Origin of the sequence: Knoellia koreensis, from assembly GCF_013041615.1 — a bacterium.
GTDB classification, from domain to species: domain Bacteria; phylum Actinomycetota; class Actinomycetes; order Actinomycetales; family Dermatophilaceae; genus Pedococcus; species Pedococcus koreensis.
Genome location: NZ_JABEPQ010000006.1, coordinates 57,672 through 115,342 on the forward strand (window position 1 = coordinate 57,672; position 57,671 = coordinate 115,342).

Below are 57,671 nucleotides of genomic sequence, written 5' to 3' on the forward strand. Positions count from 1 at the left end.
GTGACCCATCAGGACAAGCCGGCCGCTCGGCATACCCACCACGCACGTATCCCCAACGCAGAGAACGGAAAACGACACTCATGACCGTCACGGATGAGCAGGCTCAGTGGTTTGCGCAGGCGTTCACGCAGATGGTGGACAACTGTGACCGGGCGGTGCTGGGTAAGCAGCATGTGATCCGGTTGGCGTTGACGTGCATGTTGTCCGAGGGGCATTTGTTGTTGGAGGACTTCCCGGGGACGGGTAAGACGCAGTTGGCGCGGGCGATGGCGGGGACGGTGCAGGGCACGAACAGCCGGATCCAGTTCACGCCCGACCTGCTGCCCAGTGACGTCACGGGCGTGACGATCTTCGACCCGAGCAAGCAGACCTTCGACTTCCACCCGGGCCCGATCTTCGCCAACATCGTGTTGGCCGACGAGATCAACCGCGCCTCGCCGAAGACGCAGTCGGCGTTGTTGGAGGTGATGGAGGAGGGCCGGGTCACCGTCGACGGGGTGCGGCACTCGGTGGGGGAGCCGTTCATGGTGATCGCGACGCAGAACCCGATCGAGCAGGCTGGGACGTACCGGTTGCCGGAGGCGCAGCTGGACCGGTTCTTGATGAAGACGTCGCTGGGTTATCCGGATCATGAGGCGACGGTGGCGGTGTTGGCCGATGCCAAGACCCGTGACCGCACCAGCGTGTTGGAGCCGGTGGTGACCTCGAACGTGGTGGTCGAGATGGCCAAGCTGGCTGATGAGGTGCATGTGGATCCGGCGATCTTGGCGTATGTGTCGCGGATCGCGGAGGAGTCGCGTCGGCATGTGTCGGTGAAGCTGGGGTTGTCGGTGCGTGGGTGTTTGGCGTTCGTGCGGTGTGCGAAGACGTGGGCTGCGAGCCAGGGTCGGACGCATGTGGTTCCTGATGACATCAAGCTGCTGGCTGGTCCGGTGTTGAACCACCGGTTGTTGCTGACGGCTGAGGCGCAGTTCGCGAACATCACCGTCGACCAGGTCATCACCCAGATCCTGTCCGAGGTCGCACCTCCCGCAGAGCGAGTCGCCTGACCATGAGCCAGCACGACGCCCCAGACCACGGGGAAGCCGAACACACGACCAGGCGGGCGGACCTGAAGAAGGGTCGCCGCCAGGGACGCGGTCGGGCCTCGGAGTCGTCGCCGCTTCCCGCGCCCCAGTTCGCACCGCCGGGCACGGGCGGTAGCAGCGCGACCCGGCCGCGCCGGCTCCCGAGCCTGCCCAGCATCACCGTCACGCGACCCAAGCTGCCGACGTTCATCACCCAGACCGGCGAGCGGGTCGGTGGTGTGCTCGCCGAACGCACCGGGCCGCTGCGCGAGGCCACCCGGCCGGTGTGGGCTCCGGTGCGCGACTTCCTGCGGTGGGTCTCGCCGCTGGGCTGGTGCATCCTGGCGCTCGGAGTCCTGTGCTGGCTCGTCGCCACGTACACCGACTGGCAGGAGTGGGCGATGATCGGCATCGCCGCCATCGCCCTCGTGCTGTGCTGCCTCTTGCTCGCCATGGGTCGCACCCGGGTGCGCATCGACACCGAGGTGGAGCCGCTGCGGGTCAGCGTCGGCGAGCCCTCCACCGGGCGGATCCTCGTGACCAACGAGTCCCGCCGCGGCATGCTGCCGCTGCTCGTCGAGCTGCCCGTCGGGGTCAGCGCGGCACGGTTCACGCTGCCACCACTGGGTGCAGGCAAGGTCCACGAGGAGCTGTTCGTCGTCCCGACCGAGCGCCGCGGCGTCATCCCCGTCGGGCCTGCCACGACCGTCCAGGGCGACCCGCTCGGGCTCGTCCGGCGCACCGAGCGGTGGACCGACATCACCGAGCTGTACGTGCACCCACGCACCATCTCGCTGGAGAGCCTCGGCTCAGGTCTGCTGCGTGACCTCGAGGGTGAGACGACGCAGGAGATGTCGATGTCGGACCTCGCCTTCCACGCCCTGCGTGAGTACCAGCCCGGTGACGACCGCCGCTACATCCACTGGCGCTCGTCGGCCAAGGCCGGCCGGCTGCTGGTGCGCCAGTTCCTCGACACCCGCCGCTCCCACCTCACGATGATCGTGGACGCCGACCCCACGAAGTACCACCAGGGCGAGGACGACGCGGAGACGGCGATCTCGGTGGCGGGCTCGCTGGCCATCCGGTCGCACATGGACGAGCAGGACTTCACCGTCCTGTGCCGGGACGCCAGCGCATCGCGCACGAGCGCACCGCTCGCCCTCGACGAGCTGGCCCGGGTCGAGCTCGGCCCCAGCGACCTCTACGCCCAGGCCGGTGAGGGCCTGGCCCTCGCGCCGGACACCTCGATGGCCATCCTCATCACCGGCACCGAAACCCCCTTCATCCAGGTGCAGCGCGCCCTCGGCCGGTTCGAGACCGAGGTCCTCAAGGTCGCGCTCACGGTGGACTCACGCCAACAGGTCGGCGTCAAGAACCTCGGAGGCCTCACCCTCATGAACATCCACGGGCTCACCGACCTCCGCGCGGTCCTGGCAGGAGTGATGGCGGCATGAGCGCCAACCCGCTGCCCGCACCCCGGGCCCAGCAGCTGCCCCAGGAGCGCAGTCGCGCCGAGCGGGTCGCGCAGCGGCGCGCCAAGCTGCTGCCCACTCGCGATGACCTCGTCGACGCTGGCTTCACCGCGCTGCTCATGGGCCTGGCCCTGTTCGGGTTCCGCACCGTGTTCTTCGGCTGGGAGTGGATCGTCGCCGCGGTGGGCGGGATCGTCCTGGCGCTGCTCGTGACCCACCTCGTCACGGCATACAAGCTGCCTGCGCTCGTCACCCTCCTCGGACTGGTCGTCGTCTACTTCGTCTTCGGCGGCCCGCTCGCCGTCCGCAAGGACCTCGCCCTCGGCATCTTCCCGACGGGTCGCACCCTTGGTGACCTCGCCAGCACGGCCGTGAACGGGTGGAAGCGCCTGCTCACCCTGCTGCCGCCGGTGGACGCGACGGTCGAGCTGCTCGCGATCCCGTTGATCGTGGCGCTGGTCGGGACGGCCCTCACCTATGGCCTCGCCCGCAGTGCGAGGGCGGTGTATGCCGTGGCGTTGCCGCCGCTGGCCGTGCTCGCCCTGGTCATCGTGCTGGGTGTGCTCCAGCCGGCCTCGTTGCTCGCCCAGGGGGCCGTGTTCGCCGTCGCCCTCATCGGGTGGCTCGTCGTCCGGTCCGCCCGCACGCGGGCGCCGCTGCAGAACGGCGCCGGGCGCGGTGCCCGCCTCGGCATCGGCACCGGGCTGTTGCTGCTCGCCGGGGTGGCGGGGCTGGTGGTCGGCCCGATGGCGCCCGGCACCAACCCCGACCTGCGCAAGGTCGCCCGCACCGAGATCGTGCCGCCGTTCGACATCGCCCAGTTCCCCAGCCCGTTGGCCGGGTTCCGCAAGTACACCGAGCCGAACGAGGCCAAGCTCTGGGACAAGCCGCTGCTGACCGTCAAGGGCGCACCGGCCGGCACCCCATTGCGGTTCGCGACCCTCGACACCTATGACGGCACCGTCTGGGGTGCCGGCCAGCGGGCCGCCGAGGACTCGGCCGAGCCGGGAGCGGCGTTCCAGCAGGTCGGCGAGCGCGTCGCCCCACGCGGCGAGGGCAAGCCGGCGACGGTGCAGGTGACGGTGCCCGAGGACGGCTACGGCGACGTCTGGCTGCCCACGATCGGCCAGGTGACCGGGGTGCGGTTCGGTGGCACCCGGCAGGACCTGCTCGCCTCCCGGTTGTGGCTGAACATCGACACCAGCACCGCGATCGTGCCCGACCGCCTCAAGGCGGGCGACCGCTACACGATGAACGTGCTCCTGCCCGAACGGGTCGTCAACGGCGACCTGCCCGAGTCGTTCACTCCCTCCACGGGCAACCTGGTCGAGGACCAGGAGCTGGGCTTCCTCGACGCCAAGCTCGAGAGCTGGACCAGCAACGCCGACGGCGCCTGGGCCCAGTTCCGGGCCATCGCCTCGGCCATGAAGGACGACGGCGCCTACACCGACGGCGGCACCAAGAACTCGGTGGAGAGCTACTACCTCGCCGGGCACTCCTACGGCCGGCTCTCCCGGTTCGTCGGGGTCGCGCAGCTCGCCGGCAACGACGAGCAGTACGCCGCGACCCTGGCGCTGGCAGCCAACCGGCTCTCGATCCCGACCCGAGTCGTCATGGGCGCCGAGCTCCCCGAGGACGGTGTGGTGCGGGGCAGGGACGTCCACGCATGGGTCGAGGTGCAGGACAACAACGGCGCGTGGGTTCCGTTGCTGTCCAACACCTTCCTGCCGAACCGCAACCAGAAGCCGAACCAGCTCCAGTCGAAGACGGAGCAGCAGAAGGTCGGCGCACAGGTGCCGCCCCCGGCCGGCGTCAACCCGCCCAGCGTGCTCCAGGGACCCGACCAGGCCCAGAACGCCATCAACCTCAAGAAGCCGCCGAAGAAGCTCTTCGACCCGGCGTCGTGGCCGACCTGGCTGCGGTTCCTCATCTTCTACGTGCTGCTCCCGATCCTCGTGCTCGTCGCCCTCTACTGGGCCCTGCGCGGCGCCAAGGCGTGGCGCCGCAACCGGCACGCGCAGCGTGGACCGACGCCGTCCCGGGTCGCGTGGGCGTGGGACGACCTGGTGCAGACCTCGCGCAGCTATGGCGAGAAGGTGCCGCGGCGCGCCACCCGGCTCGAGCAGGCGACTGCCCTCACGAGGGTGCCCGCTGCGACCGGGCTCGCCGCCCGCGCGAACGCGCTCGTCTTCGGACCCGGCACCCCCACCGACCAGGACGCGGCCGACTACTGGGCCGAGGTCAACTCCGCCCGCAGCGACCTGCGCGCCAACGTCGACTTCTGGCACCGGTTGCGCGCCGACATCGACCCGCGTCCGCTCTTCGCCAAGGGACCCAGGACTGAAGAGCCGAGCCGTCGGCTGCGAATTCCTTTGTCGCTCAACAGAAAGGCCACCGCCTCGTGAAGCTGAAGTTCACCCTCCGGGGTCACGGGGACACCGACACCGACCTCGTGGCCACGGTCGACGGCACCACGACGGTGGGGCAGCTCGCCGACTTCCTCGTCCGGGCGGACCCGCGCCGGGCGGGCGGCCTGGTCGGCCAGGACGGGCTGGGTGAGTTCACGCTCTCGCACGTCGACGAGGACTACCGCGCGGTCGACCCGCGCTCGACCCTGGCCGAGAGCGGCGTGCGGTCGGGGGCGCACCTGGCCGTCACCCGGCGCACGGGCGGGTATGCCGACCGTGGGGCTGCCGTGGCGACCGTCAAGGTCGTGGGCGGGCCCGACGCGGGGCGGGAGTTCCCGCTGTCTCCCGGCACGGCATACATCGGCCGCGGACGCGGCTGCGAGATCCAGCTGGGCGACCCGCAGGTGTCGCGCCGACACGCCCGCCTCCTCGTCACCGACGTGGTCGAGGTGGTCGACCTCGGATCGTCCAACGGCATCGAGCTCCAGGGGCAACCCGTGGACCGGGCGGTGCTGCGTGAGGGCGACACCTTCACGGTCGGCGACACGCGCCTCGAGGTCGGGCTCAGCGGCAGCAGCACCGGGCTGGCGCCCGGTCGGGGCACCTCGGTGCCGTTCTCGCGTTCTCCGCGGATCGCCCCGCTCTACGTCGGGCGGGAGTTCCCGATCCCCAACCTGCCCGAGCGGCCCAAACCCGAACGGCCGCCGTGGATCTCGGCGATGGTCCCGATGGCGCTCGGCCTCGCCCTCGTGGCGATCACGCGCAACCCGCTGTTCGGCATCTTCATCCTGCTGACCCCGGCCATGCTGTTCGGCCACTACTGGGAGTCCAAGCGGAACGCCAAGAAGGACTTCGAGCAGGCGATGACCGAGTTCCGCGAGGACCTCGGTGTCATGGTCGAGCAGGTCGAGGAGGAGCAGGCGCTGGAGGTCGCGGGGCGGCAGGCCGAGCACCCGTCCGCGACGGAGAGCATCGAGGGCGCGACGGCGGCTTCGAGCCTGCTGTGGACCCGGCGGTCCGGCGACCCCGGGTTCTGCGAGTTCCGGCTGGGTCTCGGCGCGCTGCCGTCCCGGGTCACCCTCAAGGTGCCCGAGCTGGGCCGGTCCCGGGCGGAGGCCTGGCTCGAGGCGTCCGAGGCGGTCGACGGCATGGGTGTCGTCGAGCCGGTCCCCGTGGTCGCCGAGCCGTTGCGCACGGGCGCGTTCGGCTTCTCCGGTCCCCGCGCGGCCGCGTTGGCGGCGATGCGCGGTGCGGTGGCCCAGGGCGTGGCCCTGCACTCCCCGGCGGAGCTGGTCGTGGCGGTCGTGGCGTCGCCGGCGACGGCGCGGGACTGGGACTGGCTCAAGTGGGTGCCGCACACCGACTCGTCCCACAGCCCGATCGACGGACGCCACCTCGCCAGCACCGGCCCGGCGTGCGTCCAGCTCGTGACCCAGCTCGAGGAGATCCTCGAGCAGAGCACGTCCACCACCGAACCACCCAAGCAGGACGGCGGCACCGGCCCGAAGCAGGCGGGTTTCGACGCGCCGACCGTGCCCGACGACCGGCCCGTCGTGCTCCTCGTGGTGGAGAACGATGCCCCCGTCGACCGGGCCCGGCTCGTGCAGCTGGCCGAGAACGGCTGGTCGCACGGCATCGTCGTCGCCTGGCTGTCCCCGTCGACGGCGACCCTGCCGGCGGCCTGCCGCACCTTCCTGGAGGAGGGCCCCGAACCGGGCCAGTCCCTGGTCGGGTACGTCGGGGAAGCGGTGGTGCGCGTGCCGGTGGCGGCCGACGCCGTCGACGCCGACGCCACGGCTCGCCTGGCCCGAGCCCTGGCCCCGCTCGTCGACTCCGGTGTGCCGGTCGACGACGACAGCGACCTGCCCCGGTCCGTGTCGTACGTGTCCCTCGTGGGTCTGGAGGTGGCGGAGACCTCCGGTGCGGTCGTCGAACGCTGGGGGGAGAGCCGCTCGATCCTCACCGGGCCGTATGCCGCCGGGCCGGTCGCGCGACCCAAGCCGGGACACCTGCGCGCCGTCATCGGCCAGTCGGCGCAGGGGACGTTCTCGCTGGACCTGCGCAGCGACGGCCCGCACGCCCTCGTGGGTGGCACCACCGGTGCCGGCAAGTCCGAGCTGCTCCAGGCGTGGATCCTGGGCATGGCCATCGCGCACTCACCGCAACGGCTCACCTTCCTGCTCGTCGACTACAAGGGTGGTTCGGCCTTCCGTGACTGTGTCGACCTGCCCCACACCGTCGGGCTGGTCACCGACCTGTCACCCCACCTGGTGCGCCGGGCGCTCGCGTCCCTGTCGGCCGAGCTGCGGTACCGCGAGCACATCCTCGCCCAGCACAAGGCCAAGGACCTGGCCGAGCTGGAACGCCGCGGCGAGGTGGCGGCACCCCCGAGCCTGGTGATCGTGGTCGACGAGTTCGCCGCCCTCGTCAACGAGGTGCCGGAGTTTGTCGACGGCGTCGTCAACGTCGCCCAGCGTGGTCGCTCCCTGGGCCTGCACCTCATCCTGGCCACCCAGCGGCCCGCGGGTGTCATCAAGGACAACCTGCGCGCCAACACCAACCTGCGCATGGCGCTGCGGATGGCGGACGAGTCCGACAGCGACGACGTCCTGGGCACCCCCGTCGCCGCCTACTTCGATCCGGCCCTGCCGGGTCGTGCCGTCTCCAAGTCCGGGCCCGGGCGCCTCACCCCGTTCCAGACGGGGTATGCCGGCGGCTGGACGACCAACGAGGTCCCCCCCGCGCAGGTCGATGTCGAGACCCTCGGCTTCGGCAGTGGCGAGGCCTGGGAGCTGCCCGTCGTCGACGAACCCCACGAGGTCGTGCAGGAGGACCTCGGTCCCACGGACATCCAACGCGTCGTCACCCAGATCGGCCTGGCCCAGCAGGTGGCCCAGATCCCCGACCCGCGCAAGCCGTGGCTGGCCGAGCTGTCGACGGTGTACGAGCTGGCCGACCTGCCCACCAAGCGACGTGACGACGACCTGGTCATCGGCATCAGCGACGACCCGGACGCCCAGGCCCAGCCGCCCATCAGCTTCCGCCCCGACATCGAGGGAAACCTCGGTGTCTACGGAGCGTCGGGCGCGGGCAAGAGCGCCTTCCTGCGCACCATCGCCGTGGCCGCCGGCTACACCGTGCGCGGCGGGCCCTGCCACGTCTACGGAATCGACTACGGCAACCGTGGCCTGGCCATGATCGAGCCCCTCCCGCACGTCGGCAGCGTGGTCTACGGCGGCGAGCACGAACGGATCGCGCGGCTGCTGACCATGCTGCGCGAGACGATCGACGAGCGGGCCATGCGCTACTCCAGGATCAGCGCGGCGACCATCACCGACTACCGGCGACTGGCGCAGGCGCCGGACGAACCCCGGATCATCCTGCTGGTCGACAACCTCTCGGCGTTCCAGGCCGCCTACGACACCAACCAGGGCCAGAAGTGGCTGGACCTGCTCACGTCGATCGCTGCCGACGGCCGACCCGTCGGTGTCCACGTGGTCGTCACGGTCGACCATCGAACGGGCATCTGGGGCACCCTGTCGTCCGCGATCCAGGGCCGCATCGTCATGCGGATGGCCACGGTGGACGACTACATCTCCTTGGGGGTGTCGGCCGACGTGTTGTCGTTGTCGTCCCCGGCCGGGCGGGCCATCGTGCACGGTCTCGAGGTGCAGCTGGCGGTGCTCGGTGGGTCCAGTGACGCCACGGTGCAGGCCAGGGCGATCAACGGCTTCGCCGACGGCATGCGCAGGGCCGGCGTGACGCCGGCACCGCCGATCAAGTCGCTGCCCGAGACCATCGAGTTCGCCGACCTGCCGGTCTCCGATTCCCACGGGCTGCCCGCGTTCGCGGTCGCCTCGACCACGCTCGAGCCGATCGGGTTCGCCCTGCGCGGATCCCAGCTCGTCGTGGGTCCCTCCGGCAGCGGTCGCACCTCGACCGTGCTCACCATGGTGTCTGCGGCCGCGCGGGCGCGACCGGAGCTGGCCAGGTACCTGTTCAGCCCGCGCACCTCGGCCCTCACCCGGGCCACCCACCTGTGGACGGAGGTCGCCGTGGGCGCCGAGGCGGCACGCGAGCTGGCCACCCGGCTGCTGCCCACCGTCAACGAGGCCGGCGACGGTGGAGCGACGATGCTGATGGTGGTCGAGCGCACCCAGGACTTCGACGGCACCGAGGCCGAGGACGAGATCATGGCCCTGGCCAAGGAGCTGGTGAACAGCGACCAGGCCGTCATCGCCGAGGCGGACACGACCTTCTTCAACTCGAACTACGGACTTGCCGGGGCCTTCAAGACCTCCCGGTCCGGGGTCACGCTGCAGTCCAACGGTGATGACTCCGTGGCCTTCGGCGCCGACTACCGCGGCGTCAGCCGCGACCAGGTCCTCGAGGGCCGGGGCTACCTCGTGCGGCGCGGGCAACCAGAACTCGTCCAGGTGGCGCTGCCACCTCCGTCGTCCAACGGAGGCAAGGAGGCGTCATCGGGAGGGCGCCTGTCGTCGGCAACCGCCGGCGCGGGTGATGCGGGATGAGGGGGGAGTGCTCCCCATTGAGCACCTGCATGAACCCTCATAACGTCATGCATGTCAAGGAAACGCAGGGCTTCCTGTCCTGAATCGAAAGGGGAATCAGCCATGGCTGAGAAGTGGATGAACACCGGTTCCGCCCGCGGTAGCGCGACGGACCTGGATGCAGCGTCGAAGAAGATCGACAAGGCCGAGAAGAGCATCGACGGCCTCGTCAACCAGCTCAAGGCCGTCTGGTGGGGTGACGACCAGAAGCGCTTCGAGTCCAAGTGGACCGGTGGCTACAAGGCCGACCTCACGGACGCGGCGAAGACCTTGCACGCGGCCGCGGAGAACATCCGCACCGAGGCAACCCAGCAGGACAAGACCTCCAGCTGAGCCCGCTGAGCGGACTCACCTGACGCAGGTCACCCAGACAGACACACCACGTAAACGACACAGCAACACAGACCAGAAGAGGAGAACATCATGCTTCCCACACCCGATGGCGGCGGTAGCAGCACCGGCGAGAAGAAGGGAATGGACACTGCCAAGGTCAAGGACATCAACAGCCAGCTGACCAAGGAGAAGACCAACCTCCAGGCGGCCAAGACCGAGGCAGACGCAGCGGCCAAGAAGCTCCAGAGCAACTGGAAGGGTCCGGACGCCGACCGCTTCCAGAACCAGTGGGCCAAGAAGTCGGCCAAGATCGACGCCTGCATCAACGACCTCAACGCGATGACCAAGCAGCTCGACGCGGACATCACCGAGCAGGACACGGGCTCCGCCTGATCCGGCTCACGGTCGCGGCCACCACGGTCGCGCACCAGTCCCAGCTCAGCCCCGGCGCTCGCCGGGGCTGAGCTGGGGCCACTGTCCAGCGGACACTCACCACGCAACGGAAGGGAGGCACCATGGCTGGGGACGGCAAGAAGGGCATGGAGACGGCCAAGGTCGCAGACATCGCCGATCGTCTGGCGCAGGCCCAGCGCGAGCTGGCTGAGGCCGCCACCATGGCGGACCGCGTCGTCGCGAACCTGCGCAGCTCGTGGAAGGGCGAGGACGCCCAGGCCTTCTTCACCGCGTGGCCGGCCCGCAGGGACAAGGTCAACGAAGCAGCCAAGGGCGTCGGCACCATGGAGAAGCTCCTGCGCCGCGACATCGGCGAGCAGGACGTGGCCTCGGCCGTCTCCGGTGGGGGCGACGGCGGCGGCAACGGCTCGGGGGACGGGACCGGCGACAGCGACGGGGACGGCATACCCGACGCGGGCGACCAGGACGACGACAACGACGGCACTCCCGACAACAGGGATGGCGACGACGACAACGACGGCACTCCCGACAGCAAGGACAAGGACGAGGACCCGGCATACAAGGGCAAGGTCGAGACGCCGCTGCGTGAGCGAGGCGGCAACGACGACACGCGCGAGTACACGGACCGGGGCGACCCCGACGGCCGGGACGGGCGCGGCGGCGACGACCGGGACGACCGGGACCGCACCTACCGCAACAAGGATGGTGAGGACTGGGAACGCGGTCGTGACTACCAGCGGACCTGGGGCGACGCACCCGACGACCTCACCATGCCCGACGAGGACAAGAGCGGGGGGCCCAAGGCCGAGGCAAACGTCAACCTCGTCCAGGGCAAGTACGAGAAGACCTTCGGTCCCCAGGGCACCCTCGGTGACCGCGACGGCAACTACATCGGTTACGACGTGGGCCGGGTGGAGGCCCAGGGACAGGCCGGGCTCACCTTCAACGAGGACGGCGTCAAGGCCGGAGCGTCGGCCAGTGCCGCGGCCATCGCGGCCAGCGTGAGCGCCCAGTACAAGAACAGCTACGGCACCAGTGCCAGCGGCAAGGCCTACGTCGGGGCGGAAGCCAACGCCGACGTGGGTGTCGGCATCGGCAAGGACGGTGTCAACGCCGGGGTGCACGGCGAGGCCTTCGCCGGCGGCAAGGCCGAGGCCAATATCAGCCAGGCGGTCGGCCCGGTCGACCTCGGTGTCGGCGCGGAGGTGTCCTACGGCATCGGTGCCCACGCGAACATCGGCGCCGGGATCACCAAGGACCACGTCGGCGTCTCAGTCGACATCGGTGCCACGCTTGGACTCGGCGCCGGTGTGAAGTTCGACATCGGTTTCGACCCGCCGGACGTCGACCTCAACCCGACACACTGGTTCTGACCGAACCCCAGCCGAAGACCCAGCCCGAGATCCTGCCCGGACGCAGCCGCCCGGGCGCCCCCTTCAGAAAGGCGTGAGATGACGACCGTCACCTACCCGAGCGAGCAGTGCCCCGGACCCCTCACGGTCGAGCTGGACATCCCGGAGGACTGGAAGACGCTCCCCGTCCCGGCCGTGGCCGTCGCCACGATGCAGGCGCAGGAGAACGCCGACTTCACACCCAACGTGATCGTCCGCCAGGGGACGCGGCCCGCACTGGACCAGATGCAGGACGCCCTGGGCGAGCTGCGGGCCACCATCGAGGGACGCCCGGGTGCGGTCATGAGCGAGCCGCAGCAGGTCGACCTCAACGGCCTGCCGGCGACCCGGGTCGAGCTGGGGTTCATCGACCCGCACGAGCTGCGGATCGAGCAGATCCACGTCTTCGGCGGGGTCCAGCGCTCGGACGGCCTGCAGGACTTCGTGCAGGTCACCGGGTCCGTGGGCGGCGCAGGGGTCACCTCCGACCGTGAGGTGGTCGAGCGCGTCATCGCCTCCGTCCGCGTCCGGCGCTGACGACGGGGGCGCCGTCGCGCGCAGCAGGAGGCGGTATGCCGCCTGCCTACTTGAGCAGGGCGGAGATCCCGATCGCCGCGAAGACCACGATGGTGAGCACGATGGCGGCGATCCCGACGATCAGCCCGCCCTTCTGCTCGCGACCCATCTTCTCGGTCCAGCCCTGCTCGAGGGCGACGTCGCGCACCAGCGCCCGTCCCTCGCCGGCGTCGAACGTGTAGTCGACGGTCTTCCCCACCTCGCCCGTCCTCAGGTCGACCCCGAACTCCTTGCGCATGGACTTCTCGTAGACCCGTCCGCGCGCAAAGGTCTTCTCGGCGCTGAGCCGCGGTGATGCACCACCGGAACCCCACGAAAGGGTGTTGGAGACGTCGGTGATCGACAGCTGCTGCTTGGCCTCGTCGAGTGCGACCTCGTGGGTGAACACCTTCTTCAGCCCGTGCGCCTTGAGGATCGCCAGCCACCGGGCATCGGCGACGTCGATCGTGAGGTCGAACCCCTTGGGCGTCTCCCGCACGACGTACGGCGTGTCCTTCGACGCGGCGCGGACGGCGGAGACGAGCTCGGCGGACGTGGTCATGCGTTCCCCTTGAATCGGTACGAACCGGTCATGGCAAGGACCGTACCGTGCCGGCGCGCCGCACCCGGGCGGCGACCACGCGGCATACGGGGAAGGGCCCCCGACCGTCTCGGTCAGGGGCCCTTCTCGTATGCCGTGCGGCCAGCGAGCGCCTCAGCGCTCCTCGGTGCCGGCGATGAAGGCCTCGAGCTTGGCGCGGCCCTCGGTGTCCTCACGCTGCACCGGCGGCGACTTCATGAGGTAGGACGAGGCGCTGATCAGCGCACCGCCGACGCCGCGGTCCTTGGCGATCTTCGCCGCGCGGATGGCGTCGATGATGATGCCGGCGCTGTTGGGGGAGTCCCAGACCTCGAGCTTGTACTCGAGGTTCAGCGGCACGTCACCGAACGCGCGACCCTCGAGGCGCACGTAGGCCCACTTGCGGTCGTCGAGCCAGGCGACGTAGTCCGACGGGCCGATGTGGACGTTCTTGTCCTCGATCTTGCCGGCCAGCGAACCCGACAGGTTCGAGGTGACGGCCTGGGTCTTGGAGACCTTCTTGGACTCCAGGCGCTCGCGCTCGAGCATGTTCTTGAAGTCCATGTTGCCGCCGACGTTCAGCTGGTAGGTGCGGTCCAGCGTCACACCGCGGTCCTCGAACAGCTTGGCCATCACGCGGTGGGTGATGGTCGCGCCGACCTGGGACTTGATGTCGTCACCGACGATCGGCACACCGGCCGCCTCGAACTTCGCGGCCCACTCGGGGTCGGACGCGATGAACACCGGCAGCGCGTTGACGAAGGCCACACCCGCGTCGATGGCGCACTGGGCGTAGAACTTGTCGGCCTCCTCCGAGCCCACCGGCAGGTAGGACACGAGGACGTCGACCTTCTGGTCCTTCAGCGTCTGGACGATGTCGACCGGCTCGGCGTCGGACTCCTCGATGGTCATCGCGTAGTACTTGCCGATGCCGTCGAGGGTGTGGCCGCGCTGGACGGTGACACCGGTCGGCGGCACGTCCGCGATCTTGATCGTGTTGTTCTCGCTGTTGTTGATCGCCTCGGCGAGGTCGAAGCCGACCTTCTTGGCGTCCACGTCGAAGGCGGCGACGAACTCGACGTCCTTGACGTGGTAGTCGCCGAACTGGACGTGCATGAGGCCGGGCACGGTGCCGGCCGGGTCAGCGTCCTTGTAGTACTCGACGCCCTGCACGAGCGAGCTCGCGCAGTTGCCGACGCCGACGATGGCGACGCGCACGGATCCCATGGTGTTACTCCTTGTTTCCGGGGGAGGGGGTGGTTCGGGTGGTGCTGGGGGTGGTGCTCGAGCTGGCGCTCGTGGTCGTGCCGGTATGCCGCGGGGTTGCCTGCGCGGGAACGTTCCGCTCGGCGGTGATCAGCTCGTTGAGCCAACGCACCTCGCGCTCGGCCGCGTCCTCACCGTGCTGCTGGAGCGCAGCGGTGTAGGCGTCGAGGCGCTCGCGGTTCTTCGCCGACGTCGCGCGGATCGAGTCGAGCCGCTCCTCGAGCCGGCTGCGCCGGCCCTCGAGGATGCGCAACCGGACCTCGGCCTCGGTGCGGGCGAAGAACGCGAAGTGGACGTCGAACGTGTCGTCCTCCCACGCGGTCGGCCCGGCCTCCTTGGCGAGGTCCTGGAAGTGCTCCTTGCCGTCGGCGGTCAGCTCGTAGACGATCCGGCCGCGCTTGGACCCGGCCGTGATGGCGGTGACCGTCGGGTCCTGGCTCTCGGTGATCAGGCCCCGGTCGAGCAGGGTCCGCAGGCAGGGGTAGAGCGTGCCGTAGGACAGGGCACGGAACACACCGAGCGCGGCGTTGAGCCGCTTGCGCAGCTCGTAGCCGTGCATCGGGGACTCGTGCAGCAGGCCGAGGACGGCGAACTCCAACAGCTCCGACCGGCGGCTCACGGCACCTCCCTTCCGCACGCGGCATACGAACTCGTGGTGGACGTCAGGCACCGGGAAGGTGACCGACAGCCGTACTCTAGCACCCAGATATATCGGCCCGATATATCTGGGACCAGGGTCAGGCGCCGAGCCGCGCGTTGACCGCTGCCGCGGAGAAGACCTCGTCGACCACGGCGTGGGCGAGGCCGACCACCGCGGCGTCGTCGCCGAGCCGGCCCATCTCGAGGGTGAGGTGCCGGGTCGCCCGGGCCGGCGTCAGCCGGTAGAGGGTCTCGCGCAGCCCGGCCAGCAGGGGAGCCGACGACATGGCGCCGCCGACCACGACGACCTCCGGGTTGAGCACGCAGACCACCGTGGCCAGGACCTCGCCGATCAGCTGCCCGGCCTCCCGGGTGAGCTGGTCGGCGTCGGCGTTGCCGTGGGCGACGAGCCGACCCACGTCGCGACCCGACTGCGCGGGTATGCCGCGTTCGCGCAGCTTGGCGGCGACCGCGCGGCCGCTGGCGACCGCGGCCAGGCAGCCGCGGGCACCGCACTGGCACAGCGCATCCGGGTGGTCGCGCAACCGCACGTGCCCGATGTCGCCGGCCCCGCCGTCGAGCCCGCGGTAGGGGCGGCCGTCGATGATGATGCCGGTGCCGATGCCGGTCGCGACCTTGAGCAGGCACATGGCGCGGGTGGTGGAGGGGCGCGACCGCTCCTCGCCGATGGCGGCCGCGTCGGCGTCGTTGGCGGTGACCACGGGTATGCCGGGCAGCGCGGCCGCCACCTCGTCGGCCATGGGGTAGCCGTCCCAGCCCGGCATCATCGGCGGCTGGTTGGGGCGGCCCGTGAGGGGGTCCACCGGTCCCGGGATGCTCAGGCCGAAGCCGCAGACCGATGAGACGGGCGTGGCGGTCCGCTCGAGCAGGGCGGTGACGGCTGCGGTGATGGCCGCCAGGGTCGGTGCCGGTCCGTCCGTCACGTCCAGCGCGATCTCCTCGACCGCGACGGGTTGCGCGACCAGGTCGGTCAGGGCGATCCGGGCATGGGTGGTGTCGACCGCCACCGCCACCACCTTGGCGTGGTCGGCGTGGAAGCGCAGCAGCCGCGCGCGCCGCCCCGAGGAGGCGCCGGCGCCGCCGTCGTCGACGACCAGCCCGGCGGACAGCAGGGTGTCGACCCGGCGGCTGAGGGTCATCCGGGACAGGCCGGTCTGCTCGAGCAGGGCACCGCGCGTCGTCGCCTCGCCCGCGCGGATGAGGGCCAGCACGTCTCCTGGACCGGTGGGCATCGCGGGCTCCTTTGCAGGGCGTGCAGGCCGCTGACCTGCACCGTTCAAGTGGCGAGCGCCACACCGAGGATAGACACTGGGACGTAGATGCCAAGTCCGTGGACATTTGATGTCTAAAAGCGTGCATCAAACGGGGACTGCGTGACGAGGCCGCATCGAAGGGCTGCCGCGACGGGGCGGTGGCCGCCTTCGGCGGACCCTCCGACCGCGTGAGGAAGTGGGCCAATGACGACACACTCATCGACCACCGCGCGCCCGCCGCACCGGCGCAGGTCACACCGGGTGCGGCGCGCCCTCGTGGCCCTCGTGGCCGCCAGCGTGGTCGCGGTCCTGGCGGCCTGCTCGGGCGGGTCCACCGCCCGCAACGCCGGGCCCGGCATCACAGTCTGGATCGTCGAGGACCTTCCCGACCGGGTCAAGGCCACCCAGGCGATCGTCGACGACTTCACCAAGGCCAGCGGCATACCGGTCGAGCTGGTGCCGGTCGCGGAGGACCAGTTCAACCAGCTGCTCATCTCCTCGGCCGCCGCCGGTGACCTGCCCGACGTCGTCGGCGGGGTGCCGCTGGCGCAGGTGCGCTCGATGTCGGCCAACGAGCTCATCGACACCGCCGCCGTCGGCCGCGCCCTGCAGGCGCTCGACCCCTCCACGTTCTCCGACCGGGCGCTCAGCCTCACCCGCGACGGACAGACCCCGCTCGCGGTGCCCAGCGAGACCTGGATGCAGCTGCTCTTCTACCGCGCCGACCTGTTCGCGCAAGCCGGGCTCGCGCCGCCGACGTCGTACGACACCGTCATGGCGGCCGCCAAGGCCCTCGACAAGGGCGACATGGCCGGGTTCGTCGGGGCGACCGCCCCCGGTGACGCGTTCACCGAGCAGACCTTCGAGCAGGTCGCGCTCGGCAACAACTGCCAGCTGGTGCAGCAGGACGGCAAGGTCGGCCTCGACGACAAGGCCTGCCTCGAGGCGTTCACCTTCTACGGCGACCTGATCGACAAGTACTCCGTGCCCGGCGCGCAGGACGTCGACACCACCCGCGCCGCCTACTTCGCGGGCCGGGCCGCCATGTTCATCTGGTCGACCTTCGCCCTGGACGAGATGGCCGGGCTGCGCAACGACGCCAAGCCCAACTGCCCGCAGTGCACCAAGGACCCGACCTTCCTCGCCAAGAACACCGGAGTCGTCAACTCGATCTCCGGCCCGTCCGGCAAGGGCCCGGCCGCGTTCGGCGAGGTGACGTCGTGGACGATCACCGCCCAGTCCGCGGCCGACCCGTCGACGAAGTTCGTCGAGTACATGTTCGGCGACGGCTACGTGCCGTGGATCGGGATCGCGCCCGAGGGCAAGCTGCCCGTGCGCCAGGGGACACCGGACGAGCCGAAGAAGTTCGCCGACGCCTGGGCCACGCTCCCCGCGGGTGTCGACACCAAGGCCCCGCTGAGCAAGTTCTACAAGCCCGAGGTGCTGCAGGCCCTGACCGGCAGCACCGAACAGCTGTCCCGGTGGGCCTTCGACCAGGGCCAGGGCAACCTGCTCGGCGCCCTACAGGGGGAGCAGCCGGTCGCCACCGCGGTCAACGAGGTCACCTCGGGCACCGACCCGGACAAGGCCGCCAAGGACGCGGCCGACACCGTCCGCGCGATCCAGGAGTCGCTGTCATGAGCACCGAGCTGGTCACCCCGTCGAGCGGCAGCAGGGACACCGGCGGTCGCGGTCCGGGCGCTGGACCCGGCATCGGCAAGGGCCGCCGCAAGAAGTCGGTCCAGGCCGCGGAGGAGGCGCGCACCGGGCTCGCGTTCATCTCACCGACACTCATCATCGTCCTGGTGATGGTCGTCCTGCCGATCCTGTGGACCGTCTCGCTCGCCTTCCAGAAGATCAAGCTGCTCGACCTGCGCAACGCCGGGGTCATCGGCGACTACACGCTCGACAACTTCGCCGCAGTCCTCACCTCCGGCGGCTTCCTCCAGGCGCTGCTCACCACCCTCGCCTACTCGATCTTCGGCACGGCATTCGCGCTCGCCATCGGGCTCGTCGCGGCGCTCGCGCTGCGCCGCCCGTTCCGCGGCCGAGGCCTGGTGCGGGCCGTGCTGCTGCTGCCCTACGTCGCGCCGGTGGTGGCCGCGGCGTTCGTCTGGTCCACCGCGCTCAACCCGCAGTACGGCATCGTCAACGACTGGGGCCAGGGGCTGCTCGGGTGGAAGGAACCGATCGCGTTCCTGTCGTCACGCTCGGACGACCTGTCCATCCTCGGCCTCGACATCGGCGTGCCGACGGCCCTGCTCACCGTGATCGCGTTCGAGGCGTGGCGCTCGTTCCCGTTCGCCTTCCTCTTCCTCACCGCACGGCTCGAGGCGATGCCGGACACGTTCGAGGAGGCGGCGGTCATCGACGGTGCCACGCCGCTGCAGCGGTTCCGCTACATCGTCTTCCCGCAGCTGTGGCCGACCCTCGCGGTGCTGTCCGTGCTGCGCTTCATCTGGACCTTCAACAACTTCGACGACATCTACCTGCTGACCGGTGGCGGCGCCGGCACCGAGGTCGTCGCCGTCCGGGTCTTCAACTACCTCACCGCCCGCTACGACATCGGTGCGGCCGCGGCCCAGGCGCTGGTGCTGGCCGCGATCCTGGCGGTGCTGGTGCTGGTCTACCTCAAGCTGTTCGGCCGATCGGAGGACGCCGCATGAGCACCGTGACCGCGGAGAACGCCGGCCAGGCGCACACCCGGCGCAACGCCATCGAGGAACGGGTGCTGCGGGTGCTGCGCCCCATCGTCATCGTCCTGCTCATCGCGATCGCCGTCCTGCCGTTCTGGTACATGCTCGTGCTGTCCTTCCGGCCGCTGGACAACGTGCTGCAGTCGCCGGGGCGGCTGTTCTTCACCCCGGCCGAGTTCGACCCGAGCACCTATGTCGACGTGCTCAAGTCGGCGGATGACGGCGGCCAGGGCTTCCTCACCTTCATCCGCAACAGCCTGCTCGTGGGGATCGGGACGGTGATCCTGTCGCTGTTGGTCGCCATCCCCGGTGCGTATGCCGTGAGCCGGCTCGAGTTCTTCGGTCGCCGGAAGATCTCGGCGTTGTTCCTCGCGATCTACTTCTTCCCCAGCATCCTGCTGGCGGTGCCGCTGTTCGTGTTCTACACCCGGATCGGTCTGCGCGGGTCGCTGTTCGGGCTGCTGTTCGTCTACGTCGCCCAGGTGGTTGCGGTGTCGATCTACATGCTGCGCAACTACTTCGACACGATCCCGCAGAGCCTGGAGGAGGCAGCCGCAATCGACGGCGCCAGCCGGGTGCAGGTGATGCGCCGCATCAGCCTCCCACTGGCGATGCCGGCGATCGTGTCCAACGGGCTGTTCATCTTCATGATCGCCTGGAACGAGTTCCTGTTCGCGCTGCTGTTCCTGGTCGAGCGCCGCGAGAACTGGACCGTCTCCCTCGGCCTCTCCCAGCTCTCGGGGAGCATCGAGGTGCCGACCACCACCCTGATGGCGGGTTCGGTGATCCTGACCCTGCCCATCATCGTGCTGTTCTTCGTCAGCGAACGATGGCTCACCGGTGGCCTCACCGCCGGCGCCGAGAAGGGCTGAGCCGAGCTTGCCGTCCGTCGTCCAGTTCACCGCTCCCTACCAGGTCGACCTCGTCCCGACACCGCCCCAGGAGCTCCAGCCCGGTCACGTGCGGGTCGCCACGTGGTACTCGGGCATCTCCGCGGGCACCGAGCTCACGGCATACCGGGGCTCCAACACCTATCTCAACGGTGCCTGGGACACCGAGGCCCGCATCTTCCGCCCCGGTCCGCCCACGTTCGCCTACCCCGTGGTGGGCTGGGGGTACTCCGAGGTGGGGCAGGTCGTCGAGGTGGCCGATGACGTGTCCGACCCGAAGGTCGGCGACGTCGTCTACGGGATCTGGGGCCACCGCAGCGACGCCGTCGTGCCCGCCGAGCGGCTTGCCGGCCGCGTCCTGGCACCCGACGTCGACCCACGACGCGGTGCCTTCGCGCGGGTGGGGGCCATCGCCCTCAACGCGATCCTCGCCGGCGACCTGCGCCTCGGGGACAAGGTGGCGATCTTCGGCCAAGGGGTCATCGGCCTGCTCGCGACCCGGCTCAGCGTGCTCAGCGGCAGCGAGGTGCTCGCCATCGACGTGCTCCCCAGCCGGCTCGAACACGCAAAGGACTTCGGGGCCGCGACGACCGTCGTCGCCTCACCCAAGGTGGACACCGGGGAGGCGGTGCGCGAGGCCTTCCACGGGCCCGCCGACGTGGCGCTGGAGGTCAGCGGCAACGACATGGCGCTGCACCACGCGGTCCGCTCGGTCGGTGCCGACGGACTCGTCGTCGCCTCCGGCTACTACCAGGGTGGCGCCCCGAACCTGCGCCTCGGCGAGGAGTTCCACCACAACCGGGTGCGCATCGTGGCAAGCCAGATCTCCGGCACCCCCGTCATCCTCGGCACCCGGTGGGACCCGCAGCGGCTCGTGTCGGTGTTCATGGGCCAGGTGGCGGCCGGCCGCGTCGACGTTGAGTCGCTGGTCACCGATGTGGTCGACGCCGCGGACGTGGGTGAGGTGTTCGAGCGGCTCGACGAGGGCGACCCGCGGATCCTGCAGGTGTTGCTGCGGTTCGAGGGGGCGCCCGCATGAGCGGCGCCCACCCGGCGCCACCCGACGCCGACCCAGCGCTCGACCCCGGGCCACGGCTGCCCGCAGACCCGGCGCTGCGCGGAGGCGTCGCCATCCTCGGCGCAGGTGACATCGCCCGCACGGCCCACCTGCCGGCATACCGGCACTGGGGTGTCGGCGTCGTGGGCACCTGGTCGCCCGGCGCGGTCCGCGGTGACCGACCACCGGTGCGTGACGAGTTCCCTTTCGTGGAGCGGGAGTTCGCGACGCCCGAGGAGCTGCTGGCCGACGACGAGGTGCGCGTGGTCGACGTGGCCACGCCCGCCGCGGTGCGCCTGCCCTGGGTGCGGGCCGCGGTCGAGGCGGGCAAGCACGTGCTCGCCCAGAAGCCGCTGACCTCCGACGCAGCCGGTGTCACCGAGGTCGAGGAGATCCTCGCCGCGGCCGACCGCCGCGGGGTGCGGGTCGCGGTCAACCACAACGGCCGGTGGGCGCCGCCCTGGCGGGTGACGTCGCTGCTGCTGCGGCAGGGCGCGGTCGGTGACGTCGTCGGGGTGACGCACCTGCACGACAAGCCGCTGCCACCGCTGGTCGGCACCCCGTTCGACGACCTGGAGCACATGCTCGTCACCGACTACCTCGTGCACTGGCTCGACATCACCCGGCTCTGGTTGCGCCCCGGCCGGGTCGTGCGGGTGCAGGCAGTGGAGTCGCGGTTGCCCGGCCAGCCGGTCGCGTCGCGCAACCCGTGGTCGGCCACCGTGCTGCTCACCACCGACACCGGTGCCACCGCGTGCATCCGGGTCGTCGGAGACGCCCAGGCCACGAGCGGGGGAGCGCCGTTCTGGGTGCACGGCACGCAGGGCACCATCCGCGGCAGCGTGCTGCTGGGCTCGGACCGGGTCGAGCTCGACCGCGACGGCGACGTGCGCACCCTGCCCACGCCGGGCGCGTGGTTCCCCGATGCGTTCGCCGCCAGCATGGGCGAGCTGCTGACGGCCATCGCGCAGGACCGCGAGCCCGAGAACTCCGCCACCGACGCCCTCGAGACCGTGCGGCTCGTGCTTGCCGCCCGGGACTCGGCGGCCGGGGGCGGGGCGCCGGTCGACCTTGCCGCGCAGGGGACGGGGACACCGTGAGCGAGGTCGACCGGCTGGCCATCGACCCGGCCGGGGTGCGCTGCTACGCCGAGGGCTGGCAGAGCTGGAGCCGCACCGGCTGGGTGCGCGGGGCCTCACCCGCGCTCGAGCCGTGGGAGGTCACCATGCGCGGGCGGCCGGGTCGGCCGGTGCCCGAGGGCACGGTGCAGGGCGAGGGGCTGCTCGTGGTCGACCCCGGTGACGGGTCACCGGTCGTCGCGTATGCCGCGGACGTCGAGCGCGAGCGCCTCGACCGCGACGGGGTGGTGCCGTCGGTCCGCGCGCGGCTCGAGGGTGCGGACCTGGTCGTCACCTCCGACGCGCCGGTGACCCGCACCGAGCATCCCGGTCCCGTGCCCGCGCTCACCGCCGTCGGCGACCGCTGGCACGCGGCGGCCGGGGTCGGCTCGCTGCGGCCGCCACCGCGGGTCTGGTGCACGTGGTACCGGTACTTCGAGCAGGTGCGCGCCAGCGACGTCGAGGAGAACCTCGCCGCCATGGACCGGCTGGACCTGCCCGTCGACGTCGTGCAGGTCGACGACGGGTGGAGCCGTGGCATCGGCGAATGGCTTTCTCCCACACCGGGTTTCGGTGACCTGTCGCGGCTTGTCGACCGCATCCGCAGCTCCGGGCGTCGCGCCGGCATCTGGCTGGCCCCGTTCGTCGTGGGCGCCGACACCGAGCTGGCCCGGCAGCACCCGGACTGGCTGACCGGCGACGCCGGCCACAACTGGGGCCAGCAGCTGCGCGGGCTGGACCTGTCCAGCTTCGGCGTCCGGGCCCACCTCCACGACGTGGTCGCGCGCCTCGCCTCGCTCGGCATCGACTACTTCAAGCTCGACTTCCTGTATGCCGGTGCGCTCGCCACCGGCGACGGCGTGGACGCGGGTGCCAGGGCGGTGCGCGACTACCGTTCCGGCATGCGACTGCTCCGGGAGGCGGCCGGGCCGGACGCGTACCTGCTCGGCTCGGGTGCCCCGCTCGTGCCGAGCCTCGGGCTGGTCGACGCCATGCGGGTCTCGCCCGACACCTTCCACGAGGGCGGGGAGGACGGGTCACGCGGCCTGCGCGGTCGCCCCAGCCTGGTGGCGCGGGCGTGGCAGCAGGGCCGGCTGTGGACCAACGACCCCGACTGCCTCGTGGCGCGTCCGGGCTACCGGCTGCGCGAGGAGTGGGCGCAGGCCGTCACGGCGTACGGCGGGCTGCGGTCGGTCTCCGACCGGCTGGACGAGCTCGACGAGTGGGGGCTCGCGGCGACGCGGCAGGTGCTCGACGCTCCGTCGACGACCCAGTCCTTCGACGACGCGCTGCTGGCGACGACGCTGGTCGAGCCGGCCGGGGTCGCCGGATGAGCGTCGTGGACGCGGACACCGAGTTCCGCTCGCGGGTCGCCGACCTCGTGGCCCAGCTCTACCCGGACCGGGCCGAGGAGGTCACCGGCCGCCTGGTCGACCTCGTCGTCGGCCGACGCGGCCCGGGACATCCGCCCCTGAGTGAGCGCACGGCATACCTCATCACCTATGGCGACGCGGTCCGTCGGCCCGGCGAGCGACCCCTGCACACCCTCGCCACGGTGCTGCGCGACCACGTCGGAGACCTCGTCAGCGGGGTGCACCTGCTGCCGATGTTCCCGTGGACGTCCGACGACGGGTTCGCCGTGGTCGACCACCGGCAGGTCAACCCCGCGCTCGGCTCGTGGGGGGACGTGGCCGAGCTGGCCGCCGACCACGACGTGATGTTCGACTTCGTCGCCAACCACGTGTCGAGCAGCAGCGGGTGGTTCCGCGGCTGGCTGGCCGGCGACCCGGCATACGGGGGTTTCTTCCTCGAGCGCGACCCGGCGTTCGACACCAGCGCCGTCGTGCGGCCGCGGGTCTCACCGCTGCACCACCGCTACGAGCGACCGGGCGGTGGGGAGGTCGAGGCGTGGACGACGTTCGGCGCCGACCAGGTCGACGTCAACGTCGCCAGCCCCGAGGTGCTGCTCGAGCTGACCGACGTGCTGCTCGGCTACCTCGAGCGGGGCGCGTCGGCGATCCGGCTCGACGCCATCGGCTACCTGTGGAAGGAGTCGGGCACCACCTCGATCCACCTGCCGCAGACCCACGCGGTCGTCAGGCTGTGGCGCGCCGTCGTCGACCACGTCGCCCCCGGCACGCTGCTGCTGACCGAGACGAACGTGCCCCACGCCGACAACGTCTCGTACTTCGGGGCGGGCGACGAGGCTCACATGGTCTACCAGTTCGCGCTGCCGCCGCTGGTGCTGCACGCGTTCGTCGTCGGTGACACGACGCGGCTGTCGCAGTGGGCGGCAGGCATCGGTCCGGTCGGGCCGCGGATGACGTGGTTCAACTTCCTCGCCAGCCACGACGGCATCGGGATGACCCCGGCGCAGGGCCTGCTCGACGACGCCGAGGTCGCTGCCCTGGTGGACCGCGCGGTGGCCCACGGCGGGCGCGTCTCGATGGCGGCCCGGCCCGACGGCAGCGAACGGGTCTACGAGCTCAACGTGAGCTACCTCGACGCCCTGTCCACGCCCGATGAGGTGGGCGACGACGCGCTCGCGGCAGCGAAAGCCGTTGCGGCACATAGCATCCTGGTGTCATTCGTCGGCGTGCCGGCCATCTACTACCACTCGCTGTTCGGGTCGCGCTCCGACGTCGCAGGCATGGCGGCCTCCGGCATCAACCGCCGGATCAACCGTGCGGTGCTCGACGCCGACACCCTCGGTGAGGAGCTGCGGACCGACCCCCGGCGCCGGGCGGTCTTCGACGGGCTGGCGCGGTTGCTGCGCGCCAGGGCCGCGCAGCCGGGGCTCGCACCGGACGCCAGCCAGGCCGTGGAACTGCTCGACCCGCGCGTGTTCGCGGTCCGCCGGGCGGCCGGGACGCCGGACGAGCTGGTCTGCGTGACGAACGTGACCGGGGACCGTGTCCGGCTGACGGACGTGGCTGGCACCGACGTCCTGACCGGCGACGTCGTGGCGCCGCTTGAGCTCGGGCCCTACGGGTACGCGTGGGTGCGGCCGGTCCGATGAGGCGACCCGGTGCCGGCCCCGCCACCTGCGGCGATTCGGGCGCGGAGGTGAGCGGACGGCATACTGGGACCTGGTCCTCCGACGCAGGTCACCCCCATCGCGGCCAACCGAACGCAGGCCTGTGGCGTCGCCGGGAGGACAGCCGAACCTGGAAGGTCAGATGAGTTCCTCACGTCCCACGACGCGCGCCGGTGCCAAGAGGGCGCAGTCGCAGCGCCCCAAGGCCGCGACCAAGCGAACCAAGGGGGGCCGCGGGAAGCGATGGGCCAAGCGACTCGGGCTGACGGCGTTGCTCGGCATCATCCTGGCGGCGATCGCGTTCTTCGCGGCCTACGCGACGATCGACAAGCCACAGCCCAACGACCTGGTCAACGCCCAGACGTCGATCATCTACTACGCCGACGGCAAGTCCGAGATGGGGCGCCTGTCGGTCGACGGCGGCAACCGTGAGTCGGTGCAGCTGAAGCAGGTCCCCGACGCGGTGCAGAAGGCGCACCTCGCGGCAGAGGACCGGGACTTCTACACCAACTCCGGCATCAGCCCGTCCGGCATCCTGCGAGGTGCCTGGGAGACGTTGCGCGGTGGCGGCACCCAGAGCGGGTCGACCATCACCCAGCAGTACGTCAAGAACTACTTCCTCACCTCCGACCAGACGCTGTCGCGCAAGGCCCGCGAGATCATCATCTCGATCAAGATCGGCAAGGAGGAGTCCAAGGACGAGATCCTGCAGAACTACCTCAACACGATCTACTACGGCCGCGGCGCCTATGGCATCCAGACCGCCGCGCGCGCCTACTTCGGCAAGGACGTCTCCAAGCTGACCCCGTCCGAGGGCGCGCTGCTCGCCTCCGTCGTCAAGGGCCCGTCGCTGTTCGACCCGGGTCTCGGGGCGCAGCAGAAGGCCAACGCCGAGGCCCGCTGGCAGTACGTCATGGACGGCATGGTCAAGGAGGGGTGGATCACCCCCGACCAGCGCGCCAAGGCGGCGTTCCCGACCAAGACGCTGAAGAAGTACGTGCCCAACAGCGGTGTCGGCGGGCCGCAGGGCTTCCTCGTCCAGCAGGTCAAGCAGGAGCTGCGGAATAAGCTCAAGCTCACCGACGAGGACATCGACAAGGGCGGCCTGCGCATCGTCACGACCATCGACCAGAAGGCCGAGCAGGCCGCGATCAACGCGGTCGAGGACCGCATGCCCAAGGACAAGAAGGCCGCAACCATGCGGGCCGGCCTGGTGTCGATCAAGCCCGGTGACGGCGCCATCGTCGCGATGTACGGCGGCAAGGACTACCGCAAGGAACAGCTCAACACCGCGGTCGACGCCACCATGCAGGCCGGGTCGACGTTCAAGCCCTTCGCGCTGCTCGCCGGACTCATGCAGGACAAGCCGATCAGCACCAAGACCCGGTTCAACGGCACCAGCCCGCAGTACTTCCCCGAGTTCGAGGACTCGGCCAACCCGCGCGGCAAGGTGACCAACTTCGGCGGACAGCCCTTCGGCTACATCGACCTGCGCACCGCGACCGCCAACTCGGTCAACACCGTCTACGCCAAGCTCAACATCGAGGTCGGCGCCGACAACACCAAGAAGGCCGCGATCGCCGCCGGCCTGCCGGACGACGCCCAGGCCAAGGCGCGCAAGCTGCGCCCGCTCGGCACCAACGTCGCCAACGTCCTCGGCACCGACAGCGTGACCGTCAAGGACATGGCCACGGCATACTCCACGCTCGCCTCGGGCGGCACCCGGGTGACGCCCTACATGGTGAAGTCGGTCAAGGGCGGCCCCGGCGGGCTCAACTACAAGGCCAAGGTCACCAAGAAGCAGGGGTTCGACAAGGACGTCGTCGCCGACGCCGTCGACGCGATTCAGCAGGTCGTGATCCGCGGCTCCGGGTCGTACGCCCAGCAGCTGGGGCGCCCGGTCGCCGGCAAGACCGGCACCACGTCGGACAACAAGGCCGCGTGGTTCAACGGGTTCACGCCGCAGCTGGAGACCGCGGTCGGCCTCTACTCCTCGGGCAAGAACGGCGAGGAGCTGTCGATGACCGACGTCGGCGGCTACCAGGAGATCACCGGCGCCACGATCCCCGTGCGGATCTGGACCGACTACATGGAGACGGCGATGAAGGGTATGCCGGTCGAGCAGTTCCCCGAGCGCGCCGGCCTGGGTGACGACGAGATCTACACCCCGCCGCCGCCCACGAGCTCGTCCACGCCGCCGCCGGCGACGAGCAGCTCCTCCTCGACCAGCTCCAGCAGCACCACCACGACCAAGCCGCCGACCACGACGTCGACGCCACCGCCGACCACCTCGACACCGCCGCCCACCACCAAGACCAACGGCACCGGGAAACCGACGCCACCGACCATCACCCTCCTCGGCGACCGGCCGCGCTCGACCAGCACCCCGTAGCGACCTGCCGTGAGCCTGTCAGTGGTGGGTGGCCCCCTCGGCCGGCACGCGTCGGAGCGGGCCGGGTCGTGGCTGGCGACGGTCGTCCCGCTGCTCGCGGCGACCGTTGGCACGATGGCGCTGTCCGTCGTGCAGAAGGCGCACTGCATCCAGCAGGGGTGGAGCGGCTCGGACCAGTTCTGGCATGCGTGCTTCTCCGACCTGCCCGCGATGTACCAGGCCGGCAACCTCGATGACGGCCTCGCGGCATACCTCGCCGACAGCGGCGCCCGCTCGGACCACCCAGCGCTCACGGGAGCCGTCAGCGCACTGCTCGGGGGGCTGGTGCCGGACGGCGCGTTCGTCGACCAGACCCGGTGGTACTTCGCCCTGTGGGCGGTGCTCGCCACCGTGTGCGCGCTGGCGATCGTGTGGTTCACCGCCGCGACCCGGCCGCGGCACGCCACGGCTGCCGCGCAGGTGGCGCTGAGCCCGGTGCTCGTCCTGACCGCCCTCGTCTCCGCCGACATCTTCGGCGTCATGCTCGTCAGCGCCGGGCTGTGGGCGTGGGCGCGGCGCAAGCCGGCGGCTGCGGGGGTCTTCCTCGGACTCGCCGTCATGGCACGCACCTACCCGGTGCTGGTGCTGCTGGCCATCGCGCTCATCGCGTTCCGCACCGGCGGGTGGGCGCCCCTGCGCCGCACCCTGCTCGGTGCGGCCGCGGCGGTGCTGGTCGTGGCGCTGCCGTTCGTCGGCAACCTCGGTGCGCTGTGGCGCAGCTATGAGGTCTGGTGGGACGCCGCACCCGGTCTCGGCTCGATCTGGATGGTGCCGCAGCTCATCGGCCTCGACCCCATGCCCGCCGGCCTCGCCACCATGCTGGTCGTGGCCGCCACCGCGCTCGCCGTCGTCGCCGGTGCGGTGTTCGCGCTCGGCACGTACCACCGGCCGTCGGTGCCGCAGGTCGCGCTGGTCCTCGTCGGCCTCACCCTCGTGGTCGGCAAGTCGTTCCCGGTGCAGGCGTCGCTGTGGCTGGTGCCGCTGATCGCGCTCGCCGGCCTGCGCTGGCGGGACCAGCTGGTGTGGGCGCTCACCGAGGCGTTGCACTTCGTGGCGGTCTGGCTCTACTTCGGGGGCCTGTCCAAACCCGACCGCGGTATGCCGGCCGGCTGGTACTGCGTGTTCCTGCTCCTGCGGGTGGCGGCCGTCGCCTACCTCGTGGTGCGCACGTGGCGCACCGCCGCGGCATACCCGCAGGACGGGGTCGGGGACGAGGCCGACGGTGACTTCACCGACGCGCCCGACCGGCTGCTCGTCCGCCTCACCTGACGTTCGCGCAGTTCGGCACGGGTCGCGCAGCCCGGGGTGCGCGACTGGTGCCAAGGTGCGCGATCGTTCCGGCCCTGTGGACAGCGGAGCCCGCGGAGACGCGCGATGCGGGAGCGTGGACCGATGCCGTTCGACCCATCCCTGCTGCGCTGCACGGGTGACCTGCGCCGCGTCGGCGTGGTCCCACCGGCCCGCGACGCCGACGGTTCCCCACGATGGGTGCGGGTGCGGCGCGGCGCGTGGTACCCCGCAGCCGGGTGGACCGGCCTCGACGCAGCAGGACGGTATGCCGCCCTGGTGCACGCGACCGCCCTCGTCGGCCTGGGCGAGGGCCAGCTGTGCTTCTCGCACGAGTCGGCGGCGGTCCTGCTGGGGCTGCCGCGGATCGGGGCCTGGCCGGACGTCGTGCACGTCCTGGCGGACGGGCGGGCCGGGTGGTCGGGGATCGTGCGGCGGCACACGTTCGAGGGGGTCGAGCCGATCGGGCACGCCGGTCTGCGCGTGACCAGCCCGGCCCGTACGGTGGTCGACCTGGCCAGGTGCACCGGGTTCACGTCGGCGCTGGCGGCCGCCGACCACGCGCTGCGGGAGGAGCTGTGCACCCCCGAAGACCTGGTCGCCGCGCTCGACGCACTGCCCCGACGGGCATCCGGGCTGAGGGTGAGTGAGACGGTGGTCCGGCTCGCCGACCCACGCTCGATGTCCGTGGGAGAGAGCCTGTCGCGGGCGCAGATGTTCCTGCACAACCTGCCGCGGCCGGAACTGCAGGTGGCCTGGGAGCACGAGGAAGGGTTGATCGGCTACACCGACTTCGGCTGGGACGAGGTCGTCGGCGAGTTCGACGGCAAGGTGAAGTACGGCGCGGAGCTGAGTGCGGGCGACCCCGCCGGTGTGGTGTGGCGGGAGAAGCTGCGCGAGGACCGGCTTCGCGCGCGAGGCGCACGGGTGGCGCGCTGGGTCTGGCGCGAGGCCGTGCACCCCGAGGGCATGGTCGCGCGGCTGGCCGCCCAAGGGATCAGGCCGCAGCGGCGCAACACGTGGTTCGACGCGGGGGAGGCGGAGGCCGGGTGACGTTCGCGCAGTTCGGCACGGGTCGCGCAGCCCGGGGCGCGCGACCGGTGCCAAGGTGCGCGACCGTCCCAGGGGGTGTGGACAACGATTTCGGGGTATGCCGTGGGGCCGGTACCCTTGTGAAGTTCCCGAGGCGAAATGGTCTCGGGATCGCGATGCAAACCCTCCTGTCACGGAAGGACCGTGACCGCCACAGACCAAAGGAGGCGGGTTACCAGCATGCGTCAGTACGAACTGATGGTCATCCTCGACCCCGAGCTGGACGACCGTACGGTTGCTCCCTCGCTCGACAAGTTCCTCACCGTCGTGACCAAGGACAAGGGCACCGTCGACAACGTCGACATCTGGGGCCGTCGTCGCCTGGCCTACGACATCAAGAAGAAGTCCGAGGGCATCTACGCCGTCGTCAACTTCACCGCTGAGCCGGCCACGGCCAAGGAGCTGGACCGCCAGCTCGGCCTCAACGAGTCGGTCATGCGGACCAAGCTCCTGCGCCCCGGCGCCTGAGCAACCCCGCACCACCCGAAACCACCTGACAGCCCAGCACTGACAGACAAGGGGAACGCTCCATGGCAGGCGACACCGTCATCACCGTCATCGGCAACCTGACCGGTGACCCCGAGCTGCGCTTCACTCCGTCCGGCGCCGCCGTCGCGAACTTCACCGTGGCCTCCACGCCGCGCCAGTTCGACCGGCAGTCCAACGAGTGGAAGGACGGCGAGACGCTGTTCATGCGCTGCTCGGTGTGGCGTGACGCGGCGGAGAACGTCGCCGAGTCGCTGCAGCGGGGCGCCCGAGTCATCGTCAGCGGCCGCCTGAAGTCTCGCTCGTACGAGACCAAGGAGGGCGAGAAGCGCACCGTCATCGAGATGGACGTCGACGAGGTCGGCCCCTCGCTGCGGTACGCGACCGCCAAGGTCAACAAGACCCAGCGCTCCGGCGGAGGCAACTTCGGCGGCGGCCAGCAGGGCGGCGGTCAGGGTGGTTACGGCGGCGGCCAGCAGCAGGACGACCCGTGGGCGACCGGACCGACCGGTGGCCAGGGCGGCCCGCAGCAGGGCGGCGGCCAGGGTGGTCAGCAAGGTGGCGGTCAGCAGGGCGGCTGGGGCCAGGCCCCGTCGTACGACGAGCCCCCCTTCTGAGCCACGCGGCATACCGCAAGCAAGACACGTAAGAACACCATCCCTGGGAGACCAGGGCTCACCTGAATGACAAGGAGAGCACCACGATGGCCAAGCCCGTTGTGCGCAAGCCCAAGAAGAAGGCCAACCCGCTGAAGGCGGCGAAGGTCGAGAACATCGACTACAAGGACACCGCGCTGCTGCGCAAGTTCATCTCCGACCGCGGCAAGATCCGTGCGCGTCGGGTGACCGGTGTGTCCGTCCAGGAGCAGCGGCTCATCGCCACCGCGGTCAAGAACGCCCGCGAGATGGCGCTGCTGCCCTACTCCAGCTCGTCGCGCTGACGAGCGACCGGAAAGGTACTGACAGATGAAGGTCATCCTGACCCACGAGGTCTCGAACCTCGGCACCGCCGGTGACGTCGTCGACGTCAAGGACGGCTACGCCCGCAACTTCCTGTTCCGCCGGGGCCTGGCCACCGCGTGGACCAAGGGCGGGCAGAAGCAGGTCGACTCGATCGCCAAGGGCCGCGAGGTCCGCGCGATCAACTCCCTCGAGGAGGCGAAGTCGGTCAAGGGCAACCTCGAGAACGGCACCGTCAAGGTCGTCGCCCACGCGGGTGACTCCGGTCGCCTGTTCGGTGCGGTCTCGACCGCCGACGTCGCCGAGGCCGTCAAGGCCGCCGGTGGCCCCGAGCTCGACAAGCGCAAGATCGAGATCACCACGCCGATCAAGGTCGTGGGCACCCACGAGGCGCTCGTCCGGCTGCACCCCGAGGTGCAGGCGACGGTCAAGCTCGACGTGGTCGCCGGCTGACGACTGCATCGTTTCGAACGCCCGGTCCCCTTCGTGGGGCCGGGCGTTCGTCGTGCGTATGCCGCGCGGCCGGCTCGGGCTCGCAAGGGCGGCAAGTGTGCAGTTTTTCTGCGCGTTTCTGCGCGGAATCGAGACCAGAACCCCACGCATGATCATCCGGTTGTACGTTCCGCTCATCCAGTCAGCTGCGCCGCGGGAGCTGCCGAGGCGCCGACGCACGGGGAGTGGCCATGCCGGGTGGGGTCCAGGGACATCGGTTCCGGAGCACGTCAGGGGGTGCCGGCTCGGATGTTGAGCGCCGGTCCCGTATCCGCGGCAAGGCCGCGCGGCTCGGGGCACTCCTGACGGTGGCCCTGGCCATCGGGACGGGTGCCTCGGCCGCCTCAGCGGCACCCGCATTCGCGCAGGCGCCGGCGAAGGTGTCACCCGCGCGGGCGGCGACTGTCACGTCGAGCGTCGCGAAGGTCACCTATGACGGCTCGTCGTTCATGATCGACGGGAAGCGGACGTACCTGTGGTCCGGGGAGTACCACTACTTCCGGCAGCCGAGCCCGGACCTGTGGCTCGACACCTTCCAGAAGATGAAGGCAGCGGGCTTCAACTCCGTGAGCCTCTACTTCGACTGGGGCTACCACTCCCCGAAGCAGGGTGTCTACGACTTCACCGGTGTGCGTGACCTCGACAAGCTCCTCGACTACGCCGAGCAGGCGGGGCTGTACGTCATCGCCCGCCCCCCGGCATACATCAACGCCGAGGTGGACGGCGGCGGTCTGCCCGGGTGGATGTCCGTCACCAAGGGCAAGAACCGCAGCGCCGACCCGGACTACCTGCGGTACCAGGACGAGTGGATGACGCAGGTGGACAAGATCATCGCCCGCCACCAGATCACCAACGGCACCGGGTCGGTCATCGCATACCAGGCCGAGAACGAGTACTACAACGGCTCGGCCGAAGGTCGCACGTACATGGCCCACCTGCGCGACAAGGCCAAGGTCGACGGCATCACCGTCCCGATCATCGGCAACCACAACGGCATCTTCAACAGCGGCGACGGAGCCCTCGACGTCGACGGCGTCGACTCCTACCCGCAGGGCTTCAACTGCTCCAACCCGACCGCGTGGCGCCCGGTGCCGAACATCTCCAGCGGCTGGCCGTCCACCAAGCCCCTCTCGACCATCGAGTTCCAGGGCGGCGCGTTCGACCCTTGGGGCGGGCCGGGCTTCGACAAGTGCGCCCAGCTGATCAACGACCAGTTCGCCAACGTCTTCTACAAGCAGAACATCGCCGTGGGCGCCACGACCCAGAACATCTACATGCTCTTCGGCGGCACCAACTGGGGCTGGCTCGGCCGGCCCGAGGGCTACACGTCCTACGACTACGGCGCCGCCATCCGCGAGACCCGCCAGCTCGACCCGAAGTACTACGAGAACAAACTCATCGGCTACCTCGTCCAAGCTGCCAAGGACCTGCGCGACACCAAGCCCATGCTGGCCGAGACCGGCAACCAGGCCATCGTCGACACGGCCCGGGTCAACCCCGAGACCGGGGCCCAGTTCCACACGCTGCGGCACCGCGACTCGACCGCCACGTCCACGGACAGCACGACCTTGTCGCTGGACCTGGCCGCCAAGCCGGTGGACCAGGTGACCTACACCTGGGACGACGCCGACCCGGCTCTCAGCTACACAGGCGCCTGGGAGCACGTGGCCGACCAGTCCTACACCCAGGACAACTACCGCAAGACCGAGTCGTTCTCCCGGGTGGCGGGTGACCGGGTCAAGGTGACCTTCACCGGCACCGCGGTGCGCTGGATCGGCACCCTGGCCAGCAACCACGGGACGGCCGACGTGCTGATCGATGGTGCCAAGGTGGCCACGGTCGACACGGCCGGCTCGCCCTCCGGGCAGAAGGTCCTCTTCAGCACGGCCGGGCTGAGCGCCGGCGAGCACACGCTGGAGATCGTCGTCACCGGCACCAGGGGTGAGGGCTCGAGTGACACCTATGTGCCCGTCGACGCGATCGACGTGCCCAGTGCCGCCGATGCCACGCAGCTCTACCCGCGGGTGCCGCAGCAGGCCGGCACCGACATCACGCTGCTTGGGCGCGACTCCGACATCCTCCTCGCCAACTACGTCCTCCAATCGCAGCGGCTCCAGTACTCGACCTCGGAGCTGTTGACCGACGCCAAGATCGGCGACCATGACCTCGCGGTGCTCTACGGCGAGAAGGGCACCGACGGCGAAACCGTGCTGCGGTTCGCGTCGCGCCCCACCGTCACCGTGGATGCCGGAGGCGTCACGAGCACCTGGGACGCCACACGGGGCGACTTGCGCCTCAACTACACCCATGGCGGCATCGCCCGGGTCACCATCACGGGCGGCGGTTCCGCCCGGCCGTTGCAGCTCCTGCTCACCGACAAGGCGACGGCCAAGACGTTCTGGCGCCTCGAGGCAGGCGACTCCCCAGTCATCGTTCGCGGCACCGCGCTGCTGCGCACCGCCGAGCTGGTGGATGGCACCGCCGTCCTCTCCGGAGACAACGACGACACCGCGGGCATCGAGGTATGGGCCGACGCGACCTCGGTCACGTGGAACGGCAAGGCAGTCAAGGTCCAGCGGACCCCGACCGGAAGTCTCACCGGCGCCATCCCGGTGCGCCGGGCTGTGACGCTGCCCGAGCTGAGCGGCTGGCGACGCAGCGCTGAGTCGCCGGAGGCGGCATACGACTTCGACGACTCCCGCTGGGTCACCGCGACGAAGACGACGACGCAGAGCGTCAGCGGTGCGGGTGAGCTACCCGTCCTGTACGCGGACGACTACGGCTTCCACACGGGGAACACCTGGTACCGGGGACGCTTCCAGTCCACGGGCAAGGAGACAGGCATCCACCTCGAGTCGATCTCGGGCGGGGCGACCGGTGACGTGCACTCCGGGAAGTCCCCGCAAGCGTTCTCGGTATGGCTCAACGGGACGTTCCTCGGGAGCTACCGCACTGGCAGCGCCGACATCACCTTCCCCAAGGCGCTCGTGCGCGGCAGCGGCGACAACGTCGTGTCGGTCCTGACCGTCAACATGGGCCACAACAACGACTACAACTCCAGCAACGAGAACAAGACTGCGCGCGGGCTCACCAGTGCCTACCTGCTTGGCTCACCGCTCACCCGCACGACGTGGCGGCTGCAGGGCGTTCGCGGTGGCGAGGATCTGTTCGACACGGTGCGCGGACCGCTGGCCAACGGCGGCCTCTACGGCGAGCGAGCCGGCTGGTCGCTGCCCGGGTTCCCTGACCAGGACTGGTCCCCGGTCACGCTGCCCGCCGCGGACCCCCGCCCGGGCGTGACGTGGTACCGCACCACCGCGGCCCTGGACCTGCCCAAGGACCAGGACACCTCGGTGGGTGTCACCATCACGGACGATCCCTCGCGTCGGTACCGCGCGCAGATCTTCGTCAACGGATGGCAGGTCGGCAACTACCTCAACGACGTGGGGCCGCAGCGATCCTTCCCGGTCCCGGTCGGCATCCTCAACCCCAACGGGGCCAACACCATCGCGATCGCCGTGTGGAACCTCGACGGCTCGACGGGTGGCCTGGGGAAGGTGGCGCTGACCAGCTACGGCAGCCACACGTCGTCGTTGCGGGTGGGCATGAACGACAGCCCGCGGTACTCCGCCGCGAAGTACGCCATGCCTGCGGCGCCCGGCGTGGCTGTGTCGATGACTGCCCCGTCGACCACCCGAGAGGGTGCCACGTTCACCGTCAGGGCGACCGCCTCCATCCCGGCGGACCGGCCCTCCGCCCGTGACATCTCAGCCCGGTTGACCGCGCCCGCTGGATGGACCGTCGGCAGAGTGGAACCAGCGAGCGTGGCCCAACTGTCGCCGGGGTCGTCAGCCACCTTCACCTGGCGGGTCACGGCCCCGGCGAAGATCGCCGATCCGGCCGCCCTGACCGCCGCGATAACCGCCATCCAGGCAGGACGCAGCGTCACGGTCGAGGACACGCGCATCGTGGGTGGGGTGCCGCCGGCCCCGGGACCCGGTGAGGTGGCGGTCAGCGATCTGCCGTTCATGTCCGCGACCAACGGCTGGGGCCCGGTTGAACGCGACCAGAGCAACGGCGAGGCAGCGGCCGGTGATGGAAGCACCATCTCCATCCGTGGCACCACGTTCGCCAAGGGGCTCGGAACCAACGCCGTGAGTGTCGTCAAGGTCTATCTGGGCGGCGCGTGCACCCGCTTCACGGCGTCGGTGGGCATCGACGACGAGATCGACGGCGGCAGCGTCACCTTCACGGTGGGAGCCGATGGCCACGACGCGGTGACCACTCCCGTTCTGACCCGCCGTGACGCTGTCCGCACCCTCGACGTCGACGTCACCGGGGCGCAAGTGTTGACGCTCACCGTCGGGGACGGCGGCGACGGCAACGGCGCCGACCATGGTTCGTGGGGTGCGCCAACGCTGACCTGCACCTGACGGCGCAGGGCCCGAGCACCAGGAGGTTCGTTCGTATGCCGTGTGGCCGGCTCGGCGGGTACGGCGGGTAACGATCCGGCGTGGGGTCGGCGAACTCGGTCTCGGGCATCCCGCGGTCCCACCTACACTGGCCGCGTCGGAGCGCAACCGTCGATTCCGGCTCTCGTACCAGCACATTCCTTGGGGGGAACCCGCATGAGCACGCCCAGCAACCCGTTCGACCCTGCCCAGCCCGAGCCGCCGACGCAGCCCCAGAGCCCGCTGCCCGAGGGGGCGCTGGCCGACGGGCAGCCCGAGACGGCCAAGCCCAAGGGACGCAAGACCGCGATCATCACCGGCGCCGTCGCGGCGGTGGCGCTGCTCGGCGGCGGTGGCGCCATCGCGGCATACTCCGCCCTGAGCGGTGGGGGCGCCCAGCCGGAGTCGGTGTTCCCGTCGACCACGTTCGCGTTCGGCAAGGTCGACCTCGACCCGTCCGCGGGGCAGAAGATCGACGCGATCCGGTTCATCCGCAAGTTCCCCGACGCCCAGGCCAAGGTCAAGGAGGACTCCGACCTGCGCAAGGTCGTGTTCGACGCGATCAAGGACGCAGGTGGCCTGAAGGACGTCGACTACGCCAAGGACGTCGAGCCGTGGCTGGGTGAGCGGGCCGCGTTCGGCGCGATCCCGGGAGCGAACGGGCAGGACCCGATCCCCGTCGTGGCGCTGGCGGTCAAGGACAAGGGTGAGGCCGAGAAGAGCCTGCCCAAGCTGGCCAAGTCGATGGACGGTGGGCAGTGCCGCGTCGTCGAGGACTTCGCACTGTGTGCCGAGAAGAAGGAGCAGCTCGACGCGTTCGTGTCGGCGACCCAGAAGGCGACGCTCGCCGACTCCGAGAACTTCAAGACTGACCTCGGCGACCTCGGCGAGACCGGCATCGTCACCGCCTGGAGCGACACCGCCAAGGCGGCCGAGCTGCTCGGCAGCGTGCAGAAGTCGGTGCCGGGGATGCTCAACCAGTTCGGGCTTGGCGCGAACGGCACCAACTCCGGTCGCACGGCGATGGCGCTGCGGTTCGACGGCCCGAACCTCGAGCTCGCCGGTCGCGTCAACGACGCGAAGGTCTCGTTCGTCGGCTCGGCGAATGCCGGGTCCATCGCCGAGCTGCCCAAGGGCACCCTCGCGGCAGTCACCGTCGCCAACGCCGGTGAGCAGCTGAAGACGGCGTGGCCGCAGCTGGAGTCGATGATCAAGGAGACGGCCGGCGAGCAGCAGTTCACCGACGGGGTGGCGCAGGCCGAGCAGGAGCTGGGCATCTCCATCCCGGACGACGTCGTCAAGGCGCTGGGGTCGAAGTTCTCGATCGCGTTCGGCGGCATGGGCGCGGACAACAGCGAGATCAAGGTCGGCCTGGTCACCGACGGCGACAAGGCGGTGCTGCAGAAGCTGAGCGACGCGGCCGGCCAGGGCATGGGCGCCGGTGGCCTCACGCTCAAGGGAGCCGACAAGGACACCGCGGTCGCGCTGTCCGACAACTGGGCCAGCGAGCTCACCAGCAACCACGGCCTCGGCGACAGCAAGGGCTTCAAGGACGCCCTGAAGGACCCCGGCAACTCGCGCGTCGCGGCCTACGTCGACATCGCGGGTGTGCTGGCGGCGTTCAAGGACGAGATCCCGGCGGAGGTCAGCAAGAACCTCGGCCAGTTCTCCTCGCTCGGCATGACCGTCTCCGGTGAGGGCAAGTCCGCCGACTTCGCGCTGCGCCTCACCACCAAGTAGCCGCCCCCGCCCCGCCCCAGGAGTCACAGCTTTTCCGCGTGGAGCGGGAAACTGCGGGTTCACTCGCCCTAGTAGGGCGAGTGAACCTCAAGGTTCGCGCATGACGCGGAAAAGCTGAGGTCGGGTCAGGAGCGGGTGACGACGATCGTGGGCGGCGTTGCCAGGCTCTGGCCGACCACGCAGTAGCGCTCGGTCATCGCGGCAAGACGCGCGAGCTGCTCGTCGGTCGCGTCGGTGTCGAGCACTGCGGTGACCTCGACGCCGTCGACGCCGACGGGCGTGTCCGGGTCGACGCCCAGGGTGCCCCGGGCGTCGAACCACCCCTGCGCCGTCAGCTCGGCCCCGCGGACGTCGAGCCGCATCGCGGTGGCCACGCTGCGCAGGGTGACCCCGGCGCACGCGAGCAGGGCCTCGAGCAGCAGGTCGCCGGAGCAGGCGTCGTTGCCGTCGCCGCCGGTGGCGCGGTGCAGGCCCGCGCGGACCGGCCCGGCGAAACCCTCGACGGTCGCCGTGACGCCCGGGTCGGAGAAGGCGGCGCGGGCCGCGATGGGGGTTCGTGCCGCCGCGGGGTCGGCGCGGTACAGCTCCTTGAGTGGTCGTTGGGCGGCGCGCAGCGCCTCGGCGTCCATGGGAGCAGTGTGGGGCACGGCCCGGCGTTGTGCGACACAATCGGCGCATGACGCGGCGGGTGGCGGTGGCAGCGACGGGACCGGCGTCGGCCGACGCCGGCATGTCGGCCGCGGCGGCCGGGGGCAACGCCGTCGACGCGGCCATCGCAGCCATCGTCGCGGCCATGACGACCGAGCCGGGGATCGTGTCACCCCTCGGCGGGGCGTTCGTCACGATCTGGCCTGCCGGCGCTGACCCGGAGGTCGTCGACGGCAACGTCGAGATGCCGGGCCGCGGGCTGCCGCGCGAACGCTTCGGCCAGGGCCTGCGCGAGATCACCACCACCTACGGTGGCGGCCTGACGTTGTATGCCGGCCACGGCTCGGTCGCGACACCCGGCGCCTTCGCGGCCCTGGGCGTCGCCCACGACCGGCACGGCTCGGCCGCGTGGACCGACGTGCTGGCGCCGAGCGTGGCGGCGGCGCGGGGCGGTTACGCCATCGGTGGCGCGGCCGCGAGCTACCTTGCCCTGACTGGTGATTCGGTCTTCGGCTGGGACCCGAACACCGGCCCGCTGGTGCGCCGTGCGGACGGGTCGGCGCTGCAGGCCGGTGACATCGCGACCAACCCCGACCTGGCCCTCACGCTCGAGCAGATCGGCGCCCAGGGCGCCCGTTCCCTCTACACCGGGGAGCTGGCCGCACGGATCGCCGCAGACAGCGACGCCCGAGGCGGGCTGCTCACCGAGGCCGACCTCGCGGCATACCGGGCGGTCGTGCGTGCACCGGTGCGGCTCTCGATCGGTGACTGGGACATCGCGACCAACCCGCCCCCGTCGGTGGGCGGACCGATGCTGGCGGTGATGCTGCGCGAGCTGGCCGGCGCGGACGGGCGCGGTGGTGGCGAGTGGGACTGGGTGCGCGTGATCGACGTGCAGCGCCGGGTGCTGACCTACCGGGCACGGGTGCACGACCTGTCCACGGACCTCGAGGAGGACGGTTACGCGCTGCTGGAGCAGGTCGAGCGGCACGGGCTCGCCGCGTTGCCGACGTCGTCGTCGACCGCGCATGTCTCAGCGGCGGACTCCGACGGCACGGTGTGCGCGATCACGGCCTCGAGTGGGTATGGCTCGGGGGCGACCGTGCCCGGCACGGGGATGATGCTCAACAACTGCCTGGGCGAACCCGAGCTCAACCGGCTGGGCCTGCACGCGCTCACCCCGGGCACCCGGCTCGCGTCGAACATGGCGCCCTCGGTGGGGCGACGCGACGACGGCTCTGCGCTGGCGGTGGGCAGCCCCGGAGCCGACCGGATCACCACGGCCCTCATGCAGGTGGTCGGACGGAATGCGTTGCTGGGCATGGGAATCGGCGACGCCATCGATGCGCCTCGGGCGCACGTGCGGATCCTCGACGGTGACTCTGTGCGCGTCGACCACGAGGACGACGAGGCGATCGTGGCGGCGGCTGCCGAGCTGGGGCTGCCGACGTACTCGCATGGGCCGCTGTCGATGTTCTTCGGTGGGGTGGGTGCCGCGTGGGTGGACGGCGACGGCTCACTGGGCGCGGCCGGCGACCCGCGGCGGGCAGCCGCCACCCGGGTGTCGCAGGCGTGAGGACCGGGTAACGAACAGGTCGGCTCAGCGGGTGGCACCGGCGACGGCCCACCGGTCGCCCCGGATGCGGCGCCAGAAGAAGACCGCCCGGATCGCCATGAACGCGGTGAAGGCCAGCCACAACACCGCCAGCGCGGCCGGCGCGCCGCGCGACAGAAGCCGGTCACCGGCAGCGTGGACGGCGAGCACCAGCGGCAGGTAGAGCACCAGCGTCGCAGCCATCGCCTTGGCCAGCCAGGCGCCGTCGCCGGCACCGATGAGGACGCCGTCGACGACGAACACGTACCCCGCGAGCGGTTGCCCGACCGCGACGACTACGAGCGCCGCGGCCAACGCGGCACGCACCGCCTCGTCGCCGGTGAACAGCCCGGGCAGCAGCGTGTGCGCCACCAGCACCAGCACCCCCAACGCCGCGCCACCCCACACGCCCCAGCGCACCATCAGACCCGTCGCTGCCCGCGCCCCCTCGACGTCACCGGCACCGAGTGCCTTGCCGGTCAACGCCTGCGCGGCGATGGCAAGGGCGTCGAGCGCGAAGGCGAGGAAGCTCCACACCGTCATCGCCACCTGGTGCGCGGCCAGCGGCACATCGCCGAGCCCGGCCGCGACCCATGTCGTGACGAGCAGGATCGCGCGCAGCGCGAGGGTGCGCACGAGCAGGGGTATGCCGGTGAGCCCGGCCGCGAGGACCCGTCCCGGATGGGGGTGAAGACTCGCGCCCGCCCGGCGTGCGTGCGCGACCAGGACGACCACGAGGCCGGTCGCCATGCCGGTCTGGGCGATGACGGTGCCCCACGCGGATCCCGCTATGCCCCAGCCGAACCCGTAGACGAAGACCAGGTTGAGGACGACGTTGGAGCCGAACCCGGCGATCGACGCGACGAGCGGCGTGCGGGTGTCCTGAAGCCCGCGCAGGACACCGTTGGCTGCCAGCGCGACGAGCATGGCGGGTATGCCGAGGGCGGAGATCCGCAGGTACGTCACGGCATACCCGATGGCGGCGTCGGAGGCGCCGAAGACGCGGCACAGGGGTTCGGCGGCCAGCGCGACGACGGCCGCGGTCACCGCTCCCAGCCCGATGGCGAGCCACGTGCCGTCGATGCCGGCCTCGAGTGCCCCGCGCTCGCTGCCCGCGCCGACCTGGCGGGCGACGATCGAGGTGGTGCCGTAGGCCAGGAAGACGAAGATGTTGGCCGCGGTGATCAGGGTGGCGCTGGCGACCCCGAGACCGGCGAGCTGCGCCGTGCCGAGGTGGCCGACGATCGCGGTGTCGGCCAGCAGGAACAGCGGCTCGGCGACGAGCGCGAGGAAGGCCGGCACGGCCAGCCGCAGGATCGCCCGCGCCTGTGACGGCTCCGCTCTCGAGACCACCACGTCACCGTAGTCCGGCCGCCGTGCGCGACGACTCGGGGCCGTAGTCCGCCGATGTGGGCTCCCGGCGGGGACCGCCCCATCGCTGTGGAGGTCAATGCGGGTCGTGGGGTGTCGCCCGGGGTTGGCATGATGGCTCGCCGTGACGACCATCGTGTTCCTGCATGCCCACCCGGACGACGAGGCGTCGCAGACCGCCGGTGCCATGGCGCGGGCCGTGGCCGAGGGCAACCGGGTGGTGACCGTCTTCGCGACGGGTGGCGAGCACGGTGAGCTGCCGGCCGCAGGCCTGCCCGACGGCGAGACCTTGGTCGACTGGCGGCGCCGCGAGGCTCAGGCCTCCGCAGACGCGCTCGGCGTGCAGCGGATCGCGTGGCTCGGCTACTCCGACTCCGGCATGACCGGCTGGGAGCAGAACACCGTGGACGGTGCGTTCCACGGCGCCGACGTCGACGAGGCAGCCCGCCGACTGGCGGACATCCTCGACGAGGAGGACGCCGACGTCCTGGTCGGCTACGACTCGCACGGCGGCTACGGCCACCCGGACCACGTCAAGGTGCACGCCGTCGTCCACCGGGCCGCCGAGCTGGCCGCCCGCCGGCCGCGCCTGCTCGAGTCGACGATGAACCGCGACGCCGTCCGCCGCGCCTACCAGGCCGCGGTCGCGGCAGGGCAGGCCAACGAGGCCTTCGACCCGGACCAGCCGATGGACGACGGAAACCCTTTGGGCACACCGGAGGCCGACATCACCTGGCAGGTCGACGTCAGTGGCTACATCGCCCAGCGCCGGGCGGCGCTGGAGGCGCACCGCAGCCAGGCGACCGACATCGAGGGCATGCTGGGCGTGCCCGAAGACGTGTTCGCGATGATGTTCGGCACCGAGCACTACATCGAGCCGGGTGCCACGAAGGGCATGCGCGTCGGCTGGCCCTTCGGTGACTGAGCCCGCCGCCGAACCCGCAGCCGAGTCCGTCGGTCCGGCCCCTGTCACTCCCGGCGCCCTGCTGCGCCGACCCCAGGTCGCCCGCCTGCTGTTCTCCGCGCTCGCCGGTCGCCTGCCCAACGGGATGGTGCCGCTCGCGCTGGTTCTCTTCGCCCGTGACAGCGGCGAGGGCTTCGGTCGCGCTGGCCTGCTCACCGCCGCATACTCGCTCGGCTGCTGCCTCGGCGGGCCGGCCCTGTCACGCGCGATGGACCTTCGGGGACAACGGGTTCCGCTCGTCGCGGGCGCGGTCGTCTCCTCGTTGGCGCTCGCCCTCCTGCCGTGGACGCCGACGGTGGCCGCCCTCCCCGTCGCCCTCGTCGCCGGGCTCGCCACCCCACCGCTCGAGCCGGCGCTGCGCACCCTGTGGCCGTCGGTGCTGCTGCCGCGCCAGGTGCCGGCCGCGTTCGCCCTCGACGCGGCGGCCCAGGAGCTGATCTTCGTCCTTGGCCCGCTCGTGGTCCTCGCCGCCCAGCTGACTGGCGCGGGTGGCGGGCTCGTCGCCGCTGCGGTCGTCGGCCTGGCTGGAGCGTGGTGGTTCACGACGTCCCGCGCATCGACCCAGTGGCGCCCGGCGGTGCACGACGACCGGCACTGGCTGGGGCCGTTGCGCTCGCGCCGTCTCGTCGTCCTCTACGCGTCGATCCTGTTGGTGGGCATCACGATCGGCGTCCCGGCAGTGGCGCTCGTCGCGTGGGCCGAGGCGAACGGCGGGCGTGGGCTCGCACCCTGGCTGGTCGCCGCCAACGCGTTCGGCGCCCTCATCGGCGGGGTCAGCTACAGCCCGCGCGCTCCCCACCGTGACCCGCGGCGTGACCTTCTGCTCGGGCTGGCCGTGCTGGTCGTGACGTATGCCGCGTTGTCGCTGACTCCGGCCAACGCGTGGCTCATGGGGGCGCTCACCATCGCCAGCGGTCTGGGGCTGCCGCCGGTGCTGACCTGCGTCTTCCAGCTGGTCGACCGCCTCGCCCCGCTTGGCACGACGTCGGAGGCGTTCGCGTGGCTGATCTCGGCGTTCCTCGTGGGGTCGTCGGTTGGCGCGGCCGTGGCGGGGTCGCTGTCCGATGCCGGGCACCTCGCCGCGACCTTCCTCGTCGCGGCGGCCGCCAGCGCGCTGGCGCTCGCGGTGGCAGCGGCCGTGGTCAGAGGTGTTTCAGGGCCTCGCGTCGACTGAGCCCACTCAGCCGGCCCTCGTGCTCGGCGACGAACGCGCGCACCCAGTCCGGGTCCGTGCGGGCGTACTGCCGCAGCGCCCACCCGATCGCCTTGCGCAGCCAGAAGCTGGTGTCGTCGAGGTTGGCCTCGATGGTCTCGCGCAGCAGGTCGGTGTCGGTGTTGGTCTTGAACGTGAGCTGGCTGATGACGGCGGTGCGGCGCAGCCACAGGTCGTCGTCGGCGGCCCAGGCACGGATGACCGGCTCAACGGTTTCATTGTGGGACAACAGGATCGGGCCCACCCGGTTGCTGGCGACCTCGTCCACGTGGTCCCACCAGGCGCCAGTCACCACGAGGTGCCGGTAGAGCGGGAGCAGCTCGGGGTCCTGCCACGAGCGGTAGGCGCGGTGCCCCGTGAGCGCCGTCGCGGCATACCTGTCCTCGCGGAAGGCGGCGCCGTCCCAGAGGTCACGCACCGCTTCCTCCCACTCCTCCCGGTCCTCGATGCGCAGCGCCGGGTCGGCGAGCACGGGCCGCAACAGTGCCTTGAGCTCGGGTGAGGTGATGCCGCGGTAGGGCATGGTCGACTTCATGTAGGCCTGCTGGGCCCCGGCGCGGTCGGGGTCGCCATGCTCGGCCAGGGTGGACCGGATGGTCGCCACGAGGGGGTGCGTCACAGAAGCCAGCATGGCCCACCCGTTACCGCCCCTTCACATGCAACACCCGCGCTGATCTCGCCGGTCCGCGCTGTCATGGCAGCGCAGGTGGTCGAGATCAGGCGCGGGTGTTGGTCCGGCCGATGCGACAGGTCAGTCGAGCGCGGGCTCGGGCGCGGGCTCGAGGGCCTCGCCCGGCTCGGCGGCGGGCGCACCATGCGCACCGGCCGGGTCGACCTGCGGGGTCTTGATGGTCCACGCGATGGCCACCATGACCACCGCCAGGACCGCACCGACCCCGAAGCCCCACTGGATGCCGTCGCTCAGCGCCGCAACCGGTGAGGCGCCCGATGCGGCCGAGCTGGCAGCCCGGCCGGCCATGACGCTGACGACGACCGCGGTGCCGGCGGCGGCTGCCACCTGCTGGAGCGAGCCGAGGATGGCCGAGCCGTGGGCGTAGAGGTGCGGCGGCAGCACCGACAGGCCGGAGGTGAACACGGGGGTGAACACCATGGCCAGCGACACCATCAGCACCACGTGGTCGGCGAGCACCAGCCACGGAGAGGTCTGCGGCGTCACCCGGGTGAGCAGGGCCAGGGTCGCGAGCATGACGACCGACCCGGGCACGACCAGCGTGCGCGCACCGACCTTGTCGTAGGCGTGGCCGACGACCGGCCCGAGCAGACCCATCGCGAGCCCACCCGGCATGAGCAGCAGCCCGGTCTGGAGCGTCGACAGCTCGAGCACGTCCTGCAGGTAGAGCGGCAGCAGGATCATCGCGCCCATCATCGCCATGAAGGCGGTGCACATGAGCGCCAGCGCGAGGGTGAACGAGCCGAACTTCAGCGTGCGCAGGTCGAGCAGCGGCGAACCGGTGCGCTGGAGCGACAGCTGCCGCAGCACGAACGCGGCCAGCGCCACGACACCGATCGCGGTGGTCACGGCCGGAGGGACGGTGTGGGTCGCCCGCGACCCCTCGCCGAGACCCGACAGGCCGTAGACGAGCGCGCCGAACCCGACGGCCGACAGCACCACGCTGGTGACGTCGATGCGGGTGGCGCTCGGCTCGCCGATGTCGACGAGCTCGCGCAGCCCGAGCACCGCGGTCACGCCGGCGATGGGCAGCACGACGGCGAAGATGAGCCGCCACGACCCGAGCTGGAGCAGCAGGCCGGAGACCGCCGGCCCGAGCGCGGGCGCCACGGACATGGCGAGCATGACGTTGCCCATGACCTTGCCGCGGTCCTGCGGGGCCACGATGGTCATGAGGGTGGTCATGAGCAGCGGCATCATCACGGCGGTGCCGCTGGCCTGGATGACGCGTGCGGCGAGCAGCACCGAGAAGGTCGGCGCGACGGTGGCGAGTGCGGTGCCGGCGAGGAAGAGCCCCATGGCGAGGGCGTAGGCGGTGCGGGTGCGCACCCGCTGGAGGAACCAGCCGGTCGCGGGGATGACCACGGCCATGGTCAGCATGAACGCGGTCGACAGCCACTGGGCGCTGGTCGCCGGGACGGCGAAGTCGCGCATGAGGCGGGGGATCGCGTTGACCATGATCGTCTCGTTGAGGATCACGACGAAGGTCGACAGCACGAGGATGCGCAGCACCAGCGTCGTGTTGAGGGCGGGGGCTGCTGGGGCGTCGGGCACGCGTGGGCTTTCGGTCAGGGATGGCATGGTGGTGGGTCCTTCGGGAGGTCGGCGGGTTCGAACGGTCAGACCGGTGTCGGTCTCGGAACTCATCGCTGCGACATGCCAGCGAGTCTGTCTACTCAGGCGACGAAACGGCAACCGAGTTTTCGACATGGCACCGGAAAGTCATTCCCGCGCGCGGGGTAGGTGGGCGGTGACGCCCACCAGGGCGACCCCGCGCCCGTCCTCCTCGTATGCCGTGGCCGCCAGCATCGGGGCCAGCTCACCGGTGATCGTGGCCGGCGTCGGTGCCGGACCGGGCAGGTCGAGCGGCCGGTGGACGAGCAGCTCGACCCCGTCGTCGTACCGCAGCACCAGGTCGACGCGGGTGGGGACGCGCGGGTCGTCGGCCAAGACGCCGCAGGCACGCTCGATGCAGTCGGCGAGTACCGCCTCGACCCGGCTGCGGGAGCGGCTGGGTGGGGAGATGGTGCGGGTGCGGTTGACCGACAGCCGGGGCTTGGGCAGCACGACGGTGCTGCTCTCGCGGCCGTGGGCGATGTCGTGCAGGAGCCGCCCCATGGTGCGGCCGAGGATGTCCTCGAGCCCCTCGCGCGACACCGACCGCACGGCGACGAGGTCGGCTAGCCCGGCCTCGCGCAGCCGTGCCTGGGTGCGTGGCCCGACACCCCAGATCTCCTCCAGCCGCAACGCATTCCGCACGCCGGGCTCGTCGGCGGGGGCGATGACGTGCAAACCGTCGGGCTTGGCACGGCGGCTGGCGAGCTTGGCCATCAGCTTGGTGCGTCCGACACCGACGCTGACCGGCAGCCCGACGTCGGTGCGGCAGCGGGCCCGCAGCCTGGCCGCGACGCCACCCGCCGTCGGCGCGTCACCGGCCACAGCCGACACGTCGAGGAACGCCTCTTCCATCGACCCCGGTTCGACCAGCGGCGTCAGCTCGCGGAACAACCCGAACAACGCCTCGCTCGCCTGCTCGTGCACGCCCTCGCGGAACCCGACCACGCGCACGTCGGGCCAGCGGGCGCGGACCCGGCCCAGCGGCATACCGGCGTGGATGCCGAGCGCGCGGGCGGGGTAGGACGCGCAGGCGACCACGGGGTCGCCCACGACGAACGGCGTGCCGCGCAGGCTCGGGTCGTCGCGTTCCTCGACGGAGGCGAAGAAGGCATCGGCGTCGGCGTGGAGCAGCACCCGTTCAGGCAACCAGCGACCACCGACAGGGGTCGGCCGGCGGACGTACGCTGGCAGGCATGTGCCGAAACATCCGCCAGCTCCACAACTTCGAGCCGCCCGCCACGACCGACGAGGTGCGGGCGGCCGCGCTGCAGTACGTGCGCAAGGTGAGCGGTTCGACCAAGCCGAGCCATGCCAACCAGGAGGCGTTCGACGAGGCGGTCGAGGCCGTCGCGCACGCCACGCAGCACCTGCTCGACCACCTCACCACGAGCGCCCCGCCCAAGGACCGCGAGGTCGAGGCCGCCAAGGCGCGCGCCCGCGCCCAGGCGAGGTATGCCGCGAGCTGACCTCGCGGCATACCTCACGGTCACGGCGTGGCCGGGTCGGCGCCCGAGGTCCTAGCTGGTGAGGTCGCGGTCCCAGTAACGCAGTGCTGCAACGGCTTTCACGAAGTCCTTGGCGGACTTGGCGGTGAGCTGCGGGCTCGCGGGGTCGCCCTCGACGGGGACGCCGGCCTCCTCGAAGAGGGGGAGCGCGTCGGCGCCGACACCGATGAACTTGTAGTGGTTGAACGCGTCATTGACGAAGTCCTTGGCCGCGGGGTCCTTGGCCAGCTCGACTGCACCGTCGGCCGACGGCACGACTGCGACCGCGTCGAAGAGCACCGAGGGGGCGCCCTTGAGCAGCTCGTCGGCGGGCAGCTTCTTGCCGTCGCTGAGGGTGACGCCGCCGACCTTGGGGGCGATGATCGTGACGGTCGCCTTGGCCGCCTCGAACGCCTTCTGGACGGCCTTGACCACTGCTGCGTCGGTGCCGTCGGTGACGAGCAGGCCCAGCCGGCGCCCCTCGAACGTGTCCGGGGGTGAGGCCAGCATGCTCAGGGCCGGCGACGGCGGCAGGTCGGTGCGCACCGGCACGAACGGCTTGCTCGCCGGGGGCAGCTCGAGCCCCAGTCCGTCGGCGACCTGGGTGGCGAGGTCCTCGTGCACGTTGCGCAGGTTGGCGACGACGTCTCGGCGGATGGTCGGGTCGACGCACTTGCTGAGCTCGAAGACGTAGGCGTCGACGATGTGCTCCTGCTCGACCGGCGTCTGGCTCTCCCAGAAGACCCGCGCCTGGCTGTAGTGGTCGGCGAACGACTCGGCCCGGATGCGCCGCTTCTCGCCCTGCACCTCCTGCGGGAAGGTGAGGAACGACGCGTCCTGGGCGCGCGGTCCGCGGTCGGCGCCGGTGTGGCCGTTGGGCTCGTAGTTGGTCGGGCCGGACGGGATGTCGGTCTGCATCTGGCCGTCGCGCTGGAAGTGGGCGACCGGGCAGCGGGGCGCGTTGACCGGCAGCTTGGTGAAGTTGGGCGTGCCGAGCCGCGACAGCTGGGTGTCGAGGTAGGAGAAGTTGCGGCCCTGCAGCAGCGGGTCGTTGGTGAAGTCGACACCGGGCACGACGTTGGCCGTGCAGAACGCGACCTGCTCGGTCTCGGCGAAGTCGTTGTCGACGACCCGGTCGAGGGTGAGGCGACCGACGACCTGCAGCGGCACGTCCTCCTCGGGGATGATCTTGGTCGGGTCGAGGATGTCGAACGGCAGCGCGTCAGCGGTCTTCTCGTCGATGAGCTGCACGGCGAGGTCCCACTGCGGCAGGTCGCCGGAGTTGATGGCGTTCCACAGGTCGCGGCGGTGGAAGTCGGGGTCGGCGCCGTTGATCTTGACGGCCTCGTTCCACACGACCGACTGCTTGCCGAGCAGCGGGCGCCAGTGGAACTTCACGAACGTCGACTCGCCCGCCTCGTTGACGAACCGGAACGTGTGCACCCCGAACCCGTCCATGAACCGGAACGAGCGCGGGATCGCCCGGTCGGACATCTGCCACAGCGTCATGTGGGTCGACTCGGGCATGTGGGCGACGAAGTCCCAGAAGTTGTCGTGGGCGCTCTGGGCCTGCGGGAAGGCGCGGTCCGGCTCCTCCTTCACGGCGTGCACGAGGTCGGGGAACTTGATGGCGTCCTGGATGAAGAAGACCGGGATGTTGTTGCCGACGATGTCCCAGTTGCCCTCCGCGGTGTAGAGCTTGACCGCGAAGCCGCGCACGTCGCGGGCCAGGTCGAAGCTGCCCTTGGACCCGGCCACGGTCGAGAACCGCACGAACGCCTCGGTCCGGCGACCCTTCGCGCCGAGGACGTGGGCGGCGGTGATGTCGGAGAGGTCCTTCGTGCACTCGAAGGTGCCGTGCGCGCCGTAGCCGCGGGCGTGGACGACGCGCTCGGGGATGCGCTCGTGGTCGAAGGCGAAGATCTTCTCGCGCATCGCGAAGTCCTCGAGCAGCGTCGGCCCGCGGTCGCCGGCGCGCAGGCTGTTCTCGTTGTCGGAGACGGGGATGCCCTGGGCGGTGGTCATTCGGTCGCCGTCCTGGACGCCCTGGTGCAGCTCGCCGCCGGCGCCGAGGGTGTCGGGGGTGCTCTGCGGCGGTGTGGCCGGCGGGGTGGCGGGCTCGATGGCGGGTGCGTTGGCGCTGGCCGCCGTGCTCGTGGCTGCCGTGGCGGTCGCCTTCTTCGCGGTGCTGGTCTTGGCGGCGGTCTTCTTCGTGGCTCGCTTGGCCGTGGGCATGGATGTCCTCCCGGTCGCGTTGTTCGTGGGACTTGCGCGGGTGCCATACCCACGCATCGGCGAGGTATGCCGCGTGGTCACCACGCGGCATACCTGCGTCTCCTCGTGGTCACCTCCCGGACATCTGGGGGTCGGGTGAAGACACGCCCGGAAGTTTCTGCGGTCCACACCCGGTGGAGGGCGTCGGTGCAGGTCAGCGCGGGTTTGGTGCAGGGATGGCCACGAAATCCACAGGGTTATCCCCGGACTGTGCACAAGGGGTTCGGGCGTTGCGCACAGGTTGTCCCCAGCTCGTCCACACCGTCGGTTTGAGGGGTGCCGGGGGCCAGTCCTAGCGTGGGCCGACCACGTGGGACGGGCCACGATCCGCCGGGGCGCCGGGGTTCGTCGCAGGCGTGTCGGTGGGGTGATGTTCACTGGGAACTACACGGATGCAGTTTGTGCGGATCGAGCAGGGAGTCAAGGGCCGGTGTCACTCGCGGAGCTGAGCACGAGCGCTTTCGGCTCGGCCGGTGACGGGCCTCCGGGTGACGAGCGGGTCCCGCCGCAGGACGTCCACGCGGAGCAGTCGGTCATCGGCGGCATGCTGCTGTCGAAGGATGCGATCGCCGACGTCGTCGAGGGGCTCAAGGGCGCCGACTTCTACCGGCCGGCGCACGAGCTGATCTACGACGCGATCCTCGACCTCTACTCCCGTGGCGAGCCGGCCGATGCGATCACGGTCGCCGACGAGCTCGCCAAGCGCGGTGACCTGCAGCGGGTCGGCGGTCAGGCCTACCTGCACCAGCTGATCCAGGCGGTGCCGACGGCGGCCAATGCCGGCTACTACGCCGAGATCGTGCGCGAGCGTGGGGTGCTGCGGCGGCTGGTCGAGGCGGGCACGCGGATCGTGCAGCTGGGCTACCAGCAGGGCAACGGCGACGTCGAGGACATCGTCAACGCCGCCCAGGCCGAGGTGTACGCCGTGGCCGACAAGCGCGGCGGCGAGGACTACGTCGTGCTCGGCGACGTGCTCGAGGAGACCCTCAACGAGATCGAGGTCGCGGCCGGGCGTGACCCGGGCGAGATGCTGGGCGTGCCCACCGGGTTCATCGAGCTCGACGAGCTCACCCACGGCCTGCACCCCGGCCAGATGATCGTCCTCGCCGCTCGTCCCGCCGTGGGCAAGGCGCTCGCGCTCGACACCCCGCTGCCGACGCCGACCGGGTGGACGACGATGGGCGAGGTGGCGGTCGGCGACCTGCTGCTGGACGCCTCCGGTCGGCCGACCATGGTCACGGCCGCGACGGCCGTGATGGAGGGGCGGCCGTGCTTCGAGGTCGAGTTCTCCGACGGCTCGGTGATCGTCGCCGACGCCGAGCACCAGTGGGCGGTCCTCGGAGGCGCGGTGGTCACGACCGCCGACCTGGTGGCGTCGGGGGAGCGGCCCAAGGTGGCGCACGACGACCGGTCGTTCCACGACATCCGGCCCGTCGCGTCGGTGCCGGTGCGGTGCGTGCAGGTCGACAACGACGAGCACCTCTACCTCGCCGGTGAGGGCCGCGTCCCCACACACAACTCGACCATGGGACTCGACATCGCGCGGGCGGCGGCGATCAAGCACAAGCAGGCGACCGCGATCTTCTCGCTCGAGATGAGCCGCTCCGAGATCACCATGCGCTGCCTGTCCGCCGAGGCACAGATCCAGCTCCAGGACCTGCGCAAGGGCACGATCGGCGACCAGGGCTGGCAGAAGCTTGCGCGCATCATGGGCCAGATCTCGGACTCGCCGCTGTTCATTGACGATTCGCCGAACATGTCGCTGATGGAGATCCGCGCCAAGTGCCGCCGACTCAAGCAGCAGCACAACCTCAAGCTCGTCGTCATCGACTACCTGCAGCTCATGTCCTCGGGCAAGAAGGTCGAGTCGCGCCAGCAGGAGGTGTCGGAGTTCTCGCGCGCGCTCAAGCTGCTCGCCAAGGAGCTCGAGGTGCCGGTCATCGCGATCAGCCAGCTCAACCGTGGCCCCGAGCAGCGCACCGATAAGCGCCCCCAGATGTCGGACCTTCGCGAGAGCGGGTCGATCGAACAAGATGCGGATATGGTCATCCTCCTTCACCGCGACAAGTCACCTGAGAGTGGTCGCGAAGGTGAGGCTGACGTGATCGTGGCCAAGCACCGTAACGGTCCGACCAAGGACCTGGTGCTCGCCTTCCAGGGCCACTACAGCCGGTTCGCCAACATGGCCCGCGACGGCTTCTGACGATCGTGGCGCGCGACAGTGATCGCGAACGCCGCGCACTCCTGACCCACCACCAATCTGAAGAGGTCCTCACTGAGGCCCGGCGAGTTCGGTGGGTCGTCGCGCCGATCGGTGATCATGGACTACATGGATGTCGTCGTGGATGTGCCGACCAACCTAGGCCTCAAGCCGCCTGTTGTCGGCAGCGTGCCGGGTGCAGACAAGGCCCCGGCGGCCCTTCGCGCCGTGGGTTTGCACGAGCATCTGCTCAGGACCGGATGGCGCGAGGGTGGGGCGGTCCTGGCAGGACGTTACGTCCCCGAGCATCAACCCGGCACCGTCCGCAATCAGGCAGCGATCATCGACCACGCAACCCGGCTCGCCGACCGACTGGGCCATGCGATGACCCAGGGTGACCGGCTACTCGTGCTGGGCGGAGACTGCTCGACGCTGCTGGGTGTCGCGCTCAATCTGCGGCGGCGGGGCCGCTACGGGCTAATCCACATCGATGGACACACCGACTTCCGCCACCCGGGCAACTCGACAAACGTTGCGAATCTCGCCGGCGAGGACCTGGCGGCCGCGTGCGGCCTGCACTATTCACAGATCAGCAACATCGACGGTCTGGCGCCCTACGTCGACCCGAGGGATGCCATTCACATCGGGTGCCGGCTCGACGACGGGCATCTCGACGAAAGCCGCAGCCGCCTTCGAGCGGTGGTGACGGCCAGCGAGTGGAATGACAGTCCCGACGCCCCGGCGCCGGCAGTGCAGGGCCTGACGACAGATGGCGACCTCGACGGCTACTGGGTGCACGTCGACGTCGATGTCATCGACCCCAGCTTCCTTCCCGCTGTCGACAGTCCCGACCCCGGCGGCGTAGCCCCTCAGGTGCTGAGTGCTCTGCTGCGCCAGCTGTGGCCCGGGGCCGCCGGAATGACGGTGGGGATCCTCGACCCGGACCTCGACCCCGACACTCGGTATGCGCAGCTCGTGACTCACATCGTCATCGAGGCTGTTGCCAGTTGAGGTTGCTCACATGCACCTGGGCAACGTCATGTGTGAACGCCGAAGCCCTGCGCGGTATCAGAGCCACCGCGGGGCCTACCAGCACGCAAGTCCGTTGTCGCCTTCCCAGCAGCGGGCGCGCCGGGGTCTCAGTGCGCGCCCCTGAATCGCCAAGGACCCAGTCATGGGTGCCCCCGTCGGGCGCGGTGTGCGAAGGCGTCAAGGGCATGGAGGACCTCGTTGGCCTGCCAAACCACGTTCCGCTTGCGGTCCTTGCCCTCCACGGTCCTTGGCTTGGACAGAACGCCAGCGTCGTGGAGCTGCCGCAGCGCGTTGTCTGCCGCTGGCTGTGAGATTCCCGTGTGTTTCTGGATCACGGACGAGGTGACGGATGGTTGCCGCAGTAGAAATGGCAGCACTCGCCAGACGACCGCGTCCCGGCGAGCCGTGACTGCGGCGCACCAGCCGTCGTACACGGCCCTGAGATCTGTGGCCAGCCGAGTGCCATTCTCGATGGCCGTGAACGAGGCGCGGCTGAACTCGGCAACGATCGGATTGGGGTTCCCATCCCGAAAGGCGGTCAGCGCCCGGAAGTACGAGTCAGTAGCGGCCAGGAGGCCGGCCGACACCGGCACAGTCGTCCGTGTCGTCGCACCGGCGCTCTTGAGCATGGCGTGTACCAGGGCGCGTCCGGTTCGGCCGTTGCCGTCATTGAACGGGTGAATCGTTTCGAACTGGGCGTGGGCGATGGCAATTTGGGGGAGTAGGGGCAGATCGGTGCGCTCCGTAAAGCGACACAGGTCATCAACCGCCGCTCGGACGCGGTCGTGATGTGGCGGGATGAAGGCTGCCTGGTGTGGTGAGTGGCTCGTACCGCCGATCCAGACCTGCTGATGACGGAACGACCCGGGGTCGGCGTGGTCCTGACCGCGCATGAGGGCCTCGTGGATGGCCAGGATGGTGTCCGGAGTGACGTCGTCAGCAAGTGCTAGGGCCCGGTTCATCGCGTCGACGTTGGCAGCGACCAGGCTGGCGTTGCTGCCGTGCTTGGCCAGGCCGATCTCGGCAAGCGAGAGAGCGCGCGCGCCGGTGGTGATGTGCTCGATCTGCGAGGAGGAAGCGGACTCGGTGCGAAGCAGCACCGAGCTGAGAGGGGCGAACTCTTCGGGGAACAGGCCAGCAAGTTCGGCATCGAACCTGGTGATGTGCGCCCGGGCGTCGTCGGCTTCGGCAGCGATGGCGGGATCGATGGCGATGGTGACAGCCTGGAGCTGAGCCGGCACCGCGGCACGGTAGCTCTTGCCAATGGTTGCTCGCTGGGTTCGGGAGAGCGCGACCGCCGTCCGGGATGATCGCCAGATGTGATCTTCCCAGCGGACAGCAAGGTCGGGGGTGGAGTCTGTCGCGCCCTGAGCCGCCATGGAAACCTCTTCCTCAGCGTCAATAGATAAGGATATGAGCATATCCTTATTTAGGTGCCAGGCGATCATAAGGATCAATGCGCCTGTCGACGTGCGCCTCATGGGAAGGGCACGCGCACGGGTGTCGCGATTGCCTCGAAGGGTGTCGTACGCGGCACTCGGCACCGCCTCGTGCGGTTCGTAGCGTCGATGACGCACGCCACCGGCATACGAGGAAAGGAAACCCGCCATGAGCAACGCGACCGACCTGCCAGCCCCGACCACTCCCTATCTCGAGCCCGAGGCCAGGAAGCTCGCCGAGGACACCGACCCGCACCCGCGCATCTACGAGCTGCCGCCGGAGGAAGGACGCAAGATCCTCAGCGACCTCCAGAGCGGTGAGGGCGTCGAGCGTCCCGAGGTCGACGAGGAGTGGGTCGACGTCGACGCGGGCGAGTGGGGCACCGTGCGCACCCGCATCATCAAGCCCAAGGGCGCGACCGGCCCGCTGCCGGTCGTCTTCTACATCCACGGCGCCGGCTGGGTCTTCGGCGACGACAAGACGCACGACCGCCTCTTCCGCGAGCTCACCGTCGGGGCCGACGCGGCCGGTGTCTTCCCGGTCTACGACTGGGCGCCGGAGAAGGGCTACCCCACCCAGGTCGAGCAGAACTACGCCGTCGGAAAGTGGTTGCAGGAGAACGGATCCCAGCACGGTCTCGACACCTCCCGCGTCGCCGTCGTCGGTGAGTCGGTCGGCGGGTGCATGTCCGCGGTGTTCGCGCAGATGAACAAGGACCGCGGCGGGCTCGAGCTCAAGGCGCAGGTCCTGCTCTACCCCGTGACCGGCCCCGACTTCGACACGCAGTCCTACCACCAGTTCGCCGAGCACTACTACCTCACCCGCGACGGCATGAAGTGGTTCTGGGACGCCTACACCACCGACGAGGCCAAGCGCGAGGAGAAGTACGCCTCACCGCTGCGCGCCACCCTCGACGACCTCAAGGGCCTGCCGCCGGCACTCGTCATCACCGCCGAGGCCGACGTCCTGCGCGACGGTGGCGAGCTCTACGCCAACAAGCTGCGCGAGGCCGGCGTCGAGGTCACCGGGGTCCGCATCAGCGGCACCGTCCACGACTTCATGCTCCTGGACAGCCTGCGCGACACCCCCGCCACCAACATCGCGCGCAAGCTCGCCGTCGACGCGCTGCACGACGCGCTCCACCCGCAGGGGTGAGTGACGCATCGCGGGTGAGCGGGCGGCATACCCACAATGAGGTATGTCGCCCGCTCACGTCGGCGCACCCGTCACCACCCAGCCCGAGGAGACCGCGATGAGCCCCACCGCGACCGGCCCCCACGTTGACGCGACCGGTGCGCGCGTCGTCGCGGAGATCGGCCTGCTCGAGTACGCCGACTGCCAGGTGTCAGCCATCCACGGGCTGCGCGACATCTTCCGCGTCGCCAGCGAGCACGCCGTCGAGGCGGGCGACCCGCCGAGTGTCATCCGGGTCAGCACGTGGAGCGTCACCGCGACCGACGACGGCCCCGTCATGGAGTGCACGTCCGACACCCACCCCGACCTCGAGCACCGGCTGAGCCACGTCATCATCCCGCCCAGCCTCGTCGTGCCCGAGCTCATGAAGTCGGTCGACGCCCTCACCGACTGGCTCGTCGGGCTGCGCGCGGACGGCACGACCCTGTGCGCCGTGTGTGCCGGCGTGTTCGTCCTCGCCGAGACCCACCTGCTCGACAGCCGTGACGCGACGACGCACTGGGCGTTCGCCGAGGAACTGGCTCGCCGTCATCCCCAGGTGCGGGTCGACGCGTCGCGCATGGTGATCGACGACCTCGACATCGTGACCGCCGCGGGCATCCTCGCCTGGGTCGACCTCGGCCTCACCCTCGTCGACCGCCTGCTCGGCCCGAGCGTCATGCTGCACACCGCACGCTTCGTCCTCGCCGATCCACCGCGGCGCCAGCAGTCGCTCTACCAGGAGTTCACGCCGCGGCTCCAGCACGGCGACGCCGACATCCGCGAGGTGCAGGCCCACCTGCACGCCAACCTGCACGAGCCGCTGTCCGTCGAGGACCTCTCGCGCCGTGCGGCGATGCACCCGCGCACCCTCCAGCGACGCTTCAAGCAGGCCACCGGCCTCACCGCGACCGAGTACGTGCAGACCGCACGCATCGCCAAGGCGCGCGAAACCCTTGAGCTGACAACGGATTCGGTCGCCGAGGTTGCGCGCAGTGTCGGCTACCTGGACGTGTCCAACTTCCGGCGGCTCTTCCAGCGCGCCACCGGAGTGACGCCGTCGGAGTACCGCAACCGCTTCAGCATCGCGTCACGCGTCACCGAACGGGAGTGATCGGCGGGCTCACACGGCCGGGACTCAGTCTGCCGGGGTTCACTCGGCGAGGATCTGCTCGATGCCCTTGCGGTAGGTCGTGACCGGGAAGTCGGGGAAGCGGGCCGCGAACTTCGAGCTGTCGAAGACGTTGTCCTGGCGGTATCGCGCGAGCAGCTCGAACATCTCGTCGAGGGTGGGGTTGAACCGCCGCCCGATCCGGAAGACGAACATCGGCAGCACCGTGTAGCCGATTCGGCGACCGGTGACCTCGCTCGCGATGCCGACGAGCTCGGCATACGTCTTGCGGTTCGGGTCGATCGGCAGGTGCCACGTCTGCCCGTAGGCGTCGGGGGTGTTGCCGAGTAGCGCCAGCGCGCGGCTGGCGTCCGGCGTCCAGATCAGCGACCGCTTCGCCGTGGCGCTGACCGGGACGAACGGCCGCTTGCCGGCCCTGATCCGGTCGAAGACCAGCGTGTTCGTGTAGCTCTTCGTCCCCTTGGGCCCGTAGAACTCCGGCGCGCGACCGATGAGCCCCTTGATGCGTCCGGCGTCCATGGCGTCGAGCATCATCGTGGCCAGCTGGCCGCGCACGCGCCCCTTCCGGCCGCCCGGTTGGTATGCCGTGTGCTCGGTCTGCGGGGCGGGCGTACCCGGGTACATGTAGGTGTTGTCGAAGAAGACGAGCTTGGTGCCGTGCTCGGCGCAGGCGTCGATGACGTTGCGCATGATGACCGGGAACTGCCGCTCCCACAGCTCTGAGTTGAGCGGCAGTCCCACTGTGAGATAAGCGATTTTGCTGCCCGCGACTGCCCGGCTGGTGGCCTCGGCATCGGTCAGGTCGGCGACCACGAGCTCGTCCGTGTCGTTGACCTTGACCGGCTTGCGGCTGACGAGACGAATCTCCTTGGTGTGGTTGCGGAACAGCTCGCGCGCGAGCTCGTCGGCGATCGGTCCGCCGGCCCCGAGGATGGTCTGCATGGTGTTCTTCTCCTGGTGGTTCGTGGTCACTTGATGCCGGGGACGTTCTTGATGGCCTTGAGGGCGAGGGTGGCGACGCGGGCATAGAGGGCGGGCTTGACCCCGTCGGGCGCACCCACGGGTATCCCGCGCTCGACCGCGATCGTCTGGGCCTCGGTGTACTTCAGGATGCCGTGCTCGCCGTGGCGGC

Annotated in this window: 45 protein-coding genes (1 of these 45 only partly in view); 32 read left to right on the plus strand and 13 right to left on the minus strand. The window is 70.4% G+C overall.

Annotated elements, in window-relative coordinates; translation table 11 throughout:
- Window positions 1-80: 80 nt before the first annotated feature.
- The 8 genes from HJG52_RS18925 (at window position 81) to HJG52_RS18960 (ending at window position 12,193) form a co-directional block, all read left to right on the plus strand.
- Entirely contained in the window at window positions 81-1,049 is a 969-nt protein-coding gene (locus HJG52_RS18925) for an AAA family ATPase (RefSeq protein ID WP_171245195.1), read from the plus strand.
- Window positions 1,050-1,051: 2 nt separating this feature from the next.
- Complete coding sequence (locus tag HJG52_RS18930; protein WP_171245196.1) at window positions 1,052-2,521, plus strand: DUF58 domain-containing protein; 1,470 nt, start codon at window positions 1,052-1,054, stop codon at window positions 2,519-2,521.
- A complete protein-coding gene (locus HJG52_RS18935) occupies window positions 2,518-4,944 on the plus strand; it encodes a transglutaminase TgpA family protein (protein WP_171245197.1) in 2,427 nt (808 codons plus the stop codon). Before HJG52_RS18930 ends, HJG52_RS18935 begins: the two co-directional genes overlap by 4 nt.
- Window positions 4,941-9,479, plus strand: coding sequence for an FtsK/SpoIIIE domain-containing protein (locus HJG52_RS18940; RefSeq protein WP_171245198.1), 4,539 nt, complete (start codon window positions 4,941-4,943; stop codon window positions 9,477-9,479). The genes HJG52_RS18935 and HJG52_RS18940 overlap by 4 nt, the downstream gene beginning before the upstream one ends.
- A gap of 102 nt (window positions 9,480-9,581) precedes the next feature.
- A complete protein-coding gene (locus HJG52_RS18945; protein WP_171245199.1) occupies window positions 9,582-9,851 on the plus strand; it encodes a hypothetical protein in 270 nt (89 codons plus the stop codon).
- Window positions 9,852-9,941: 90 nt separating this feature from the next.
- Window positions 9,942-10,244 carry a WXG100 family type VII secretion target gene (locus HJG52_RS18950; protein ID WP_171245200.1) on the plus strand — a complete coding sequence of 101 codons (303 nt, stop codon included), beginning with the start codon at window positions 9,942-9,944 and terminating at the stop codon, window positions 10,242-10,244.
- 122 nt (window positions 10,245-10,366) lie between these two features.
- Window positions 10,367-11,638 carry a WXG100 family type VII secretion target gene (locus HJG52_RS18955; RefSeq protein ID WP_171245201.1) on the plus strand — a complete coding sequence of 424 codons (1,272 nt, stop codon included), beginning with the start codon at window positions 10,367-10,369 and terminating at the stop codon, window positions 11,636-11,638.
- 78 nt (window positions 11,639-11,716) lie between these two features.
- Window positions 11,717-12,193 (plus strand): hypothetical protein, encoded by a 477-nt coding sequence (locus HJG52_RS18960; protein ID WP_171245202.1) that lies wholly within the window; start codon window positions 11,717-11,719, stop codon window positions 12,191-12,193.
- A gap of 46 nt (window positions 12,194-12,239) precedes the next feature.
- Here HJG52_RS18960 and HJG52_RS18965 read toward each other — a convergent pair whose 3' ends face one another.
- The 4 genes from HJG52_RS18965 to HJG52_RS18980 all read right to left on the minus strand — a co-directional run bounded on the left by HJG52_RS18965 (window position 12,240) and on the right by HJG52_RS18980 (window position 15,949).
- Window positions 12,240-12,773, minus strand: coding sequence for a hypothetical protein (locus HJG52_RS18965; RefSeq protein WP_171245203.1), 534 nt, complete (start codon window positions 12,771-12,773; stop codon window positions 12,240-12,242).
- A 153-nt stretch (window positions 12,774-12,926) separates the two neighbouring features.
- Window positions 12,927-14,018, minus strand: a complete 1,092-nt coding sequence (locus tag HJG52_RS18970; protein WP_171245204.1) for an inositol-3-phosphate synthase — start codon at window positions 14,016-14,018, stop codon at window positions 12,927-12,929.
- A 4-nt stretch (window positions 14,019-14,022) separates the two neighbouring features.
- Window positions 14,023-14,676 (minus strand): helix-turn-helix transcriptional regulator, encoded by a 654-nt coding sequence (locus tag HJG52_RS18975; RefSeq protein WP_171245205.1) that lies wholly within the window; start codon window positions 14,674-14,676, stop codon window positions 14,023-14,025.
- Between the two features lie 118 nt (window positions 14,677-14,794).
- Window positions 14,795-15,949: an ROK family transcriptional regulator gene (locus HJG52_RS18980; protein WP_171245206.1), complete on the minus strand. Its 1,155-nt coding sequence runs from the start codon at window positions 15,947-15,949 to the stop codon at window positions 14,795-14,797.
- Window positions 15,950-16,174: 225 nt separating this feature from the next.
- Between HJG52_RS18980 and HJG52_RS18985 the strand changes: the two genes are divergently transcribed.
- The 16 genes from HJG52_RS18985 (at window position 16,175) to HJG52_RS19060 (ending at window position 37,706) form a co-directional block, all read left to right on the plus strand.
- The gene (locus HJG52_RS18985) at window positions 16,175-17,611 is read left to right on the plus strand and encodes an ABC transporter substrate-binding protein (RefSeq protein WP_171245207.1); all 1,437 of its coding nucleotides are present in this window, start codon (window positions 16,175-16,177) and stop codon (window positions 17,609-17,611) included.
- Entirely contained in the window at window positions 17,608-18,636 is a 1,029-nt protein-coding gene (locus HJG52_RS18990; protein ID WP_171245208.1) for a carbohydrate ABC transporter permease, read from the plus strand. The genes HJG52_RS18985 and HJG52_RS18990 overlap by 4 nt, the downstream gene beginning before the upstream one ends.
- Complete coding sequence (locus HJG52_RS18995) at window positions 18,633-19,538, plus strand: carbohydrate ABC transporter permease (RefSeq protein WP_171245209.1); 906 nt, start codon at window positions 18,633-18,635, stop codon at window positions 19,536-19,538. The genes HJG52_RS18990 and HJG52_RS18995 overlap by 4 nt, the downstream gene beginning before the upstream one ends.
- Window positions 19,539-19,545: 7 nt before the next feature.
- Window positions 19,546-20,595: a zinc-dependent alcohol dehydrogenase gene (locus HJG52_RS19000; RefSeq protein WP_171245210.1), complete on the plus strand. Its 1,050-nt coding sequence runs from the start codon at window positions 19,546-19,548 to the stop codon at window positions 20,593-20,595.
- Window positions 20,592-21,713, plus strand: coding sequence for a Gfo/Idh/MocA family protein (locus HJG52_RS19005; RefSeq protein WP_171245211.1), 1,122 nt, complete (start codon window positions 20,592-20,594; stop codon window positions 21,711-21,713). The genes HJG52_RS19000 and HJG52_RS19005 overlap by 4 nt, the downstream gene beginning before the upstream one ends.
- On the plus strand, window positions 21,710-23,065 hold the full coding sequence (locus tag HJG52_RS21785; RefSeq protein WP_206071159.1) for an alpha-galactosidase: 1,356 nt from the start codon (window positions 21,710-21,712) through the stop codon (window positions 23,063-23,065). The genes HJG52_RS19005 and HJG52_RS21785 overlap by 4 nt, the downstream gene beginning before the upstream one ends.
- A complete protein-coding gene (locus tag HJG52_RS19015; RefSeq protein WP_171245212.1) occupies window positions 23,062-24,750 on the plus strand; it encodes a sugar phosphorylase in 1,689 nt (562 codons plus the stop codon). The genes HJG52_RS21785 and HJG52_RS19015 overlap by 4 nt, the downstream gene beginning before the upstream one ends.
- 160 nt (window positions 24,751-24,910) lie before the next feature.
- On the plus strand, window positions 24,911-27,160 hold the full coding sequence (locus HJG52_RS19020; protein WP_171245213.1) for a transglycosylase domain-containing protein: 2,250 nt from the start codon (window positions 24,911-24,913) through the stop codon (window positions 27,158-27,160).
- Between the two features lie 9 nt (window positions 27,161-27,169).
- Window positions 27,170-28,468 carry a glycosyltransferase family 39 protein gene (locus HJG52_RS19025; RefSeq protein WP_171245214.1) on the plus strand — a complete coding sequence of 433 codons (1,299 nt, stop codon included), beginning with the start codon at window positions 27,170-27,172 and terminating at the stop codon, window positions 28,466-28,468.
- A 123-nt stretch (window positions 28,469-28,591) separates the two neighbouring features.
- Window positions 28,592-29,539, plus strand: a complete 948-nt coding sequence (locus tag HJG52_RS19030) for a type IV toxin-antitoxin system AbiEi family antitoxin (RefSeq protein WP_171245215.1) — start codon at window positions 28,592-28,594, stop codon at window positions 29,537-29,539.
- 219 nt (window positions 29,540-29,758) lie between these two features.
- Window positions 29,759-30,046, plus strand: coding sequence for a 30S ribosomal protein S6 (rpsF, locus tag HJG52_RS19035; RefSeq protein WP_171245216.1), 288 nt, complete (start codon window positions 29,759-29,761; stop codon window positions 30,044-30,046).
- A gap of 62 nt (window positions 30,047-30,108) precedes the next feature.
- Window positions 30,109-30,681: a single-stranded DNA-binding protein gene (locus tag HJG52_RS19040; protein WP_171245217.1), complete on the plus strand. Its 573-nt coding sequence runs from the start codon at window positions 30,109-30,111 to the stop codon at window positions 30,679-30,681.
- Between the two features lie 86 nt (window positions 30,682-30,767).
- The gene (rpsR, locus tag HJG52_RS19045; RefSeq protein WP_056884210.1) at window positions 30,768-31,004 is read left to right on the plus strand and encodes a 30S ribosomal protein S18; all 237 of its coding nucleotides are present in this window, start codon (window positions 30,768-30,770) and stop codon (window positions 31,002-31,004) included.
- 25 nt (window positions 31,005-31,029) lie between these two features.
- Window positions 31,030-31,476 carry a 50S ribosomal protein L9 gene (gene rplI, locus HJG52_RS19050; RefSeq protein ID WP_171245218.1) on the plus strand — a complete coding sequence of 149 codons (447 nt, stop codon included), beginning with the start codon at window positions 31,030-31,032 and terminating at the stop codon, window positions 31,474-31,476.
- 347 nt (window positions 31,477-31,823) lie between these two features.
- Window positions 31,824-35,948 (plus strand): beta-galactosidase, encoded by a 4,125-nt coding sequence (locus tag HJG52_RS19055; RefSeq protein WP_206071160.1) that lies wholly within the window; start codon window positions 31,824-31,826, stop codon window positions 35,946-35,948.
- A gap of 195 nt (window positions 35,949-36,143) precedes the next feature.
- Window positions 36,144-37,706: a DUF3352 domain-containing protein gene (locus HJG52_RS19060; RefSeq protein WP_171245220.1), complete on the plus strand. Its 1,563-nt coding sequence runs from the start codon at window positions 36,144-36,146 to the stop codon at window positions 37,704-37,706.
- 125 nt (window positions 37,707-37,831) lie between these two features.
- Here the strand turns inward: HJG52_RS19060 and HJG52_RS19065 are convergent, their stop codons facing one another.
- A complete protein-coding gene (locus HJG52_RS19065; protein ID WP_171245221.1) occupies window positions 37,832-38,335 on the minus strand; it encodes an OsmC family protein in 504 nt (167 codons plus the stop codon).
- Window positions 38,336-38,382: 47 nt separating this feature from the next.
- On the opposite strand from HJG52_RS19065, the gene HJG52_RS19070 reads away from it, so the two are divergent.
- Window positions 38,383-39,930, plus strand: coding sequence for a gamma-glutamyltransferase (locus HJG52_RS19070; RefSeq protein ID WP_171245222.1), 1,548 nt, complete (start codon window positions 38,383-38,385; stop codon window positions 39,928-39,930).
- A 24-nt stretch (window positions 39,931-39,954) separates the two neighbouring features.
- Here HJG52_RS19070 and HJG52_RS19075 read toward each other — a convergent pair whose 3' ends face one another.
- On the minus strand, window positions 39,955-41,304 hold the full coding sequence (locus tag HJG52_RS19075) for an MATE family efflux transporter (protein WP_430413359.1): 1,350 nt from the start codon (window positions 41,302-41,304) through the stop codon (window positions 39,955-39,957).
- Between the two features lie 139 nt (window positions 41,305-41,443).
- Here HJG52_RS19075 and HJG52_RS19080 point away from each other — a divergent pair, with 139 nt between their 5' ends.
- Window positions 41,444-42,244: a PIG-L family deacetylase gene (locus HJG52_RS19080; RefSeq protein ID WP_171245224.1), complete on the plus strand. Its 801-nt coding sequence runs from the start codon at window positions 41,444-41,446 to the stop codon at window positions 42,242-42,244.
- Window positions 42,237-43,457 carry an MFS transporter gene (locus tag HJG52_RS19085; protein ID WP_171245225.1) on the plus strand — a complete coding sequence of 407 codons (1,221 nt, stop codon included), beginning with the start codon at window positions 42,237-42,239 and terminating at the stop codon, window positions 43,455-43,457. Before HJG52_RS19080 ends, HJG52_RS19085 begins: the two co-directional genes overlap by 8 nt.
- Here the strand turns inward: HJG52_RS19085 and HJG52_RS19090 are convergent.
- The 3 genes from HJG52_RS19090 to HJG52_RS19100 form a co-directional block, all read right to left on the minus strand.
- The gene (locus tag HJG52_RS19090; RefSeq protein WP_346767854.1) at window positions 43,426-44,115 is read right to left on the minus strand and encodes a DNA alkylation repair protein; all 690 of its coding nucleotides are present in this window, start codon (window positions 44,113-44,115) and stop codon (window positions 43,426-43,428) included. The genes HJG52_RS19085 and HJG52_RS19090 overlap by 32 nt on opposite strands.
- Window positions 44,116-44,247: 132 nt before the next feature.
- Window positions 44,248-45,768, minus strand: coding sequence for a DHA2 family efflux MFS transporter permease subunit (locus HJG52_RS19095; protein ID WP_171245227.1), 1,521 nt, complete (start codon window positions 45,766-45,768; stop codon window positions 44,248-44,250).
- Window positions 45,769-45,909: 141 nt separating this feature from the next.
- Complete coding sequence (locus HJG52_RS19100; RefSeq protein WP_346767855.1) at window positions 45,910-46,938, minus strand: Y-family DNA polymerase; 1,029 nt, start codon at window positions 46,936-46,938, stop codon at window positions 45,910-45,912.
- A gap of 59 nt (window positions 46,939-46,997) precedes the next feature.
- On the opposite strand from HJG52_RS19100, the gene HJG52_RS19105 reads away from it, so the two are divergent.
- Entirely contained in the window at window positions 46,998-47,270 is a 273-nt protein-coding gene (locus HJG52_RS19105) for a DUF2277 domain-containing protein (RefSeq protein WP_171245229.1), read from the plus strand.
- Window positions 47,271-47,321: 51 nt separating this feature from the next.
- Here the strand turns inward: HJG52_RS19105 and HJG52_RS19110 are convergent, their stop codons facing one another.
- Window positions 47,322-49,523, minus strand: coding sequence for a catalase (locus HJG52_RS19110; RefSeq protein WP_171245230.1), 2,202 nt, complete (start codon window positions 49,521-49,523; stop codon window positions 47,322-47,324).
- Between the two features lie 469 nt (window positions 49,524-49,992).
- On the opposite strand from HJG52_RS19110, the gene dnaB reads away from it, so the two are divergent.
- Both dnaB and HJG52_RS19120 read left to right on the plus strand, forming a co-directional pair.
- Window positions 49,993-51,765 carry a replicative DNA helicase gene (dnaB, locus tag HJG52_RS19115; protein WP_346767856.1) on the plus strand — a complete coding sequence of 591 codons (1,773 nt, stop codon included), beginning with the start codon at window positions 49,993-49,995 and terminating at the stop codon, window positions 51,763-51,765.
- Window positions 51,766-51,891: 126 nt separating this feature from the next.
- Window positions 51,892-52,773, plus strand: coding sequence for an arginase family protein (locus HJG52_RS19120; RefSeq protein ID WP_171245232.1), 882 nt, complete (start codon window positions 51,892-51,894; stop codon window positions 52,771-52,773).
- Window positions 52,774-52,934: 161 nt separating this feature from the next.
- On the opposite strand, the gene HJG52_RS21445 is transcribed toward HJG52_RS19120, so the two are convergent.
- The gene (locus tag HJG52_RS21445) at window positions 52,935-54,173 is read right to left on the minus strand and encodes a Fic family protein (protein ID WP_171245233.1); all 1,239 of its coding nucleotides are present in this window, start codon (window positions 54,171-54,173) and stop codon (window positions 52,935-52,937) included.
- A 229-nt stretch (window positions 54,174-54,402) separates the two neighbouring features.
- Between HJG52_RS21445 and HJG52_RS19130 the strand changes: the two genes are divergently transcribed.
- On the plus strand, window positions 54,403-55,389 hold the full coding sequence (locus HJG52_RS19130; protein ID WP_171245234.1) for an alpha/beta hydrolase: 987 nt from the start codon (window positions 54,403-54,405) through the stop codon (window positions 55,387-55,389).
- 43 nt (window positions 55,390-55,432) lie between these two features.
- Entirely contained in the window at window positions 55,433-56,521 is a 1,089-nt protein-coding gene (locus HJG52_RS19135) for a GlxA family transcriptional regulator (protein ID WP_206071161.1), read from the plus strand.
- Window positions 56,522-56,560: 39 nt separating this feature from the next.
- On the opposite strand, the gene HJG52_RS19140 is transcribed toward HJG52_RS19135, so the two are convergent.
- Entirely contained in the window at window positions 56,561-57,511 is a 951-nt protein-coding gene (locus HJG52_RS19140) for an NAD-dependent epimerase/dehydratase family protein (RefSeq protein ID WP_346767857.1), read from the minus strand.
- On the minus strand, window positions 57,508-57,671 hold the final stretch of the coding sequence (locus HJG52_RS19145; RefSeq protein ID WP_171245235.1) for a succinic semialdehyde dehydrogenase. It continues 1,465 nt past the right edge of the window; the window shows 164 of its 1,629 coding nt (coding positions 1,466-1,629); the start codon falls outside the window, past its right edge; its stop codon occupies window positions 57,508-57,510. Before HJG52_RS19145 ends, HJG52_RS19140 begins: the two co-directional genes overlap by 4 nt.

Coding starts and splice junctions, on each gene's coding strand:
- HJG52_RS18925 (WP_171245195.1), top strand. CDS start 81: ATGACCGTCACGGATGAGCAGGCTCAGTGGTTTGCGCAGGCGTTCACG.
- HJG52_RS18930 (WP_171245196.1), top strand. CDS start 1,052: ATGAGCCAGCACGACGCCCCAGACCACGGGGAAGCCGAACACACGACC.
- HJG52_RS18935 (WP_171245197.1), top strand. CDS start 2,518: ATGAGCGCCAACCCGCTGCCCGCACCCCGGGCCCAGCAGCTGCCCCAG.
- HJG52_RS18945 (WP_171245199.1), top strand. CDS start 9,582: ATGGCTGAGAAGTGGATGAACACCGGTTCCGCCCGCGGTAGCGCGACG.
- HJG52_RS18950 (WP_171245200.1), top strand. CDS start 9,942: ATGCTTCCCACACCCGATGGCGGCGGTAGCAGCACCGGCGAGAAGAAG.
- HJG52_RS18955 (WP_171245201.1), top strand. CDS start 10,367: ATGGCTGGGGACGGCAAGAAGGGCATGGAGACGGCCAAGGTCGCAGAC.
- HJG52_RS18960 (WP_171245202.1), top strand. CDS start 11,717: ATGACGACCGTCACCTACCCGAGCGAGCAGTGCCCCGGACCCCTCACG.
- HJG52_RS18965 (WP_171245203.1), bottom strand. CDS start 12,773: ATGACCACGTCCGCCGAGCTCGTCTCCGCCGTCCGCGCCGCGTCGAAG.
- HJG52_RS18970 (WP_171245204.1), bottom strand. CDS start 14,018: ATGGGATCCGTGCGCGTCGCCATCGTCGGCGTCGGCAACTGCGCGAGC.
- HJG52_RS18980 (WP_171245206.1), bottom strand. CDS start 15,949: ATGCCCACCGGTCCAGGAGACGTGCTGGCCCTCATCCGCGCGGGCGAG.
- HJG52_RS18985 (WP_171245207.1), top strand. CDS start 16,175: ATGACGACACACTCATCGACCACCGCGCGCCCGCCGCACCGGCGCAGG.
- HJG52_RS18990 (WP_171245208.1), top strand. CDS start 17,608: ATGAGCACCGAGCTGGTCACCCCGTCGAGCGGCAGCAGGGACACCGGC.
- HJG52_RS18995 (WP_171245209.1), top strand. CDS start 18,633: ATGAGCACCGTGACCGCGGAGAACGCCGGCCAGGCGCACACCCGGCGC.
- HJG52_RS19005 (WP_171245211.1), top strand. CDS start 20,592: ATGAGCGGCGCCCACCCGGCGCCACCCGACGCCGACCCAGCGCTCGAC.
- HJG52_RS19015 (WP_171245212.1), top strand. CDS start 23,062: ATGAGCGTCGTGGACGCGGACACCGAGTTCCGCTCGCGGGTCGCCGAC.
- HJG52_RS19020 (WP_171245213.1), top strand. CDS start 24,911: ATGAGTTCCTCACGTCCCACGACGCGCGCCGGTGCCAAGAGGGCGCAG.
- HJG52_RS19030 (WP_171245215.1), top strand. CDS start 28,592: ATGCCGTTCGACCCATCCCTGCTGCGCTGCACGGGTGACCTGCGCCGC.
- rpsF (WP_171245216.1), top strand. CDS start 29,759: ATGCGTCAGTACGAACTGATGGTCATCCTCGACCCCGAGCTGGACGAC.
- HJG52_RS19040 (WP_171245217.1), top strand. CDS start 30,109: ATGGCAGGCGACACCGTCATCACCGTCATCGGCAACCTGACCGGTGAC.
- rpsR (WP_056884210.1), top strand. CDS start 30,768: ATGGCCAAGCCCGTTGTGCGCAAGCCCAAGAAGAAGGCCAACCCGCTG.
- rplI (WP_171245218.1), top strand. CDS start 31,030: ATGAAGGTCATCCTGACCCACGAGGTCTCGAACCTCGGCACCGCCGGT.
- HJG52_RS19060 (WP_171245220.1), top strand. CDS start 36,144: ATGAGCACGCCCAGCAACCCGTTCGACCCTGCCCAGCCCGAGCCGCCG.
- HJG52_RS19065 (WP_171245221.1), bottom strand. CDS start 38,335: ATGGACGCCGAGGCGCTGCGCGCCGCCCAACGACCACTCAAGGAGCTG.
- HJG52_RS19070 (WP_171245222.1), top strand. CDS start 38,383: ATGACGCGGCGGGTGGCGGTGGCAGCGACGGGACCGGCGTCGGCCGAC.
- HJG52_RS19095 (WP_171245227.1), bottom strand. CDS start 45,768: ATGCCATCCCTGACCGAAAGCCCACGCGTGCCCGACGCCCCAGCAGCC.
- HJG52_RS19105 (WP_171245229.1), top strand. CDS start 46,998: ATGTGCCGAAACATCCGCCAGCTCCACAACTTCGAGCCGCCCGCCACG.
- HJG52_RS19110 (WP_171245230.1), bottom strand. CDS start 49,523: ATGCCCACGGCCAAGCGAGCCACGAAGAAGACCGCCGCCAAGACCAGC.
- HJG52_RS19120 (WP_171245232.1), top strand. CDS start 51,892: ATGGATGTCGTCGTGGATGTGCCGACCAACCTAGGCCTCAAGCCGCCT.
- HJG52_RS21445 (WP_171245233.1), bottom strand. CDS start 54,173: ATGGCGGCTCAGGGCGCGACAGACTCCACCCCCGACCTTGCTGTCCGC.
- HJG52_RS19130 (WP_171245234.1), top strand. CDS start 54,403: ATGAGCAACGCGACCGACCTGCCAGCCCCGACCACTCCCTATCTCGAG.
- HJG52_RS19135 (WP_206071161.1), top strand. CDS start 55,433: ATGTCGCCCGCTCACGTCGGCGCACCCGTCACCACCCAGCCCGAGGAG.